Below are 56,592 nucleotides of genomic sequence, written 5' to 3' on the forward strand. Positions count from 1 at the left end.
CCACCGGCGTGTCATTCAAGCGGAACACCGCCACCGCCTGCGTTAATCTTCCGGCCTGATCCTCCAGCGAGGCCGCAGCCGAAGAGGCTTCTTCAACCAGCGAGGCGTTCTGCTGCGTCACGTTATCCATTTCGGTCACCGCCAGGCTAACCTGCTGAATGCCACGGCTCTGCTCATCCGAGGCGGCAGCAATTTCCGCCATGATGTCGGTAACGCGACGCACCGCTTCAACAATTTCACTCATGGTGTTACCGGCTTCACCGACCTGGCGCGAACCATTGGTAATTAATCCCACCGATTCCGCAATCAGCGTTTCAATCTCTTTGGCGGCCTGCGCACTGCGCTGGGCGAGGTTACGTACTTCGCTGGCAACCACCGCAAAACCGCGACCCTGTTCACCCGCACGCGCCGCTTCTACGGCGGCGTTGAGCGCCAGAATGTTGGTCTGAAACGCGATGCTGTTGATGACGTTGGTGATCTCCGCAATCTTCTTCGAACTGCCAGAGATATTGGTCATGGTCTGTACCACGCCGCTCACCAGGTCGCCGCCGCTGCGTGCTTTACCTGAGGCGTCTGCGGCCAGCTGGCTGGCATGATGGGCGTTCTCGGCATTCTGCTTCACCGTCGCGGTTAACTGCTCCATGCTGGCGGCAGTTTGCTCCAGTGCGGAGGCTTGTTCCTCAGTGCGCGAGGAGAGATCGGTGTTGCCGGCCGAGATCTCGCTAGAACCCTGGTAAATCGCCACCGCACCTTCACGCACCGTTCCCACGGTGCGCACCAGCGACGCCTGCATCAGCTGCAGGTTATGCAGTAAGCTGCCGATCTCGCTGCGACCGTAGGCCTGCTCCGGTGCCGTTAAGTCGCCTTGCGCGATGCGCTCAATACGATCAACTGATTGGCGCAGCGGTGTAATCACCACGCGACGCAGGAATACAAAGGTGAGCAGTACCAGCACCAGCGCCGCAGCAAAGGCAATCGCCATGGCGATAAAGCCGACGCGCGATTGATGGGCGGCTTCGGCGTTAATCGTTTCTGCGCGGTCGGTGCGGATCTTAATCGCTTTCAGCAACACCGCGTTGTAAGCATCATCCAGCTTGCGCGTCACATCCGTTTCCTGCGCCACGATGCCCTCGAAGCTGCCTTGTTTGGCCGATTCAATCATCGGCTTCAAGCCTTTATCGATATAAGCATTAAAGCTGGCCGTCAGCGGCTCATCGAGCGCAATGTCGGCCGGGGTTTTCGCCTTGCGATCCATATACAGCTTGAAGCCTTCACGCGCCTGCTTAATACGTGTCTCGGTGCGCGCTAAATCAGCACGATAGCCATCCATCTCGCCAATACGCGCGGCGGCGCCAGATTGCAGCACATTCAGACGCGCGGTGCGCAGATGGTTTGAGCTGTTAGAAATGCCCATACGAATTTGAATTTCTTCGGTGGCATCATTGAGTGAATTATTACTTTGAATCAAAAAGTAGCTGGCGAGTCCAATGCACAGGGCAAAAAGCAGCAGAATGCCACCAAAGATCATACTGAACAGAGGCATCAGGCGCAGGTTCTGCCAGATGCTGAGCTTATATTGCTCATCAATCGATGCTGTTTTCATATCCTTGCTCTCATGTAGGTAGGTGTTATGAGAGTAAGCATCGGCAGGTGAGGGGAAAGGATTAGGCAGGAAAGTGGGATCAAACCCGCAAAACGAAAAAAGGCCAATCCCGTGGATTGGCCCTTCACCCCTTCATACTTCAAGCTGCAGGCGCGTTGGCTGCAGGTGTACACCCAAGTCACTTATTTTAGTAAGCGCCGAGCGTTCACCTCATTGCTGCCTGTCTGTAGCTCAAATTATTCCGGTAAATTAACGTTGAGAAATTATCGCACGTTAACATAAATCCCTGAGGTGACATTATCAGTCAAACGTACCACATGATAAATTACCTGCTTATTATGGGTTTTAATTTTACGTTTAATATTACCTTTGTGTGACGAAACCGTTTTGGCTTTAATTTGCATCTGGTCTGAAATTTGAATGGTGTCATGACCTGACATCCACATTTTCAGCATATTCGATTCAGTCTGACTTAATGTCAGTGGATGCACGTCGAGCCCGGCAGAAATACGCGGCGAAGCGTTGAGTTTCTTTTGCAAGTAGGTTCCTAATAAGGAATCCAACGTCGAAGTTTTTATCGATTTTGATGTAATAATCAGGTTCTTACGAACGTAGAGGTATTCCTCAAAATGGATATTCGAGATCGCCATGAATATAAAGAATAAGGTATCTGGATGCTGCATAATAATGGCACGAATACGATCGCTAGAATCAGATTCGTGAATAAAGCACTCTTCGTTGATAAACACGACACCCGGCTTTATTTGCTCACATCTTTGTTGCAATTGTTCAATGTCAGACACAGGAGTAATATTTTTCTTTTTAACTCCTTTAGCTGCCATATAGTCAGACAATCCGAGGCGTGTGTAATTACATGAATCCATAATAATCGTTGGCATTATAGCGACCCTCACCAATTTGTTATCCGTTTAAATCAACGATGAATACGCGTTTGCGGTACGAGAGAAATTTCCAAAGACACTTTTTTATTCTGCTCAGCAGATTGGCGTTAGTTATCCATGCGCCATCATGACTCTTCCCTGAACCGTGCTGCGAAGTTATTTTTTATAGTACATCCACGTCACTCTGAACCCAGCCATAGTGGGAATGGCTGAGCATTTGCATTAAGTGTTTAATTCGCTCTGTTTGAGAGCCCTGTCACTATCGCGCAGATCACAGACAAATCTGATAGGACAAATCTTAAAAACATTTGTAATGCGAAAGTGTGACGCTTTAGCGAGCGTTGACAATGCCGGAAAAAAGGGATTTAGACAAGAAAAATCGCTGTGAATTTTTTTTTGTTTAAAAACAGCCCTTTGAGCATTTAATCAACCAATTCCTAAGGTTTAGCCCCTTAGGAATCGTCTGACTAAAATACGCGAAGCGCGGTTTAATAAGAATAATTTTCACCTAAAATGCGCACTTATCAGAATTTCCTCAGTTGATTTCTGAGAAATATGGTTCGAAAAATGCACTGACTGATTTTGATTGCTTAACTATTACTTAAGGACGCCTACAGAATAGTTAATCAACCAGCGCGGGAAAGTTCTGACATAAACTGGGCGAGTAAATCAAAGACTTCGCTGAACAGATGTTCACAGAAGGGAGCAAGCAGCGGCATCATCAACCCTACACTCAGGATGCCCACCGTTAAGGTAATCGGGAAGCCAACCGCGAAAATGGAGAGCTGTGGTGAAACACGGTTTAACAAACCTAGTGCCATGTTTAGCGTGAGGAGCAGAACTATTAAGGGCAGCGCTAACATCATGCCATTAAGGAAAATTAATCCGGCGGCTTTGACTAACGCCATAAAGGCGTTGGCGTTGAGAGGCTGATCGCTGATCGGCAAAGTATGAAAACTGTCCACCAACAACGAAATCAACCAAAGATGGCCATTGAAGGTCAGGAACAGCAGCATCGCCAGCATATCGAGAAAACGCGCCAGCACCGGCATGTTTAACCGGCTACCGGGATCAAAGAAGGTGGCGAACGACAAGCCCATCTGCAAACCAATCACTTCACCCGCCATCCGTACCGCGGCAAAGGCGAACTGCATCGTTAGGCCCAGGCTTACGCCAATCAGCAACTGCTGTAACAGTAACCAAAAGCCTGCAGGGGTAAATAGAGTGGCTTCAACCGGCGGCAGTAGCGGGATGATGATCCAGGTGGTCACTACCGCCAGACCAATTTTGACGCGCTTGGGAATCGATTTTTCACTTAGCACCGGCGCGCTGGCAAACAGCGCCAGCAAACGCACCATCGGCCAGAAAAATTGCGCGACCCAATGAATCAGCTGGCTGCTATCCAGGTTAATCATCAGCCAATGATGTAAGGCAGGTTGTTAAACAGGGTACGCATATAGTCCAGCATCAGATTCAGCATCCATGGACCGGCGATCACCGCGGTGGCCGCAACGGCCAGAATTTTCGGGATAAAGGAGAGCGTTTGTTCGTTGATCTGGGTTGCCGCTTGCAACACGCTAATGATCAAACCGCTAATTAACGCGACCAGCAACATCGGTGCCGCCATCAACAGGGCGACACGCATTGCTTCCTGGCCCATAACCATCACTGATTCAGGTGTCATGCTGCACTCCTAAGGAAAGAAAGGTGAGGGCGATTGCCACTCAAGAGTAGAAGCTTTGCGCCAGCGAACCCACCAGCAGCTGCCAGCCATCCACCAATACAAACAGCATCAGCTTGAACGGCAGCGAGATGGTCGCGGGCGGCACCATCATCATCCCCAGCGCCATTAACACGCTGGCGACCACCAGATCGATGATCAGGAAAGGGATGAACACGGTAAAACCAATCTGGAAGGCGGTTTTCAGTTCACTGGTGACATAAGCCGGCAGCAGAATGCGCATCGGCACCGCTTCCGGGCCTTCAATTGGCGCGGTGTTGGCGAGACGGGCAAACAGCGCCAGGTCGGCTTCACGCGTTTGACGCAGCATAAATTCGCGCAGCGGCTGCGCGCCTTTATCGATGGCGTCAGCCATGCTGATTTTGTCCTGGCTGAACGGTAAATAGGCGTCGGAATAGATCTTGTCGAAGGTCGGCGCCATGATAAAGAAGGTCAGAAACAGCGCCAGGCCTAGTAGCACCTGGTTCGGTGGCGCGGAAGGCGTGCCGAGGGCGTTACGCAGCAGACCAAACACAATAATGATGCGGGTGAAGCTGGTCATCATCAGCAACACCGCCGGTATAAAGGTCAGTGAAGTGATGAACACCAGCGTCTGTACCGGCAGCGACCAGCTCTGTCCGCCATTAGCCAGCGGTTGGCTGATTAAGCCCGGCAGCTGCGCATGGGCAACCGGTGCCAGCAATAAAAGCGGCAGAAGAGCGAGTAATCGACGCATCATTAGGGTTTTCCGGGACGTTTAACCAGGTTCTGGAACAGCTGACGAAAATCTTGTGGTGCTACGCTGTTACCGGTTTGTTCTTCCGGCGGCAGCGGTGGCAAAGAGTGCAGATGGGTGATTTGCTGCGCGGTGACGCCCAACACCAGGCGTGCATCGGCGGTATCCACAATCACCACGCGCTCACGCTGGCCAACCTGCACGGTGGCGCTGACTTTTAACGCCTGGCCAGTCACCGTTTTCGGCGCAAAACCCAGGCGTTTAGCCAGCCAGCCGCAGGCCAGAATCAGCAGAACAATCACCGCCAGCACGCTGCTGACTTGTCCAATCACCGAACCGGTGGAGACCACCGGCTGGCTGTGAACCGGCTGTTCGCTTTGCGTGTTCTTCAACATGCTTAACGGCTCAGACGACGCATACGTTCAGACGGGGTGATGATGTCAGTGATGCGCACGCCATATTTGTCGTTTACCACCACTACTTCACCCTGGGCGATCAGATAACCGTTGATCAGAATATCCAGCGGCTCACCGGCGAGGCCATCCAGCGCCACCACGGAACCCTGCGTCAGACGCAGCAGCTCTTTGATGGTCATCTTGGTGCGGCCCAGCTCCACGGTCAGTTTGACCGGGATGTCCATAATCAGATCGATATCCTGCAGCGAACCGCTGATGCCAGGATTCTCTAACGATTTGAACACATTCTCGGTCGGATCAGGCGCGCTGGTCGCGGTCTGTTCGTTCATAGCTGCAGCCCACAGATCGTCCGCGGAGATGTCGTCATCGGACGGTTTCTTGCTGTCACTCATCGGGCTGTTCCTCGTTCAGCGAATTCAAAATCGGGTTAATCAAATGTTCTACACGCAGGGCATACTGGCCATTAATGGTGCCGTATTGGCTGGTCAGTACCGGTACGCCATCAACGTGAGCAATGATGCGGTCCGGCTTCTCAATGGGCAGGACGTCACCAGGTTTCAGCTGCAAAATGCGTGACAGACGCAGCGATGTTTCAGCGAAGTGGGCAATCAGCTCCAGCTCCGAGTGCTGCACCTGTTTCACCAGATTGTCGCGCCAGTGGTTATCTTCCTGACGTGAGTTTTCCAGCGGTGGATTGACCAACAGCTCGCGCAGCGGCTCAATCATCGAAAACGGAATACAGATATTGAATTCACCCACCAGGTTACCAATTTCCACCTGGAACGGCGTGTTGACCACGATATCGTTCGGGGAAGTGGTGATGTTGGTGAACTTCACCTGCATCTCTGAACGCACATACTCCACGTCCAGCGGATAAATTGCCTTCCAGGCGTCGCTGTAGCCATCCAGCGCCAGCTTCAACATGCGGCGGATGACGCGCTGTTCGGTATGGGTAAATTCACGGCCTTCTACTTTGGTCGGAAAACGACCGTCGCCGCCAAACAGGTTATCGACAGCAATAAATACCAGGCTCGGTGAAAACACCACCAGTGCCGTACCGCGCAGCGGCTTCAGGTGGATCAGGTTCAGGTTGGTTGGCACCGGCAGGTTGCGGGCAAACTCGTGGTACGGCTGAATCTTGATCGCACCCACGCTGATATCTGGGCTACGGCGCAGCAGGTTAAACAGCGCCATACGGAATTGACGGGCAAAGCGCTCGTTGATGATCTCCAGCGCCTGCAGACGCTCACGTACCACGCGACGCTGGGTATTGGGATCATAGGGGCGGATATCGCCATCGGCCCCTTTGGAACTGTTCTCTACTTCCGCACTGTCACTGTCGCCATTAAGCAGCGCGTCAATCTCAGCCTGGGAGAGAATGCTATCGCCCATTAAATCACCTCAAAATGAAGGCGGTAAACAGCACGTCACTGACGGCCTGAGCCGGTTGACCTTTTACCAGCGGCGGCGCCAGCACCTGTTTGATCTGCTCAACCAGGGCCTGTTTGCCTTGCTCTGTTGCCAGTGCCGTCGCGTTTTGACGCGACAGCAGTAACAGCAGACGGCTGCGTACTTCCGGCAGGTAATCATTCAACCGACGACGGGTATCCTCATCGGGCAGACGCAGGGTGAACCCCACGTACAGCACGCGGTCAGGATCGTTGTCAGGATTGACCAGGTTTACTGTAAACGTATCCATTGCAAAAAATACTGGAGCAGCCGGTGGCTCGACTTTCGCCGCTTCCGGTTGGCTACCCTCGTGTTTATTCATCATTCGCCAGACTGCATAGCCTGCCACGCTGCAAGCGGCCAGCGTTACAATCAGTAACACCGGTAGTAGTAGTGAACGTTTGCGGCCTTTAGCTTTCGCGTTATCAGACATGTTTGCAGTTACTTCCTGTGAATTATGGGCAAGCCTCTCGGCTTACCTGGACAGATTATCCCGCGTCTTAAGTCAAACAATGGGAAGAAAAGACGCGGGTTTTACGCTTACCTTCAGCGTTTAGCGGCTGTCAGGCAAAGATATCGACAGCGCCGTTACCGGCCACGCGCGCTTGAAGGGCTGCCGGGACGGCAATAGGCGTTATCTCGTTGTCACTGTCCTGGGAGAGGGTAAAGCTGCCGTGCTGTCCGTCACGACGTCCTTCCTGTTGGCCCTGATAACTCTGGCCCTGTGCGAAGGCGTCGCTGCTGACGTTACTCTGTCCCAGGTTAATACCGCTCTCCGCCAGCGCTGTACGCAGTTGAGGGAGAGCCGCTTCCAGCGCGGCCCTCACTTGGCTGTGGCTGGAAACCATACTTAACTGTGCCTGATCCTTATCAAGGCTCAGGCTGATCTGAATCGCGCCCAGATCCTGCGGATGTAAGCGCAACTCGGCGTTCTGCTGCCCGTTGCGGCTAAACATCACAATCTGCTGACTCAGCGCTTGCTGCCACTCGTCGCTGCCGAGCTGCGCATTCAGCATCGGTGTCGACGGCGTGGTGCTGGTCGAGGCGGTGCTGGTCACCAGCGAACTGCTGCTGCTGAGCGGGGCGCTGGTCAACGGCGCAACCGGGTCATCACTGACCGGCGCGGCGCTGCGCTCTTCCGGCTTGCTCAACGCATTCAGCACCTGCTTAAAACTTTCATCCAGCGTCAAAGCGCCGTTATTGTTTGTCGATGTGCTGACGCTGCTGCTGGTTTGCGTGCTGGCAGCCGTTTGCGTTAAGCGCGTTCCTGCATCACTGGCTTGACTCTTTGCGCTATCCGGCTGCGTTGCTTCTTCTTTTATTGCACTTTCCAGCGAACTACTTAACAGTGCTGAATTAAGCGAAGCGCGCGTGTCGGTTTTGCCGGCACTAACGCTTTCTGTTACCGCCGTCTGACTGCTGCGGTTCTCAACCGCCACCGGCAACATGGCAAATAGCGCCTGCACATTCTGTAAGTCGCTGGCAGTTAACGAACTTGCCTCAGGCTTATCTTTATCATCGGCTGATTTCAGCGTGGCTTTAGTGTTTTCCGGCTGTAAAAGTGCGTTTAACGCATCCGGTTTCTCCAGCGCCTGCAATAACGCGCTTAACGAGGCTTTGCTGGCGTCTTTTTCATCAACTTCTGCTGGCAGATCAGTTGATTGCGTGTTAACAGCTTGTTGCTTCGCCAGCGTCAGCAAGCGGTTACCCAGTTCGGTAATAAAACCCTGCGGCAGCGTATCCGTGGCCGCCAGCAGATCTGATGAAACTGAAGTGTCAGCGTCTCCCAAACCCGAGGTTTGCGTAGCAACTGTTGGCAGCGTAATCATTCGCCTTTCCTCAATGCGGCCCGTTGGGCAAATTCATCCATCCGTTTCTGATCGAGACGGTTTTCTTGTCGTAATGCATTTTCTTCAGCGCGGGTAATCAGCGTTTGATAGGCATTGAGTCGCTTATGCTTTTCGCGCCAGTTGCTCAGCGCGGTATCGAGACGCTGATTCCACTGTGAAAGCTGCTGGCGATGCTGATCGATGGCTTTTTCCAGCGTCTGAATAAACTGGTGATAATTGGTCCAGCGGGTGCTGGCGATGCCGCCGGACATATCCTGATTGAGCTTGTTGCGATACTCATCCTGATAATCCAGCAGCATGCTGAGTTGTTCGTCGGCCTGCTGCACGCCGCGGCGCATATCACCGAGGTGAATCACCGCACTCTCCAGTTCTTGCTCCGCCATATCGCGCAGCTTATTGATCGCACTGGTGGTTTTCATGGCTCAACCTCGCTTAGCGCTAACCGAACATCGCCTGCAGATGCAAACAGGCATCGTCGTAGTCGCTGCGTTCGAAAATCCCCTGATGCAGGAAGGCTTCCATCTCTGGATAGAGCTTGATGGCTCGGTCCAGCATCGGATCGCTGCCTGCGGCATACGCCCCCACGCTCACCAGATCGCGGTTACGCTGGAAGCTGGAGAGCAACTGTTTGAACTGGCGCACGCGCGCATAGTGCGTCTCATCAATTAATGAGGTCATGGCGCGGCTGATCGAGGCTTCAATATCAATGGCCGGATAGTGACCGGCTTCCGCCAGGCGACGTGACAACACAATGTGGCCGTCGAGAATCGCACGCGCCGAGTCAGCAATCGGGTCCTGCTGATCGTCACCTTCGGTCAACACGGTATAAAACGCGGTGATGGATCCGCCGCCGTGGGTGCCGTTACCGGCACGTTCCACCAGCGCCGGCAGTTTGGCGAACACCGAAGGCGGATAGCCTTTGGTGGCCGGCGGCTCACCGATCGCCAGCGCGATTTCACGCTGCGCCATGGCGTAGCGGGTGAGGGAATCCATAATCAGCAGCACATGCTGACCGCGATCGCGGAAATCTTCGGCGATGCGCGTGGCATAGGCCGCACCCTGCATACGCAGCAACGGTGACACATCTGCGGGCGCGGCGATCACCACCGAACGCGCGCGACCTTCAGCGCCAAGGATGTTTTCAATGAACTCTTTGACTTCGCGACCACGTTCACCAATCAAACCGACCACGATGACATCGGCTTTGGTGTAGCGCGCCATCATCCCGAGCAGCACGCTTTTACCGACGCCAGAACCGGCGAACAGGCCCATACGCTGGCCGCGACCCACCGTCAACAGTGCGTTGATGGCGCGCACGCCGGTATCCAGCACATCTTCAATTGGCGTACGTTGTAGCGGGTTAAACGGGGCGGTGATCAGCGGGGCCCGATAGCCGGTTTCCGGCGATGGCAAGCCATCCAGCGGTTTGCCGCTACCATCGAGTACGCGACCGAGCAGCTCCGGGCCAAGCAGCATCTGTTTGCCGCTGTGGCCACTGTCGCCGCTGACGCGCGCATACACGCGGGCGCCGGGTAAGATGCCGTCCACTTCTTCCAGCGGCATCATTAACAGTTTCTGCCCATTGAAGCCGACCACTTCACTTTCAACTTCGGTAATCTTGCTGCCGTCGGTACGTTCAATAATGCAGGTGGCACCCAGCGGCAGCTGCAGGCCGGTGGCCTCCAGTACTAAACCGGTGGCGCGCGTCAGACGACCGTAGCGACGCACGGTTTGCACCTGTGAAATGCGGTCTTCGAAGGCGTCGAGCGCGCCAAGCCAGCGTGAAAGGCGCGAGGAAGTCATTACAGTGTCCCCGGAGCGGCAAGACGGCACAGCTCCTGCCAGCGTGTTGCCACGCTGGCGTCGAGATCGCCATCTTCGGCGCTGAGTTTACAGCCGCCCGGATGCAGGGTGCTGTCAGCCAGCAAGCGCCAGCCGTGCAGATCCAGCGTTGGACCAAGCGTCTGCTCAATGCGCTGCAAATCATCCGGATGCACGCGCAGCTGCGGTTTGCCGCTGAACATCGGCTCCTGCTGAATGAGCTGCTGAATCTGGCGCAGCAGGGCGCTGCCATCCACCTGCGTGGCCTGACCAATCACCGTGCGCGCGGCTTCCAGCGCCAGCTGCATCAGGCGCGAGGCAATCACGCTGTCCAGTGCTTCAAGCGTGTGATGGAACTCGGTTACCAGCTGCTGCATACGCGCTTGCAGCGGTGCCTGCTGCTGCTGCGCATCGGCTAAACCTTGCTGAAAACCGGCGTCATAGCCGTTCTGCTGCGCTTCGGCAAAACCCTTTTGATAGCCTTCGCTGTAGCCCTGCGTCTGCGCATCTTTGCGCATCTGCTGCTGCATGCGTTCCAGCTGTTGTTGCTGTTCAGCTTCGGCGCTCAGCTCAACCTCGCTCTCCGCTTCCTCTGGCTGCGGCTCCGGTTCAGTGCGAAATGCGCTGCCTAAATCATCAGGCTGCCAGCGCTGCCACGCGCGGGCGGAAAAGGCATCAGACATAGGTTTCCTCGCCACCACCAATCACCATCTCGCCGGATTCTGCTAAGCGACGCACCACCAGCAGGATGGCTTTCTGTTCGTTCTCCACCGCCGACATACGTACCGGGCCGCGGTTGGCCAGATCGTCGCGCAGGATATCGGCCGCACGGGCTGACATGTTCTTGAGGAACTTCTCGCGCAGCGGCTGCTCGGCACCTTTCAGGGCGACCAGCAACTGCTCGGATTCCACTTCCTGCAACAGACGCTGGATGCTGCGATCGTCCACTTCCACCAGGTTTTCGAACAGGAACATCTCGTCGATGATCTTCTGTGCCAGCTCGCCATCGAAGTCGCGTACCGCTTCGATAACCGCTTCTTCCTGCTGAGTTTTCATCAGGTTGATAATTTCTGCTGCGGTTCTCACGCCGCCCATCTTCGCGCGCTTGAGGTTGGTGCCGTCGAGCAGGCCGTTGAGCACTTCGGTCAGCTCCGCCAGCGCCGCCGGCTGGACACCACCGAAGGTGGCGATACGCAGCATCACATCGTGGCGCAGACGCTCGTCGAACAGCGCCAGAATATCCGCCGCCTGGCCACGTTTGAGGTGGACCAAAATGGTGGCGATAATCTGCGGATGCTCGTCGCGGATAAGATCCGCTGCCGCCTGCGGCTCCATGAAGTTGAGCGTTTCCATGCCGCTGGTGGTCTCGTTTTTCTCGAGAATATCTTCCAGCAGGCTTGAGGCGCGCTCTTCGCCCAGCGCTTTGATCAGCACCGAACGCAGGTATTCGTTGGAGTTGAGGCTCAGCGCCGCGAACTGTTCTGCATCAACTTCAAACTCACGCAGCACTTCCGTCAGCTGCTTGTGCGACACTTGACGCATTGCCGCCATCGCCGCACTCAGGTGCTGCACTTCACGCTGGTTGAGGTGTTTGAACACCTCCGCCGCGCGCTCTTCGCCGATGGTCATCATCAGAATGGCGCTTTTTTCTGTACCGGTCAGACTCATAGTTCTTTACTCATCCATTCGCGGATAACCAGCGCCACAACGCGCGGATCGTTTTCAGACATGTCGCGGATACGCTGGCTCATCACCTCGGCGCTCATGCGGTTAGTAGATTTACGCTCCTGATCCAACTCATCTTTGCTGAGCTGAACGTTAAAGGCTTCTTCCTCTTCCCTCGCCGCAGAGCGAGCTGCCAGCGCTTCAGCGGCCGCTTTCTCTTGCTCTTTCTTACGCATCAGCTGTGGACGTACCAGCTTGCGATAGAGGATGAAGCCGACCAGCGCCACCAGCAGCCAGCGACCGGCGGTCATCAGCTGATCGAAGAACGCTTGCTGCTGCCAGAATGGCAGGTCGCCACCGCTTGGCTCGGTCATGTTGAACTGCGAGTTCACCACGTTGACGCTGTCGCCACGCGTTTGCGAATAGCCCATCGCTTCGCGGGTTAAATCTTCAATCTGCTTGATCTGTTGTTCGTTCAGCGCCACCGCTTTGCCTTTACCGTCATCGCGATAGTTGACGACCACGGCAACGGAGAGACGCTGCACATCGCCCACGTTCAGCTTGGTATGACGAATGGTGCGATCCAGCTCGTAGTTAACGGTGTCGTTACGGGTGGAGCTGCTTGGGCCGCTACTTTGCGCCGTGCTAGTGGTAGTGGTGCCGTTGTTCTGCGCGTTGGCGTTTTGACCGTTGGCGTTCTGACCATTGGCAGTATTGTTCTGCGGATTGGTCACTGGCGCGGTGTTGGCTGGCGCTGGCTGATTCGACAGCGCGCCCGGCACGCCGCCTGGATACGGGCTGCCGTTCTGTTCGGAGTTGCTGGTCTGGCGTGAACGCACCGCGGAGTTGTTCGGATTGGCGTTCGGCTGATATTTCTCGTCGGTTTGCTCGCTGCGGTCAAAGTTGATCTGCGCTGTCACCTGCGCATGCACATTGCCCTGGCCAACAATCGGGTTAAGGATGGCTTCGATGCGCTGCTGGAAGCGCGCTTCCACTTCGGAGGCATATTTCAGCTGAGCATCATTCAGGTCGCGGCCTTCGCTATCCGAACGGGTCAGCAGACGGCCGGTCTGATCGACCACCGTAACGTTGCCCGGCGGTAAACCCGCCACGCTACTGGAAACCATATGCTGAATGGCCTGAATTTGGCCTTCATCTAATGCACGACCCGGCTGCAGATTCAGCGTCACCGAAGCGGAAGGGGACTTTTGCTCACGCACAAACAGCGTCGGTTTTGGCATTGCCAGATGCACGCGCACGCTCTTCACCGGTCCGAGCGTTTCAATGGTGCGCGACAGTTCGCCTTCCAGCGCACGCTGGTAGTTGATCTGCTCGCTAAACTGGCTGATACCGAACTTCTCTTTATCCATCAGCTCGAAGCCTACGTTGCCACCTTTCGGCAGACCTTGCTGGGCCAGACGCAGACGCAGTTCATGCACTTTATCGGCGGGCACCATCAGTGCGCCACCGTTGTCAGCAAACTGATAAGGGATGTTCATTTGCGTCAGCTGGGTGACGATCGCGCCGCCATCCTCATCGGAGAGGTTGTTATAAAGGACGCGATAGTCTGGCGCCTTTGCCCACAGCACCAACGCAAAAACCACTGCGATGACGGCAGCGGCGGCAATAATTAAGGGAATTCGCGGATTGGCGCGCAGGCGGGCGAGAAGGTCACTGAAGCCTTTCTTTGCTGTATCCTGTGTAGCGGCTGCACTCGCATTCATGACCGTTTCCTGCCTGACATAATTGACCGGGTGTGTGGTTGTGACAAAACTGACTCCCTGAATACGTCCAAAATGAAATTCCAAACTAATGCGGGCATTATTTGATGAATCGTGTCACTTCGATGGTTGGATAAGCCGGGTTTTTTGCGTTCATTTAGCGCCTTTGTCCTATTGACAGTGTGATAACTTTCTCATCGTGAAAATTTAATCCCTTCTTTAATGAGGAACAGACAATGTCAATTCAGGCCATTGATGGTGTGTTGCAGCAGCTGCAGATGACGTCTTTGCAGGCCAGCGGTAAGCAGGCTGAGTCAGGCAATCAGGTGGATTTCAGCGCCACGATGAAAGCAGCGCTGGATAAGATCAGCGAAAGCCAGACGTCCGCACGCACTCAGGCGCAGGATTTCGAGATGGGTAAACCGGGCATTCAGTTAAACGATGTGATGGTCGATCTGCAAAAGTCTTCTATCTCTATGCAGATGGGCGTGCAGGTGCGCAATAAGCTGGTGTCGGCTTATACCGATATTATGAGTATGCAGGTGTAGGTTCTCTGACGGATAAGTATTACTAAGTCGTGAATCAGAGCGCTTTGTTATGGGGCAGGGTTGGGCAGTCTCGTTACGTTTTGGCCCGGAATGCTCCTAAGCTATCAAGCAATTCTTTCCTTGAATGAGCGGCCAGCACCTAACATTTTGGGCACATAACAAAATTTGCGTTACATCAACTAAAGATACAATTACTAACAATAAATGACATTCCTGGTGCAAAACCAAGACAATTCTTATAACATAAGCCCATCTACTACAATGATGGATTATTACGGTGAAAATCAAAATTGCTGTTGTTGGAGCCTCTGTATTACTGACGGCTACCGTTGCTTTTGCTGGCATGGCATATAGTAACGACAAACCTGATTACGTTATCAAAGCTGAAAACTCGACCAATAACTTTTTAATGTACTCATACGGTCCGGGTAAATGCACGGCCTCGAAAGGTTCCGCGCATCAGTGGGAAATGGAGTGCTCTTATGATGGTGGCGAAGATTTAGTCAAATATTCAGTCCTGCCTTCCAACGAACAGCGCCATGGTAAAAGTGGTAAGTTCCGTCTGGTCGCGCAAAACCAATTAGCGGCTGAAAGTGCGACCAAAGGTTTAACGCGTTATCTCAATATCACTACCGATAAAATTTAGCCTTTAAGCAATAACATTAGGCTGAATCATCCTTTCGACATCAAGACGCTATTTATTAAGTCGCCAACTGGCGACTTTTTCCGTTTTTCCGAATTAAACGCGGAAATGGCGTCGCTAAAGCAGGGGATAATTGCATGTCGTTTCGGGTATAGTTCATCCGGGTGATTATGTTCGAAGCGAGTGGCAAGGTGACTGCCAGAATTAAGCCCAATTTCCGACCTTATGCGCTGCATTATTTCGAGAAGAGGATTCTCACGTGAAGAAAACCCTGCTGTTTTTGAGCGCTATCGTCCTGCTTGCAGGATGCGATAAGGATGCTGCGACGTTTTATCCGCAAATGAAAAACTACGCTTACCTCTATCAATTTGAAGCACTGCCTGGAAACGTCAAAAGCACCCATCAAACGCTGTTTACCGCAGATGGACAGCAAATCTTCGAGGTGAATGCCGATTTTGACCGCAACGGCTGCCTCACGCATGTGAAGTCTGTCGGTAAAGCGGGCGAAGTGATTGAAGTCTCGCGCGAGGGTGATGCATTAAAAGGCAGCGAAAACGGACAGGATGTGGTGGTGACGCTGGATAAAAACTGCGCCATGGTGAAGAAAGTCACGCCGACCATGACGGTAGATATTGCCTATAACAAGCAGGGTTTGGTTGAGCAGATTTCCTCTCCCGCCTCCGATGCAGCGTTTCACCTCGCGTATAACAGTGATGGCGAAATGGCGGTATTAAGTATTACTCAGGCCGGAACAGAAGTGTCGCGTGCTAGCGCGGTGCGCGCAGAAGATAAGCAAAAGATTTCGGATGTGGTCACCACGGTGAAGCGTAATGATCAAATCAAAACCGTGAGCAATGTCTGCAAATACAAAAACGCGGTGCCGTATTACTGCGACATTATTACCACCGATGCGGCAGGCAAGGTGATTGATAAGCAGTATGGCAAAATCGACGTTAGCTATTATTAATAAAAAACGCCGTTCTATGACGGCGTTTTTTAATTTCGGCTGATGCTATTTAATTTCCGGCCACGCTACGGATGGGAAGCCATTTAACAGCGGATGGGCAAACAGGAAACCCTGGAACTGGCTGATACCGGCAGCTTCCAGCCACATCCATTCTTCGGCTTGCTCCACACCTTCAGCAATAACCGCAATCTCCAGCGACGCACAGCACTTAACAATGGCGTGCATAATCGCCTGCTTCGGACCGCTTTTGTGAACATCGCGAATAATATCGCGATCGATTTTGATTTTGTCCGGCTGGAATTTAGATAACAGCGACAAACCGGCAAAACCGGCACCAAAATCGTCCAGCGCCAGACTGATACCGGCGGCTTTGAGCTTTCTCACTTCGGCGGCGAACTCATCGGAGCGCGAAATGATCTCATTTTCTGTCACCTCAACGATGATCTGCTGCGGCACCAGTCCACTGGCGGTGATCTCCTGCAGCAGGAAATCGACCGCATTCGGCACCGTCACCAGCGACATCGGCAGCAGATTGATCGACAAGCGATGCTCGCCAATCCCGAGTTTACTCGCCACGTTAAACGCCAGTTTTTTTGAGCGAATATCCGCGTGGTAAACCGCTTCGCCACCAAAAGCGGAGAAATACTCATCCGGTGAGCCGCCGGTGGGCGTGCGGATCAGTGCTTCAAACGAGGTGACGCGACGCGCGAAGGGATCGATGATCGGTTGAAAGGCAAAGCGGCAATCCTGCACGCTCTGATCAAGATCATCCAGCTCATTTAACCAGGCTTCATCGGGAATAAATTCCCAGGTATTGGCTGGCGGGATTTCAAAGTAGTTCTCTTTATCCCGTGCCACCACAAAGGTGCGTAAAAACTGCAGCGCACGATCTTTATAGGTGAGCTGGTAGCGAGAGGTGCCTTTATCCAGCACCGCTTGCAGCACGCTCTCTTTGTCGTGCTCACGCAGATCGAACAACTCCATGCCGACCTTGCCAAACCGGCGTTCTGGCGCGAAGTCATGCATCAGTTCCACCAGATTATGGTGGCGCGCATCCTGGCAAATACGCTGATAAATGCCCTGCACCGCATCGCGCGGCCCTTCCAGCAGCTGGAAAAAATGCAGGCCATCAAATAGTAAGATGCCAGTGACATCCGAGTTTTTGTTTTTGCTATTGGCTTTAGCAACCATATCTTCGAGCGTTTTAATCGGCACGTGGTCGTGCAGATGGCTGCGATAAAGAATTGTGGTAAGCATGGCGATTGTCCGACGAAATTATTATTTTGCGGCTACATTAACAGGCTTACCGCGGGGTCTGTCCATAGCTTCCCGCGCTTAGGCTAAACTTTTTTCAAAATAACAGCTTAAGCGAAGCGGCTAGCCGCTTCGATAACGTCGCAGCTCCATTAAAGTGCCGATAATTTGCAGGCCAGCGTCTGCCGAGTGTAGCTGCGGAAAATCATCGTTCAGCGGTCGTAAGACGAAATGTTGCCCAGCAGATTGCTGAGCTTGCTGACGATAAATGCGCACAAGCGCCACGCCATTTGCTAGCGCCAGCACCACATCGCCAGGCTGCGGCGGAACATTGGGATCAAAGATTAAGCTGTCCCCGGGGCGATAGTCGGGCTGCATCGATTGATCTTCCACCGTTATCGCTAAGGCGCCATCGCTGAGTGTGCTTTCACTGTAGAGAAAACGCGTGGCCTGTTGTTGCAGCAGTAAACGCTGTTCGCTCAACCACGCAGCCGCTTGCGTCAGACTGATCAATGGCACCGTCGCAACCGGTACCGCGCTTGGCGCTGCTGAAAATACCTCGCCATCACCATCAATAATCCATGCCGCAGTACATTGCAGCCACTGCGCCAGCCGCAGCAGATTTTCCCCACGCGGTACGGTTTCCTCTTTTTCCCATTGCGATACAGCCACATGCGAAACGCCGATGCTTTTAGCCAGCGCCTGCTGTGTTAACTGCAGTGCTTTACGTCGTGCCCGGATGCGTTCACCGGAAGATTCTTTTTTCATCATCTTGACATCTCCTGAAGGATTGACTTAAGTATACTTAAATTGATGAGATAAAGTAAACTTAAATTCAGGCGTTGACCGCGAAGCTGGCAAGGGTGGTCAGCGTGCTCTTGAGGCGCAACCCTTGCCAGGGGTGAGAGGTGAAGCATGGAAAGTAGTTTAGTCACCAGCGTAGGTGCGTTGCTTCTCGGCGGCGGCGCAGCAGCTGTGTTCTGGAAACCGTTAATGGCGGGGATTGCCGCTATCGTCACCAGCAATCGTGCCGGCGGGGAGATCATCACCAGCTACAAAGAACAGGTGATGCTGCTCAAAGAGGGTCATGCCTTGATGCGCCAGGAAAACGATGAGTTGCGCATCCGTCATGATAAAAACCTGCGGCGTATCTCTTCGCTGGAGACCGATCTGCGGCTGATTAAAAACGCGTTAAGCATTTTGCTGGCAACCACTGAAGCCGAGCACAGCGATAAGTTTCGCAGTCAGGTTAACCAACTGATTACCACTCTGGAGGAGAGTCGTGATGACGCAGATAAACAGTGAGTACGTAGTGAAAAACCATCGGCGCCAGCTGTTTTTCGGCGGCTTTCTACTGATGCTGTCGCTGATGTGCGTGGCGATGACGGTGCTGTTCCTGTTCGTCAGTAACAGCGCCAATCAGCGGGTTGAGGAGATCCGGCAACAGTACCGCACCATCTCCGAGCGGCGTGAAGCCCGCGTGGCGGAGTTGACCAGCCAGTTGGTGGCGCTGCAGAACACACTCGATGGCATAAACAAGCATCCGGCCAGCGCACCGGCTGAGAAAGTGAAACCGGCTGAAGGAGAGAAGTCGCCACCTCAACCCAAGCGTTAAGGAGGGGATCATGCGCATTACCACGTGGATTGCAGCCTGTGTTGCCCGACTGCGGTCTTTATTAAGTCAGAAGGAGAACGTTATGAGCGATCAAACTGTTATCGATCCAACCACCACCGCTGCGGTAAGCGCCAGCGCAGCCACTCCCCAGGCTTCCTCACCCGCGGAGGATTTTGCCAACGAAGTCGCTACGCCAGCAGCGCCAGCAGCTGCCGTCACCGCAGTTCCGGCGGCAGCGCCAGCAGCTTCCGTCACCGCAGTTCCGGCGGCAGCGCCTGCGGCAGCGCCTGCGGCTGACGTCTCAACCGAGGCTGCCCCCGCTGCTGCGCCTGAAGCTGTGGCGGTTGCGCCAACTGAAGCTGTACCGGAGGCGGTAACCGCTGCGCCAGCGGAAGAGCTGCCGCCCACGGCACCCGAGGTGGCGACTCCCGTTGCAGCCGCAGCGGCGCCGGCCACCGCAACGCAGGAGGCCAGTCATGCCAGCGAAGGATTCTCAGAAGGGGTGAAAGATTTTGCCCAGGCGTTCAAATTTGTCGAGCAGGGGGTGATCAAATTGGGGGATGCCGCCAAGGATGAGCTAATTGAACTGGCGAGGAAGTATCTGTAATGCAGGACGACGCGCCAAAGGGGACCGGGATGTCCCCTGTTAATTAACAGGTTTTAGACACTTCCGATTATTCCTAATGCGGCTTCGATATTTTGTACTACCTTTAATCATTCAAGCGTTATTTAAATCGTCTTATTAAGCGAAAAGGAAGATAGCATGAGTGATACAGAAACTGTAAAAACCAAAACTGACTACTTGCGTGATGTCACCTCCCAGCTTAAAGAGATGCGCCACTACGCGCAGACCAATACTGAGACGCTTTCTGCCCACTGGCTGGCGTTTGATGCGGGTGAGTACAAAGACCCGGAGTATGCGGGACGTTTTGACACCTTGCTCAACAAACAGGGCAAGCTGTTAGATGATATTGATGAGGCGATTCAGGACCTGGAAATCGCCATCAACCATGCCGAGCAGGAAAGCTAAGCTTGTCATGCACTGGTGGCCTAATCGGCCACCAGCCACATTTCCGCTTCATCGAACATCTCTTCAACAATCCGCGCAATCGTCGCTTTATCGTTCTTACTCATATCGGTATCAATCGCGTTCCGTTCCATTGGTTTGACGCGCACCTCAATATCGGGAAAGACGCGCTGTACACGCTTTTCCAACTCCTGCAAAATCATCTCGCGTGCGCGCGGTAATCCGGCCACATTGCGCTTATCGTAAATCAGTTCCACAAACATCAGGGCGTTCCATTCAGCGGATTGGGTGCGCCATGGTACTGTAAATAAAAACAGGGGTAAACATGCGCCAACTGGTTATCGATATCTTGCTGAAAATGGCAAAAATGGATGTGGAGGCAAAGGAGCTGGTGGCGCAGGTTGAGGCGCAGTCATTACTGATTGCGGCACTGCTGATTCAGGCTAAAGAGAACAACTCGCTGACCATTTCCGAAACGGTACAAGAGGCCATTGTGACGGCTTCGCGTGCATCGCAAGAGTTTCTACAATCGGATGTTGATCTGCTGCTCACACACGTTAATCGTCTGCTGGCGGTGGCAAGCTATATTGAAATTAAAGGTATAGAGCGGGAAGGGTAGAAAAATATTACCTCTGGAAGTGGAAATCCAGCAACACTTCCAGAGGCGGTGCAACAGCACCATTCGTTCAAGGACAATCTACGACTTACGTCGTGATGAGTAAGTTATACAAGTTAGAACGACTTGTACAACTTTTTCCTGATCATTTTGAGTGGTTGGAGCTGTATCCTTGATGCATATTCAACAGCTTGGGCGCTAAAGCTCGTTCTTGATGCAGAACTCTTCCCACGTCATGCCCAAAGCTTCGGCATGAGATTTCAGATATTTTTCAATGGCATCGGCGGCAACGGCTTTATCCGGCTCGGCCAACTGAATGGAAAACAGCATGCCATCCAGCTTCTTCTGACGCAGGAACGCGGCGTAAATGCGTTCAGCGTGCCACGCGCGTAATTGGGCCAGCGACAGGTTCGCCTGGCGCGCATCGCTCTCGGTGAATTCATCCAGTGCAGACTGAAAATCGGGATGGGCGGCGAAAAACATGGTGCGCGCCTGAGCGTAATACTCTTCTGGGGTTTTCATTCGGGGATTCCTGCGTATCAACTTGCGCGCTAGTGTAACGTGCGCAAGCTGCGTTGTCAGGATTACGCTTTCGGGTTCGATATCTATGGCGACCAGGTGCGCATAAATGCGCACCCTACAAACACCTTATGCGCTACCGATCAATGCAACTGCTGATAAATGCGCGTGACGTCCTGTTGATTCTTCGCCAGAGTTTCGTCCAGCGTCAGTTTGCCGCTCAGCATATCCGCCAGATTCTGCCCGACGGCATTACCCATCTGATCAAATCCTGGAATACTCACGTACTGCACGCCCTGATAGGGCACCGGATTAAGCGTTGGTTGCTCGACGGTGGCCGATTCAATCGCCGCACGCACCTGCGCCGCATACGGTGCCAGGCGCTGATAGCTTGGCTGCTGATAGGTAGAATTGCGGCTGCCCGGCGGCACCGCGCCCCAACCAACGGTATCCGCCACTTGCTGAATATACTGTTTTGACGTCGCCCAGCTGATAAAAGCGATGGCCGCATCGCGATTCGGCGTATGCGCGGGAACGGCCAGCGCCCACGACCACAGCCAGTTGGAACCGTTACGCGTGATGCCGCCCGGCGCAGGGGCAAATGCCAGCTTATCCGCCACCAATGAAATCTGCGGATTAACCAGCAGACCGGCTGCCACCGTACTGTCGATCCACATCGCGCACTTGCCCTGTGCTGTCAGACGTAAAATCTGGCCAAAGCTGTTGTTCACCGTATCTGGCGGCCCGTCCTGTTTCACCATCTGCAAGTAATCGCCGAGCGCCTCGCGCCACTCCGCAGAGTTGAGCGTAGGTTGCCAGTTCTCATCAAACCACTGCGCGCCATAGGCGTTGGCCATGGTGGTGAGGAGCGCAACGTTATCGCCCCAGCCAGGCTGACCGCGCAAGCACAGGCCGTAAATGCCTTGCTGCTTGTCAGTCAGCTTCGCGGCGAAGTTTTTGATGTCGGTCCAGTCGGGATTATCGGGCATGGTTAGGCCTTTTGCCGCAAACAGGTCTTTGCGGTAATAGGTCATGCTGCTTTCGCCGTAGAACGGCAGGGCATACAGGGTTTGCTGCCACGACAGCGCTTTGCGTACCGGAGCGATCAGGTCATCGCTGTCGTAATCCGCCGGCAGCGTATTCAGCGGTGCCAGCCAGCCTTTTTCGCCCCACAGCGGCGCTTCATAGGTGCCAACGGTAATCACGTCAAACTGCGGCTGGCCGCTGTTCATCGCCGACAGCACCGCCTGACGCAGCGCGCCATCATCCATCACGTGCCACTGCAGTTTGACGTCGGGATGTTGCTGTTCATAACGCGTAGAGAGCTGCTGCATGATGGTCATATCGCCGTTGGCGATGGTGGCGATGTTCAGCGTGGTTGCCGCCTGACTCAGCAGCGGCGTGGCCAGTAACATCGCGAGAAGTTTACGCATGATGTCGCTCCTTAGCGCTGTTGCAGGCGGAAGAAGGCCATCTTCTCCACCAGCAATCCAGCATGCTCACTGACGGTTTGGCTGGCGGCGCTGGCTTCCTGCACCAACGAGGCGTTCTGCTGCGTAGCGCCATCCATCTGGATCACCGCAGTATTGACCTGTTCAATGCCGCTGGATTGCTGACGGCTGGCCACGGCAATTTCGCCGACGATATCCACCACGCGCGCCACGCCGTGATTGATGTCATTCAACATGGCCCCGGAACGCTGCACCAGCGCGCTGCCAGCTTCCACCTTGCCGACGCTGGCATCAATCAACGCTTTAATCTCGTGCGCGGCACCGGCAGATCGCTGCGCCAGTTGACGTACTTCAGCGGCCACCACGGCAAAGCCACGGCCTTGCTCACCCGCACGCGCCGCTTCAACTGCCGCGTTTAGCGCCAGCAGGTTGGTCTGGAAGGCAATTTCATCGATCACCCGGTTGATATCGGCGATACGCTTGCTGGAGGATTCAATCTCCTCCATCGCGCTGACCGCATCACGCAGCACGCTGCTGCCGCGTTCGGCCTGATGACGCACATCGGTGGCCAGTTCGTTGGCCTGCGCGGCGTTATCGGCGTTATGTTTTACCGTGGCGGTCATCTGCTCCATGCTGGCGGCGGTTTGCTCCAGCGAACTGGCCTGCGAATGGGTACGCTCAGAGAGATCATCATTGCCGTCGGCCATCTGACGCGCGGCATCGCTGAGCGCGCTGGCGCTTTCGCCCACTTCGCGCACGATCTCAGCCAGACGCACGTCCATCCGCAGCAGCGATTGCATCAGTTCGCCCATCTCATCACGCGAAACGGTGCCGATATCATGATTCAGTTCACCGGCCGCAATCGACTCGGCGAGTTCGCGTGCCTGACCAATCGAGCGATTAATTGAGCGAATCAACAGCCAGCCGAACACCAGCGCCACGCTTAAGCCCACCAGCAGAATGACAATCAGGCTATTGCGCGCCAGCTGGTAATCGCTGTTGCTTTGCTGATAGGTGAGTTCTGCATGCTGGCGCATCAGCGCATCCAACTGGTCAATATCCTGCTGCAGCAGCTGACTGCCGCTGCGCAGGCGGGTTTCAATCACCACTAACGCCGCCGAAGGGTTGCCGCTTTTCAGCAGTTCGCCGGCCTCTTTCAACGCCGTTTGCCAGCCGTCGAGGTGGGTAATAAATTGCTGGCTCAGCGGCTTGGTTTGCGCATCAAACGACAGTTGCTGCCAGGTTTGACGATCTTTCGCAATCTGTTCGCCGTAGTGCGCAATGCGTGCCAGACGTTTCTCCACTTCGCTGCTGTCGGTCCAGTAGCGCAGGGCATCAAACAGGGTAGAGGATTGTTCCTGCACCATGCGGTACAGGCGGGAAGAGTATTGCAGCGGTAACAGCTCATTCTGGTAGGCATTTTGCGCCCGCTGGTCGGCGGCACGCAGTCCGATGATTCCCCAGATGGCGGCAACAATCAGTAAAATGCACAGCAGGCCGACAATCGATGTCAGGCGCGCGCGAAGGGTTAATCGCATAACGGTGTTCTCCGTAACGAAGATGAAGTGTGTAGTGGGTAATTATTATTTTGTGCAGATCCGTTAACTCCAGGATGAGTTATCGGCGCATTAATGAGCGGCTTGAGTTTTTTATGGCGTACACCGCGGGGAAAAACGCGCGGCATACCGTAGACACCTTGCGCAACTGACGGGAAAAATTATAACGTAGCCGCCATTGATGCGAGTGTAGGGAACGAGAATGAAAAAGTGGATGATACTGGCCGCGCTGGTGTTGAGTGGTTGTGCGCAGATCAGCAATTATGACCAGGCCGTGAAAACCCCGGCACCGCTGGAACTGCAGGGCAACTGGCAAACCGTTGGCCCGCAGAGCAAGTTGATCAGCAAGCAGGCGATGGGCAGCCTGATTATCAGTGCCGAAGGCGATACGCTGGATTGCCGCCAGTGGCAGCGCGTAATTGCTAAACCGGGCAAATTAACGCGCCTGGGCGATGATTGGGTCAACGTGACGCGTCAGGTGCGCGTGATGCCGCTGAAGCTGGAGAGCGGTGAGCTGCGTTACGACGGTTTACGCCTGCGTAAAGTGGATCGCCCAACCGTTGAGTGCCAGCAGGCGCTGGACGAAGTGGCGAAGCGCCCGAATGACGCGGTGATTCAGGATATTGAGCCGGCGATTATGCAGCCGGTTTCGGTGTCGTCTAAGCCGGCACAATAATCCTCAGGTCACCATAAATGGCGACCTGAAAATCGGAAAAAAGGGTGAGAAGATAACCTTCTCACCCTTTTTTCATGCAGTACATCGCAACCAATCAACCCTGCGGCAAATACACGCTGCCTTGCTTACCGTACGCGCTCATCACCGATTTCTGCATCGATGATTGTCCTACCAGCTGCGTCAGCTCATCCATACGCAGTTGCAGCAGACGCTTCACTTCGCTCTCATTATCGAGGATATGGCGTAACACCGGACGCAGCTGCTCTTGCAGCTGGCGCGACGGGGCGGCGGCTTCGGTTGTTTGCGCCAGTCTTTGCACCGCACTGACATAATCCACTTCCTTGGTAATCAAATCATCCCATTCGCCGTCTGCTGCCAAACGCAGCATTCCATGGCTGAGGTCGAGTAACTGTTGGTAAACGGTGATCAGTGGCGGTGCAATGTTCATTAAACGGCGTCCTGAAGGTGTTGAGGTTGTACGACTTCTTTCCAGGCATCAGCAATATTGCGCAGAAGACCTTCAACTTCTTCGAGGGCTTCGACATCATTACGCAGATTAGCCTGAACCAGACGGCGAACCATATAGGCGTAAAGGCCTAACAGGTTGTCGGTAAGGTCATCGCCTGCTTGCTCATCGAGGCCCTGTTTCAGTCCGCCTTCGATGATGTTAATGGCCTTGGAAATCGAGTTACCTTTTCCCTGGATATTGTTGTCCTGCATAAACAGGCGGGCGCGGACCAGTGCGCTGATCGCACCGTCAAACAGCAAGGTAATCAGCTGCTGTTGATTGGCGCTCATCACTGAGCTCTCCACCCCGATTTTTGCGTAGGCTTGGGTGCCGTTAGCGCTGTACATGATCATTCCTTATTAAGACGAGCTGCTTGAGCTTGAGCTGCTGGATGACTCGAACTGCTGCGTCAGGTAGCTGCTGGTCTGGTTTAACGAACTCATCAGCACATCAAGTTGCGTAAACTGAGCTTTATAACGTGCCACCATGTTGTCGATACGCGTACTCATGGTGTTGTACTGATCGGTCAGGTCGTTCAACGTTTTACTCACGCCATCCGTCGCGGCCTGCACGATACCGGTGCTGGACAGCCAACCGGTCAGATTGGTGGCGATAGTGGTGGTGATGCCGGTGGTTTTACCATCACCGACAATCATCTCTTTCACGCCATCTGCGTCGCTGCTCAGCGCAGTTTCCAGTTTGTCGGAATCCAGTTCCAAAGAACCGGTGGTTGGGTCGGTGGTGATACCGATCTGCGCCAGGGTTTTATAGGTGGAAGAACTCTGCGCATTGGTCAGCATGCTTTTCAGCTGGGTCTGAATAGTGCGCAGGGTGCTATCACCTAACAGCGCGCCGTTGCTGGTGTCTTGCGCGTCTGCGCCGACATCAACAGCAGTGTATTTAGTCAGGGAGCTGAACTGATCGAGCAGGGTGTTATAAGCATCGACCCACGTCTTAATCGCGCTTTCCGCTTTTGAGGTGTCTTTGGTGATGGTCAGCGTCTGATTGCCGCTGGTGGTGTCGTTAAGATTGAGAGTGATCCCTTCCAGTGCATCACTAATGGTGTTGCTGCTGTTTTCAATCTCGACATTATTTACCGTCAGCTTAGCGTTCTGCGCGGTCACGCTTTCGGTCATTGCATTGCTGCTGCCGGATGCGTCGTAGCCAACAATACCTTGCAGCGTGTCATCACCGGTTACGGTAATCTTGCTGACGGCATTATCGCTGCCGGTTTCGCTGGAAGTCAGCGATAAACGGTAGCTGCCATCGCCCACTTTAATGATAGTGGCGCTAACGCCGGCATCAGCACTATTGATCGCATCACGCATACCGGTCAGTGAGGTTTGGTCACTGGTCAGGGCGATGTCTTTGCTGGTGCCATCTTTCAGGGTAATCGACAAGGTACGGCTGCTGGCAGATGAGTCGCCTAGCGCCGTGGTGTTGCTGGTCTGCACCGCTGAAGTCAGGGTCTGCGCCTGCGCCAGCTGGGAAACGCTAATGGTGTATTTACCCGCGACCACAGAACCTGAGGTGGTGGCGCTAAACGCGCTAGAGCTGCTACTTGCTGAGGTTGCGCTGAACAGATCGGCACTGTTTAGCGCGGTGTTCGCGGTCTGGAAAGTAGAAAGCGAGCTTTTCAGCGTGGCGTACGCGCTCAGTTTGGCGGTATAGGCCGTCTGCTGATTAGAGATAGGCGTTAATGACGCTTTCTCAGCAGTGGTCAGGTTATCAAGGATGGTACTTAAATCGAGGCCAGAACCGATACCCAGCGTAGAGATACTTGCCATGTTGTTTCCTTTAAGTGGTCGACACGGAGTTTGAATACCCGGGTTATCGGCTTTGAATAGTCAAAGTTTAAAATTAATTCTCAATCGGTGATGAAGTGAATAGCGTATATAGAGAAGGGTATTTCTGGCGCTAGAAAAAATGATCAAATCTCTAAAGAAGTGAGCGGAGAGGGCGATAAAGATAAGCGTGACAGGTTGAAGGGAAAAATTTTCACCTGGTCCTAAAAAAAATCTAAAGGTTGTTTAAGGGCAGACGATAACAACATTGACGGCGCTGAAGCCGGCGGGTTGAAGCCCACACCTTAACCGAAAGACTTGATTAACAGGAAAATTATCATGGCCCAAGTCATTAATACCAACAGCCTCTCGCTGATCACTCAGAACAACATCAACAAGAACCAGTCTGCTCTGTCTACCTCTATCGAGCGTCTGTCTTCTGGTCTTCGTATTAACAGCGCTAAAGATGACGCAGCGGGCCAGGCCATTGCTAACCGCTTCACCTCTAACATCAACGGCCTGACTCAGGCAGCGCGTAACGCCAACGACGGTATCTCTGCTGCGCAGACGACTGAAGGCGCGCTGTCAGAAATCAACAACAACTTACAGCGTGTTCGTGAACTGACCGTACAAGCACAGAACGGCACCAACTCTGATTCTGACCTGTCTTCAATCCAGGACGAAATCAAATCACGTCTGGAAGAGATTGACCGCGTATCGGGCCAGACTCAGTTCAACGGTGTGAACGTGCTGGCAAAAGATGGCACTATGAAAATCCAGGTTGGTGCAAATGACGGTGAAACCATTTCAATTGACCTGCAAAAAATTGATTCATCAACTCTGGGTCTGAATGGTTTCGACGTGCGTAAAGCCGGTACTATCACCAGCGAAGCTGTAACTGCTGCCAGCACCACTACTTACGCTGACGGCGCTAACACGCTGGCATTGTCTACTACTGATACCACTAATACTTCAGACGGCACTACCGCTGCAACTACAACCTTCTCATTTGACAGTGCTACCAACTCTTATTATGCAACTGTTGCTGGCGGTACGGGTAACACCACTGCCGATGGCACCTACGCTGCAACTGTAGCTGCTGATGGTACTGTGACCATTGGCTCGTCAGCGACAGCACCGGGCACAGCAACGGCTGTAACTAAAAATCAGGTTGGTACTACTACCCCAGGCGCTGCGCTTGATACCACAACTGCTGCTGCTGCTCTGGCTGCCGCAGGCGTTACTGGAGCAACTTCTGCTAACGTTTCACTGGTGAAACTGACCTCTACCGATTCTTCAGGTAATGCGACCGATGCTGGCTACGCGCTGAAAACCGCTGATGGTTCCCTGTACGCGACTGACTATGATGGTACCAATGCGGCAAGCTTTACCGCCAAAACTACTACCTTTACCAATGCCAGCGGCGTAAGCACTACTGCTGCGAATAAACTGGGCGGTGTAGATGGTAAAACTGAACAAGTTACTGTAGGCACTGGCGCTGACGCGGAAACGTATTTAGCCTCCAGCCTAAACGGTGCAGACCTGTCAAGCGCAACCAATACCGTTAAACCTATTGCAGACAATGCTAACCCGTTGAAAGCGCTGGATGCGGCTATTGCTTCAGTTGACAAGTTCCGTTCAAGCCTGGGTGCGGTGCAGAACCGTCTGGACTCTGCTATCACCAACCTGAACAACACCACCACTAACCTGTCTGAAGCACAGTCTCGTATTCAGGATGCTGACTACGCCACTGAAGTTTCAAACATGTCTAAAGCACAGATCATCCAGCAGGCGGGTAACTCAGTGTTGGCTAAAGCTAACCAGGTTCCACAGCAGGTTCTGTCTCTGCTGCAGGGCTAATCGCTCTACGCTCCTTGCTTATCAAACCCCGCTTCGGCGGGGTTTTTTTATATCTGCATATTATGAGCATGCAGTTATACTCAGCATCCTCCCGCTTCACAGGACGTGTTTAATGCGTATTTTCCTCTTCGCTGTGCTGTTGTTATCCGGTTGTACCACCGCAAAACATCCACGCACTCATGTGGTCGTGCCGCCGCCGCCGGTGGTGACCGATCTCAACAGCTATATCGCCGGAATCAACTATGCCATCACGACGCAGTTATTTGATGTCGATACCTTTGCAGGCAAAACGTGTGATGTGCGACTTGATTTGGATGACAAAGGACAACTGACGGATATCCATGTATTAACCGGCGATCTCGGCTTATGTACTGCCGCTAAGGAGGCTGTCAAAAACGCCCAATTCCCTGAGCCACCGTCTCAGGAAATTCATCGGGTGATAACGCATCCGGTATTACATTTCGCGCCACAAAAGTGAAACGCACGGCCGGTACATCGTAGGGTCGCCATTCATGGCGACCGCAAGTCAGCACCATCTATAGCAGCGCAATCTTTTGCGCCATGCCCGCCATCTCCACCCAATCCGCTTGAAGCTTCCCCGGCTTATCGCTAAGGTAAGCGCGTTTTTTCGCCGCCAGGAAACCCCATGACCACCATTGCGCTCATCGACGATCACATGATTGTCCGTTCTGGTTTTGCCCAATTACTCGGGCTGGAACCGGATTTTCAGGTTGTTGCCGAATGCGGTTCCGGGCATGAGGCGCTCGCCAAACTACCGGGGCGCGGCGTGCAGGTGTGCATCTGCGATATCTCGATGCCGGATATTTCCGGGCTGGAGCTGTTAAGCCAGTTGCCGAAAGGTATGGCGACCATCATGCTGTCGGTGCACGACAGTCCGGCGCTGGTGGAGCAGGCGCTCAACGCCGGCGCGCGCGGTTTTCTTTCTAAACGTTGCAGCCCCGATGAATTGATCGCGGCGGTGCATACCGTGGCCAAAGGCGGCTGCTACCTAACGCCCGATATCGCCATCAAACTCGCCTCCGCACGGCAGGATCCGCTCACCAAACGCGAACGTCAGGTGGCGGAAAAACTGGCACAAGGCTTAGCGGTGAAAGAGATTGCTGCCGAACTCGGCCTGTCGCCGAAAACCGTACACGTCCATCGCGCCAATTTGCTGGAAAAGCTCAATGTCAGCAACGATGTTGAACTGGCGCGCCGCATGTTTGATGGCTGGTAATGCAGCCACTCTTTTCACGGCTGATTGCCGTCATCGCCAGTTTTTGTATCTTCTCCGCCGCGTGGTTTTGCCTGTGGAGCATCAGCCTGCATCTGGCGGATCGTCCTGAACTGGCGGTGTTGCTGTTTCCCTTTGGCCTGCGCCTTGGTTTGATGTTGCAGTGCCCACGCGCCTATTGGCCGGTGCTGCTCGGTGCCGAGTGGTTGATGCTGTATGGATTATCGCGCGAAGTGGCGCTGGCGCATCTGCCGCTGCTGATGCTCGGAAGCTTATTAACACTGCTGCCGGTGGCATTGATCTCCCGTTATCGTCATCAACGCGATTGGCACACTTTGCTGTGGCAGGGCGGAGCGATGGTGTGCGCGGCGCTACTGCAAGCCTTGCCGTGGATCTCACAGCCAGCAGCATTGAATGCGGTGCTGCTCACGCTGACCGGCGCGCTGACCGTGGCACCCACCTGCCTGGTGATCTGGCACTACCTCACCAGCACCCGCTGGCAGCCGCTTGGCCCTTCGCTGGTCGGACAGCCGGTTAACTGGCGCGTGCGCCATCTGTTTGGTTATGTGCTGCTGTTTATCGTCAGCCTATGGTTGCAGCTTGGATTGCCGGCAGAGCTGTCGCGCTTCACGCCATTTTGTCTGGCGTTGCCGATTATCGCGCTGGCGTGGCATTACGGCTGGCAGGGCGCGCTGATCGCCACCTTAATGAACGCCATCGCCCTGATCGCCAGCCAGACCTGGCACGATCACGCGGTCGATCTGCTGCTCTCCCTGCTGGCGCAAAGTCTTACCGGGCTGCTGCTGGGCGCGGGTATTCAGCGTTTACGTGAACTTAATCAGTCGCTGCAAACCGAGTTGCTGCGCAATCGCCGCTTGACGGAACGTTTGCTGGAGACTGAAGAGAGCGTTCGACGCGAAGTGGCGCGCGAACTGCACGATGATATCGGCCAAACCATCACCGCGATTCGCACCCAGGCCGGGATTATGCAGCGCATCAGCCCGGAAAGTGGCGTCAAGCAGAGTGGCATGTTGATTGAGCAGCTGTCGCTGGGTATTTACGACTCCGTGCGCCGTTTACTGGGGCGCTTGCGTCCGCGCCAGTTGGACGATCTCTCGCTGGAGCAGGCTATTCGCTCGCTGATGCGGGAAATGGAGCTGGAAGGGCATGGCATCATCAGTCATCTCGACTGGCAGATTGACGAAGCACGACTCAGTGAAGCGCAACGCGTCACGCTGTTTCGTGTCTGTCAGGAAGGACTCAATAACGTGGTGAAACACGCCAGCGCCCGCGCGGTGACGCTGCAAGGCACATTGCAGGACGAGCGGTTGCTGCTGGTCATTGAAGACGACGGCTGCGGCTTGCCGGCGGGTTCCCCGCAGCAAGGTTTTGGCCTTGCCGGCATGCGCGAGCGCGTGACGGCGCTAGGCGGCTCGCTGGGGATCACCTGCACCCACGGCACGCGCGTAAGCGTCACGTTACCGCTGCGCAAGGGATAACCCAAAGATGATGTTTAGATTTCTCAACGCGCCAGCCAGCGCGCAGCCGATCGAGGATAAGGCGACCATTGATGCGCGCTATCGCTACTGGCGGCGTCATATCATGATCACCATCTGGCTCGGCTATGCGCTGTTCTATTTCACCCGTAAAAGCTTCAACGCTGCCTCGCCGGAAATTCTGGCCGCAGGCGTGATGACGCGCACCGACATCGGCCTGCTGGCGACGCTGTTTTACATCACTTACGGCCTGTCGAAGTTTTTCTCGGGCATCGTCAGCGACCGCTCCAATGCGCGCTATTTCATGGGCATTGGGCTGATGGCGACGGGCGTGGTCAACATCCTGTTTGGCTTCTCCACTTCGCTGTGGGCGTTCGCGCTGCTATGGGTGCTGAATGCGTTTTTCCAGGGATGGGGATCGCCGGTGTGTGCACGTCTGCTGACCAGCTGGTTTTCTCGCACCGAACGCGGCGGCTGGTGGGCGTTGTGGAATACCGCACAAAACGTCGGCGGTGCGCTTATCCCGATGATCGTCGGTGGCGCCGCGCTGCACTATGGCTGGCGCGCCGGCATGATGATTGCCGGCGGACTGGCAATCGTCGCCGGCATTTTTCTCTGCTGGCGCCTGCGCGATCGCCCGCAAACCGTGGGTTTACCGCCGGTGGGTGACTGGCGCCACGATGCGCTGGAGATCGCCCAGCAGCAAGAGGGCGCGGGGCTGAGTCACAAAGAGATCCTCACTAAATATGTGCTGCTCAACCCTTACATCTGGCTGCTATCGCTATGTTACGTGCTGGTTTATGTGGTGCGTGCTGCCATCAATGACTGGGGCAATCTCTACATGTCCGAGACGCTGGGCGTGAATCTGGTGACGGCCAACTCGGCGGTCACCATGTTTGAACTCGGCGGCTTCGGCGGTGCGTTAGTGGCGGGATGGGGCTCGGATAAATTGTTCAACGGTAATCGCGGACCGATGAACCTGATCTTTGCCGCCGGTATTTTGCTGTCAGTGGGATCGCTGTGGCTAATGCCGTTTGCCAGCTACGTAATGCAGGCTGCGTGTTTCTTTACCATCGGCTTTTTTGTCTTCGGCCCCCAAATGTTGATCGGTATGGCGGCGGCGGAGTGTTCGCATAAAGATGCGGCGGGCGCGGCGACCGGATTTGTTGGCCTGTTTGCCTATCTGGGCGCGTCGCTCTCCGGCTGGCCGCTGGCGCGGGTGATCGATGTCTGGCACTGGAGCGGCTTTTTCGCGGTCATCGCCTGCGCGGCGGGCATTTCGGCTTTGCTGCTGCTGCCATTCCTGCATGCGCAAACGCCGCGCCAGCGCGAGGAAGTGTGATGCATCCCCGCTTTTTGCCTTTACCTCGCCAAAACTAAGAAATTTTCCCGGTTGCGCCGGGCAGTTGTCTCAGGCCGAAACCGCTGCTGATTTTTACAATGCCTGCCATCACGCAGGTCATTAATCAGGAGCACTCCATGCTGGCTTTCTTAAATCAGGTGCGCAAGCCGACCCTGAATCTGTCGCTCGAAGAGCGACGCAAGATGTGGTTCAAACCCTTTATGCAGTCCTATCTGGTGGTCTTTATCGGCTACCTGACCATGTATCTGATCCGCAAAAACTTCAACATTGCGCAGAACGACATGATCACCACCTACGGACTCAGCATGACGCAGCTGGGGATGATTGGGCTCGGCTTCTCCATCACCTACGGCGTCGGGAAAACTCTGGTTTCCTACTACGCCGATGGCAAAAATACCAAGCAGTTCCTGCCGTTTATGCTGATTCTCTCGGCAATCTGTATGCTGGGCTTCAGCGCCAGCATGGGCGCGGGTTCGGTGAGTCTGTTCCTGATGATCGCGTTTTATGCGCTGAGCGGCTTCTTCCAAAGTACCGGCGGCTCCTGTAGCTACTCCACCATCACCAAATGGACGCCGCGCCGCAAACGCGGCAGCTATCTGGGCATGTGGAATATTTCGCATAACCTCGGCGGCGCGGGTGCAGCCGGTGTGGCGCTGTTTGGTGCCAATTACCTGTTCGATGGGCATGTGGTCGGCATGTTTGTGTTTCCGTCACTGATCGCCCTGGTCGTCGGCTTTATCGGTCTGCGCTACGGCAGCGATTCACCTGAATCTTACGGTTTGGGCAAAGCCGAAGAGCTGTTTGGTGAAGAGATCAGCGAGGAGGACAAAGAAACTGAAGATCAGGCGATGACCAAGTGGCAGATCTTTGTCGAGTACGTGCTGAAAAACAAAGTGATTTGGCTGCTGTGTTTCGCCAACATCTTCCTGTATGTGGTGCGTATTGGTATCGATCAGTGGTCGACGGTATATGCCTATCAGGAGTTAAAACTGTCGAAAGAGGTGGCGATTCAGGGCTTCACGCTGTTTGAAGTTGGCGCGTTAGTCGGCACGCTGCTGTGGGGCTGGTTATCGGATCTGGCGAATGGTCGTCGTGCGCTGGTGGCATGTGTGGCGTTGGCGTTGATTATTGCCACGCTCGGTGTCTATCAACATGCCAGCAATCAATACGTTTATCTGGCCTCGCTGTTTGCATTGGGCTTCCTGGTGTTTGGTCCGCAACTGCTTATTGGTGTCGCTGCCGTCGGCTTTGTACCAAAAAAAGCCATTGGTGCCGCCGATGGTATTAAAGGCACCTTTGCTTACCTGATCGGTGACAGCTTCGCGAAGTTAGGCTTGGGGATGATCGCCGACGGCACGCCAATCTTTGGCTTAACCGGATGGGCCGGGACCTTTGCCGCGCTGGATGCGGCAGCGATCGGTTGTATCGCCCTGATGGCGCTGGTGGCAGTGTTTGAAGAGCGTAAGATTCGCCGTGAGAAGCGCCTGCAGCGGTTAAAAGCAGCGTAATGGTGCGCCCCGGTTTTCCGCCGGGGCTTTTTTGTCCGTTAATCCTGCTGACCTAAAGCAAATTGATGCGTGGGGCAAAGGACGATTTTAGCGCATACCCTACATCCTGAGAAAAGTAACCAACCTGTTACAGTCCGCCTGCCCATTGCCGATAACTCCCTTCAGAATCATTCCCATTTTTTGAACCACATTTTTCCGTTTCTGGGGTGTCTATGCGCTTCAATTATGACTTGTTACCGGGTGAGCTACTGACCTTCGAAGAGATTGCCCTGCGCTACACGCAGCAGCATCCTGACGAGAAAGAGCTTACCGCACGCGGGTTGCTGAGCCCGTCGACCAGCTTTCGCAATTTGGTGATCCGCGCGCTGTTCGCGCAGGAGGAGATCAACAGCCCGATTGAGGATCTGCTGTTTGTCTCGGACGATAACGAGCGCAAAAACTATCTGCGCCGCTTTGAACACTATTTGAAAAATCAGCAGGCGTTTCTCTATTTCCGTCGTGACGATGCGGCGCGCAAAGAAGGGCGCTGGAAAGTGGTGGGGGAAACCCAGGTGTTTGCCATGCTCGATCCCAATTCGGCGGAGGCGCAGAATCTGCTGAACAGTCGCGGCTACAAGCTGGTGCTGATGCGCCAAACCGAAGAGGAGGAGTATTGGCAGCTGTTTGATGCGCAGGCGCATCCCTGCTTCCCGCTGTCGCGCAAGATCCAATTCCTCGTGGTACTGAGCACGCCGCAATATAAAGTGCCGAGCGGCGTGATGCCCGGCACCGAAGTGGGGCGACGGGTGAAAGCCAAAGTGTTGCAGCGCACCAGCCAGGCGGAGTTCACCTCGGCGGTGAAAGCGCGCTATGGCGCCTGCATCATTACCGGTACGCAGCTAACCGAGCGGCACAGCTGGCCGTGGGTGGAAGCCTGTTACATCGACACGCAAGAGAATGAAGAGGGGTTTCTGGCCGATAACAGCGCCGATAACGGGTTGTTCCTGCGCAGCGATCTGCAGCGGCTGTTTATCAACAAAATGATAAGCATCAACGCCGAAACCGGTCAGGTGCTGTTTAATCCGGCGCTGGAAACTGAAGCGTTGATTACGCCTTTTTATCAGGCACTTGAGGGCAAAGTTTGCGCATTATGGGATGCGGTGCCGCCTGGCACGCGGGAGCGCCTGCGTAACTTGCGCTAGTCGCTGCGCGGACGGCGGTGCGATCCACCGCCATCCATAACAAATTTGAAATAACCTCGCTTTTGCCCGCCTATTCTGCCAATCAAAACCCCTACAGAATTGGATAATCATGCCGATAACTTTATTAACGCAGGGTAGTCAACGTGAACGATCTCTATACCGCCGATGGCGTGATGGATAAACATTCGCTCTGGCAGCGCTACGTTCCTCTGGTGCGGCATGAAGCGCTGCGCTTGCAGGTACGTTTGCCAGCCAGCGTTGAGCTTGACGATCTGCTGCAGGCCGGTGGCATTGGCTTATTAAATGCCGTGGAGCGCTACGATGCGCTGCAGGGCACCGCCTTTACCACCTACGCCGTGCAGCGAATCCGGGGCGCAATGCTGGATGAGCTGCGCAGTCGCGACTGGGCGCCACGCAGCGTGCGCAGAAATGCGCGCGAAGTCGCTGGGGCCATGCATCAGGTAGAACAAGCGTTGGGGCGCTCGGCTACTGAGCAGGAAGTGGCTGAGCGACTGAATGTTTCGCTGGAGGAGTATCGGCAGATTCTGCTCGATACCAACAACAGCCAACTCTTCTCTTACGACGAGTATCGGGAAGAACACGGCGACAGTGCGGAGCTGGTGACGGAGGGGCACGAGGAAGCCAACCCGCTTCATCAGTTATTGGAAGGAAACCTACGTGACCGCGTGATTGAAGCGATTGAGGCGTTGCCTGAACGTGAAAAACTCGTGCTCACACTGTACTACCAGGAAGAACTGAACCTGAAGGAGATTGGCGCGGTGCTGGAAGTGGGGGAATCCCGCGTCAGTCAACTGCACAGTCAGGCGATCAAACGCCTGCGTGCCCGATTATCGGGGGCGCGCTAACAGACTCAGTTCCTGGCGATCGAAAAAAACAATAAAACCGGGGACTCAGCAATGGGAGCCAAAGTTAAAGCCAGACCTTTAAGTCGCTATCTTAAAGACTATAAGCACAGCCAAAGCAATTGTTCACACTGTGGCAAAGTTTTAGATCGTATGGCGTTAGTCTTTCGCGGCCAGATCATCAATAAAGAGGCCATCGCACGCATGGACCAAATGATTGACGATCAGGTGTGGATGAAACTCCAGCCAGAATTGACCGCCTTGTGTCGTTTCTGCAGCGATATTTTTTGTAATACCCATCCGAATTACTTCGACATTATGGCGTTTAAGCAATACCTGTTTGAGCAGACCGAGATGAGCCACAGTACCATACGTGAGTATGTGGTGCGTTTGCGTCGGCTTGATGACATGCTGAAGGCGAAAAACTTCCCGGCAGATCGTTTGCGCGGAAACAGCTGGCATGAGTGTCTGGAGAACGATTTGCCCGATGCGGGTAACAATAACTACCGCATTGCACTGCGTAAATATGACCAGTTTTTAGGCTGGCAGCAGGGCTGAGGGTGATCCCACCCTTGTTGTTGTCGAGCATGACAGCAACAAGGGCAGCACACGTTGAATTCCGGGTGCGACTTTTCTCATCTTCTGCAACACTGTATGGATAACTGCACATTGCCCGAATGGAGGCTGCATTGTCCTTACATCTTCTGCACCAGTTCCCCCGTCTTGAATTACTCGGTGCACCCACGCCGCTTGAGCATTTGCCCCGGCTTTCTGATTATCTGGGTCGCGATATCTTTATTAAGCGCGATGACTTCACGCCGGTAGCGCTGGGCGGTAACAAGCTGCGTAAGCTCGAATTCCTGGCGGCCGATGCGCTGCGCGAAGGCGCGGATGTGCTGCTGACGGCGGGCGCCATCCAATCCAACCATGTGCGGCAAACCGCAGCGGTGGCGGCGCGTCTCGGCCTGAAGTGTGTGGCGCTGCTGGAAAACCCGATTGGCACCACCTCTGAAAACTACCTCAGCAACGGCAACCGCCTGCTGCTCGATCTGATGGACGTGGAAATCGTCATGGTTGATGCGTTGCACAATCCCACCGAACAACTGGCGGCTCAGGCCGAACAGCTCGAAGCGCAGGGATTCCGCCCTTACATTGTGCCGGTCGGCGGCTCTAATGCGCTGGGTGCGCTTGGCTACGTCGAGTGCGCGCAGGAGATCGCCCATCAGAGCGAAGGCGTAGTAGATTTCGCCGCGGTGGTGGTGGCGTCCGGCAGCGCGGGCACGCACGCTGGCCTGGCGATTGGTCTGGAGCAGCTGCTGCCGGAAACCGAGCTGGTGGGCGTTACCGTTTCACGTAAAGTCGCCGCGCAGCTGCCGGTGGTTGAGCGCATCCGCAGCGCGCTGGCTGAACAGCTGGAAGTGCAGGCTAAAGCGGCGATTACCTTGTGGGATGACTACTTCGCGCCGCGCTATGGCGAGCCTAACGATGAAGGGATGGCGGCGGTGAAGCTGCTGGCGCGCCTGGAGGGCATCATGCTCGATCCGGTGTACACCGGCAAAGCGATGGCGGGATTAATTGATGGTATTGCGCAAAACCGCTTCCGTCGCGAAGGGCCGCTGCTGTTTGTGCATACCGGCGGATCGCCTGCGTTATTTGCTTATCACCCTTCGGTCTGAGAAAGATTTTAAAAACGGTTTATAATCCGGCGGTTATTAACAAACGGTCGCCATGAATGGCAATATCACAGCATCCTCGTATCGTAGCGGCGCAATTTATTGCGCGATAAATCGCGCCGCTACGGAATGTGCGGTGATTGAATCATGGTAGTCGTAAGGCGCGCATCTATGCGCAGCAAAAATAAGCACACAACACATCACAATAAATGGGGTAAACATGACTTTCTCTCCGATTCGTCGCCAGATGGTGATGGGAATGATGGCGGTCGCGCTGGTCGCGGGCGTCAACGTGAAATCTTTCGCCGCAGACGATCTGCTGGCGCAGGTAAAGAGCAAAGGTGAGCTGCGCGTCGGGCTGGAAGGCACCTATCCGCCGTTCAGCTTCCAGGATGAAAAAGGCCAGTTGACCGGCTTTGAAGTTGAGTTCGCACAGGAGCTGGCAAAGCACCTCGGCGTGAAAGCCGATCTGCGTCCGACCAAATGGGACGGCATGCTGGCGTCGCTGGACTCTAAGCGTATCGATGTGGTGATCAATCAGGTGACCATCTCCGCTGAACGTCAGAAGAAGTATGACTTCTCCACGCCGTACACCATTTCTGGCGTGCAGGCGCTGACGCTGAAGCAAAACGCGGCGGGCATCACCAAGCCGGAGGATTTGTCAGGCAAGAAAGTCGGCGTCGGCCTCGGTTCCAACTACGAGCAGTGGCTGCGTGACAACGTTAAAGGCGTGGATATCCGCACCTATGATGACGACCCAACCAAATATCAGGATCTGCGTTCTAAACGTATTGATGCCATTCTGGTGGATCGCTTAGCGGCGCTGGATCTGGTGAAGAAAACCGGCGATACCATGGCGGTAGCGGGCCCGGCATTCTCCCGTCTGGAATCCGGCGTGGCGCTGCGTAAAGGCAACGACACCTTGCTGAAAGCCATCGACGCGGCCATCGCCGATATGCAGAAAGATGGCTCCCTGAGCAAACTGTCTGAAAAATGGTTCGGCGCGGACGTCACTAAATAATGCAGGAAAGCTTACAACTGGTGCTGGATTCAGCACCATTTCTACTCAAAGGCGCGCTGTTCACGCTGCAGCTGAGTATCGGCGGTATGTTCTTCGGCCTGATACTCGGCTTCGTGCTGGCGCTGATGCGCCTGTCGCACTTCTGGCCGATCAACTGGCTGGCGCGTATCTACGTGTCGATATTTCGCGGTACGCCGCTGATCGCCCAGCTGTTTATGATCTATTACGGTCTGCCGCAGTTTGGCATTGAGCTGGATCCGATTCCGTCGGCGATGATTGGCCTGTCGCTGAATACCGCCGCCTATGCCTCTGAATCACTGCGTGGCGCGATTGCCGCCATTGAGCGTGGACAGTGGGAAGCCGCTGCCAGCATCGGCATGACGCCGTGGCAAACGCTGCGTCGCGTGATCCTGCCACAGGCCGCGCGCACCGCGCTGCCGCCGCTGGGCAACAGCTTTATCAGCCTGGTGAAAGATACCTCGCTGGCCGCCACCATTCAGGTGCCGGAGCTGTTCCGTCAGGCGCAGTTAATCACCTCACGTACGCTGGAAGTGTTCACCATGTATCTGGCGGCATCGCTGATCTACTGGGTGATGGCGACCGTGCTGTCGGCATTGCAAAACCGGCTTGAAGCGCATGTGAATCGTCAGGATCAGGAGGGCAAATGAGTGCAATTGAAGTCCGTCAGCTGGTGAAACAGTTTAACGGCCAGACAGTGCTGCACGGCATCGACCTCGACGTGGCACCTGGCGAAGTGGTGGCGATTATTGGGCCGAGCGGTTCCGGTAAAACCACGCTGCTGCGCAGTATCAATCTGCTGGAAGTGCCGGAAAGTGGGCACATCAAAGTGGGCGATATCGCTATCGATGCGGCGCTCGGCCTCAATAAGCAGAAGCAGCTGGTGCGTCAGCTGCGTCAGCAGGTGGGATTTGTCTTCCAGAACTTCAATCTGTTCCCGCACCGTTCGGTACTGGAGAACATTATTGAAGGGCCGGTGATCGTCAAGGGCGAGCCGAAGGCGGAAGCCATCGCACGTGCGCGCAGTTTGCTGGAAAAGGTCGGTTTGCACGGCAAGGAGCAGAGTTTCCCGCGTCGTCTCTCCGGCGGACAGCAGCAGCGCGTAGCGATTGCGCGCGCGCTGGCGATGCGTCCCGAGGTGATCCTGTTCGATGAACCGACCTCGGCGCTCGATCCTGAGCTGGTGGGCGAAGTGCTCAACACCATCCGCGCGCTGGCGCAGGAGAAACGCACCATGGTGATCGTTACCCATGAGATGAGCTTTGCGCGCGACGTCGCCGATCGCGCCATCTTTATGGATCAGGGTCGCATTGTGGAGCAGGGCGCGGCGCAGGCGCTGTTCAGCAATCCGCAGCAGGCCCGTACCCGGCAATTTCTCGACAAGTTTCTTAACCAATAATCGTAAGCGTCGTCAGAAAATGGCGACGCTTGTCTTAATTTTCCGCACGTTGCTCCTCTAAGTATCTTCTGAAAGTATTTTTACCCCATTGCGATAACTATATGTATTTAATGGAAACATTAATCTTAAAAAACCTAAGGCAATAGGCCAGGTCTTTTTTAAGAGAGTCCCGATTGAGACATCTTTGTAAATATAAATAATTCTTTACAAATTCATGGCGCAATTAGGACATCGCAATGACAACTGCCAGGAAAGAGGTCCTCTGGATCAATACCCTCAAAGGGGGCTGTATATTGATGGTGGTATTACATCACTCCATCATCACCACCTTCGCTCCTTCGCTGCATCATCTCACCGCCGGTCTGCTGCCTGCGCACTGGTGGGTGGCTTTTAATACCTACCTGTCGCCGCTGCGTATGCCAGCGTTCTTCTTTGTTTCGGGCTTGCTGGCGGCGAGCTCGATCACCAAAAAAAGCTGGAAAGAGGTGTTCACCAAGAAGTTCAGCAACATCGTTTATCTCTACCTGCTGTGGGGCGTGATTCAGTGGCTGAGTATTCATTACATCTCCACGCATTTGGGGGAGAGGCTTTCCAGCACTAAAAACGCCGCCTATGCCGACACGCCATTTGAGTTCATTAAGCTGCTGATGACCTCAATGACCAGCCTGTGGTACCTCTACGCGCTGGCCGGTTTCTTCCTATTCACCAAGCTGTTTCACCGCCAGAAGCTGGCGCTGCTGGCGTTAGGCGTGGTCGCTACCTACGCCGCGCAGTTCAGCCTGATTCCCGGCTGGGGACCTGCCAGCGTGGCGCAGAACTACCTCTACTTCCTGATTGGCGTGTTCTTTAGTCAGGCATTGATTGAGATTAGCGAACTGAAGCGTCAGCACTGGCTGCTGCTCGGCGCGATTGCGCTGATCGGTATCCTGCACCACGTCGGCGGTATCTATAAAAATCCGTTCTACAGCTTGCTGACCATCGTGTTTGGTATTGTGGTGTGCCGCTTCCTCAATGAGCGCTTCAATATGGCGTGGCTGAACTGGATTGGACGTAACACGCTGCAAATCTACGTGCTGCATCGCATCTTTATTGAATTACTGGGGCTGAGTGCGATTGCGCTGGCGCTGCATTACGGCTGGTTTGGCAATGCCGCCTTTAGCTGGGCTTGGGCACTGCTGATGCCGATTACCGGCGTCGCGCTCTGTACCAGCATCTCACTGCTGGTGTGGACGCTGCTCAACCGTGGGCCGGGCCGCATGCTGTTCCTCTATCCGCGCCTGCTGCGCAAATCTACACTGGAAACGAAAAGCGCACCGCTACAATAATAAACCTGCCGGGCCAGTTCGCTGGCCCTAATAGCGTTGGTAGCAGGTCGCCATGAATGGCGATCCTACAACATAAGATATGTTTAATGCGCACCCTCTACCACAACGCTATTATTTCCGCTTATCCATTTGCCACATTAAATAATTATCCCTCCGCAATTTGAATATATATTGGCATACGAATGGGTGGATTGTTCTTAATTTGCCAGAGTGATGCCATTCACATTAATTTTAGTTAAAAACCTTTTAGTGACTCTAATTAAGGCAAATTTCCTTAGCCTGCTCATGATTCTATTTTTGTCTGGATCTGTAAAGTATTGTTATATCAGGACCACAAAAAAACATTTAGGACTTTCGCTACATCATGCCTTCGCCCGCTGTTTAATAATCGTTGAATAACCATACCCGTCATATTTCGGGTTGCAGCTGCGTTAGCTGCGTGTGTTCACCTCAGTCACTTACTTCAGTAAGCTCCTGAGGATTCACCCACTTGCCGCCTTCCTGCAAACCGAATTATTTAGGGTAACAAAGGCACCATCGCTTATTTCCTTATCCTTCTCCTTTAAGACCTACACAGCAACAGCAGCGGAGTCATCATATGAATAACGCCAGAAAAGAAGATATTGCATGGATAAATACTCTAAAAGGAGCGTGCATATTACTGGTGGTGTTGTATCACACCGTCTTACCGGGATTTGAAGGGACGGTAAAATTATTGACGGCTGGGTGGATCCCGGCAGAAATATGGGTGCAGTTTAATACGGTTTTATCGCCGCTACGTATGCCGGCATTTTTCTTTGTTTCCGGCTTACTCGCCACCAACGGAATTTTGCATCGTCCGTGGAAACAGGTATTTACCAGCCGTATTACCAATCTGTTTTATCTCTACATTCTGTGGGGCTTTATTCAGTGGTGGTCGATTGTCGGCATCTCTACGGAGATCACCGGACAGCGTATCTCGCAGAACCTGAATGCGGCGTACGCCGGTTCGCTGCTGGAGTTTCTTAAGCTCACGTTCCTCGCCATGAGCACCTCGTGGTATCTCTACGGTTTAGCGCTCTATTTCCTGTGCGCGAAAATCTTCAAACAGCAGAAGGTGGCCTTGCTGGTCGTCGCGATTGCGCTCAACTATCTGGCGGTAGAGAAGATTATCCCGTTCTGGGGACCACAAAGCGTGGCGCAGTATTTTCTGTACTTCCTGCTGGGCGCTTTCTGGAGCCCAATGATGTTGCGCCTGAGCGAATGGCGTCGCGAAAACATTGTGCCGTGGGCCATATTGGCGGCGCTCTCCGGTTTGCACGTTATCTTTGGCCTGGATAAGAGTCTGTTCCTGTGCATTCTCGCCGTGCTGGGCAGCGTAGCCGCGTGTCGCTGGCTGAACGCGCATTTCAAGATGAGTTACTTAAATTGGGTAGGGCGCAACACGCTGCAAATCTACGTGATTCATCGCATCTTCATTGAGTTCTTTGGCATGTCAGCGATTCTGTTTGCGCAGCGTCATCACCTGTTTGAGCAGGCGTGGTTCTCGATTCTGTGGGCATGTTTCTATCCGCTGGCAATCGTCGGGATTTGCTCGCTGTGTTCGGTCGCGGTATGGCAGGTTACTAATCGTGGATTGGGTCAGTCGCTGTTTGTGTTCCCAACGCTGATTGGCTTGAAGCGGAAGAAGTCTGTGGCTTAGAAATTCGCGCGATGAATCGCGCCGCTACAAAATCGTGCACATACTGTAGCGGCGCAATTTATTGAGCTATCAACCGATGGTCATCAAACTCGCATTACCGCCCGCTGCGGCGGTATTGACGCTCAGCGAACGCTCAATCAACAAACGCTCCAGCAGCAGATTGGTTTCACCGCGTGCGAAGCCCTGCACCGAGACAATCGCGCCATCGCGTGCCGCCACCTGCTCGCACAGGCTGCGCAGTTGGTCGGCATCACCGTGATAAATTACCGCATCAAACTCGGCCGCCAGCGCATCCTTCACCAGCTTGACGTGCGCCTGCACCTCCGCCGGTAACGACTGGCGCAGCGCACGATGCAGTTCATCATCCTGCCATAGCGCCTGGCTGCCGACGCTGGTCACCGCCGCCAGCTGGATCAGCGCATCTTCTTCATTATCTGCCATGCACAGCACATGTTCGCGTGGCAGCAGGGTGAAGGTGTTGCGTTCACCGGTTGGACCCGGCAGCAGACGCACGGTGCCGGCCTGCGCCAGCTCGTCGTAACGCTGGCACAGCGCCAGCAGTTCAGGTTTATCTTTTGCCCACTGCTGCAGCGCCTGATGCGCGCGCATCAGTTCCGCACGCACCGAGCTGTCGACCGGACGCTCAGCATCCTGGCGATCAAAGGTGATGCGCAGCGCACCGTCTGGACGATTGGCCAACAGGCGATAGAGATAGAGCGGACCACCGGCTTTCGGCCCGGTACCGGACAAGCCTTCGCCGCCGAACGGCTGCACGCCGACCACCGCGCCGACCATATTACGGTTGACGTAGAGGTTGCCGACTTTGGCGTTCGCTGTCACCTGCGCGATGGTTTCATCAATGCGCGTATGTACGCCGAGCGTCAGGCCGTAACCCGAGGCATTAATCTGCTCAACCAGCTGCGGCAGCGTGCTGCGCGAGAAACGCACCACGTGCAGCACCGGGCCAAACACCTCTTTATCCAGATCGCTCACCTTATCCAGCTCAATCAAGGTTGGCTTGATAAAGGTGCCGCTGTTCCACTCTTTGCTATCCTGTGGATTCTCCTGCGCTGCCTGGTAGACGTTGAAACCTTTATTACGCAGCGCCTGAATGTGACGTTCTATATTGGCTTTCGCTTCGGCATCAATCACCGGACCAATGTCGGTCGACAGACGTTCCGGGTTACCCATGCGGCACTCGGCCATCGCGCCACGCAGCATTTTCAGCGTGTGGTCAGCCACATCATCCTGCACGCAAAGCAGACGCAGCGCCGAGCAGCGTTGACCGGCGCTATCAAACGCCGAGGCAACGATATCCACCACCACCTGTTCGGTCAGCGCCGACGAATCGACGATCATCGCGTTCATGCCGCCGGTTTCGGCGATCAGCGGCGTTGGGCGACCCTGCGGATCCAGACGACCGGCCAGATTGCGTTGCAGCAGCGTGGCGACGGCGGTTGAGCCGGTAAACATCACGCCACGCACGCGCTCGTCGCCGGTCAGTTGTGCTCCGACGGTTTCGCCCTGGCCCGGCAGCAGTTGCAGCACACCCGCTGGCACGCCAGCATCCAGCATAATTTGTACCGCCTGCGCGGCAATTAACGGCGTCTGCTCAGCCGGTTTCGCCAGCACGCTGTTACCGGCCGCCAGCGCGGCAGCAATTTGTCCGGTGAAAATCGCCAGCGGGAAGTTCCACGGGCTGATGCACACCACCGGGCCGAGCGGACGATGGGTTTCATTATCGAAATCATCGCGCACCATGCCGGCGTAGTAGTAGAGGAAATCGACCGCTTCACGCACTTCGGCAATGGCGTTGTTGTAGGTTTTACCGGCTTCACGCACCAGCAATCCAATCAGCTGCTGCATCTGGCCTTCCATCGCTTCGGCAGCACGCTCGAGAATGGCGGCGCGCTCCTGCGGTGGCGTGGCGAACCAGATTGGACCGGCGTTCACTGCCGCATCCAGCGCGTCTGACACTTCGGCTTCGCTCGCATCACGCACGCTGCCCACCACATCCGCCGGCGCGGCAGGATTGAGTACCGGGCGGCTCACGCCTGCACCTAATTCACCTTCGACCAGCGGCTGCGCGATCCACGGCTGGCTGGCGCTGTTGAGGAGCGCGCTAGACAGCGATGCCAGGCGATGTTCGTTGGCCAGATCGAGACCGGCAGAGTTGGCACGCTTCGCGCCATACAGGTCGCGCGGCAGCGGAATTTTCGGATGCGGTAAACCGATAGCGCCCTCTGCAGCGCCCATCTTCTCCACGGCGGCAACCGGATCGGCCACCAGCTCATCCAGCGGCAAGGTGTTATCGGCGATGCGGTTAACGAATGAGGTGTTGGCACCGTTCTCCAGCAGACGACGCACCAGATAGGCCAGTAGCGTTTCGTGGGTGCCGACCGGTGCGTAGATACGGCACGGACGATTAAGTTTGCCGTCAGCGACTTTGCCCACCACCTGCTCATACAGTGGTTCACCCATGCCGTGCAGGCACTGGAATTCATACTGGCCGGGATAATAGTTGTTACCCGCCAGCTGATAAATTGCCGCCAGCGTATGCGCGTTGTGGGTGGCGAACTGCGGGTAGATCAGGTTTGGCACCGCCAGCAGTTTGCGTGCACAGGCCAGATAGGAGATATCGGTGTAAACCTTGCGCGTATAGACCGGATAACCTTCCAGGCCGTCGATCTGCGCGCGTTTGATTTCGCTATCCCAATAGGCGCCTTTTACCAGACGGATCATCAGGCGGCGGCGGCTGCGTTGGGCCAGGTCGATCAGCGAATCAATCACAAACGGGCAGCGCTTCTGATAGGCCTGAATCACAAAGCCAATGCCGTTCCAGCCTTCCAGTTCCGGCTCGAAGCACAGCTTCTCCAGCAGATCGAGCGACAGCTCCAGACGATCCGCCTCTTCGGCATCGATGTTGATACCGATGTCATAGGAGCGCGCCAGCAAGGTTAACGATTTGAGGATCGGATAGAGCTCGTCCATCACGCGCTCATACTGCGCGCGGCTGTAGCGCGGATGCAGTGCCGACAGCTTAATCGAGATGCCCGGACCTTCATAAATGCCGCGCCCGTTGGAGGCTTTGCCGATGGCGTGAATCGCCTGCTGATACGACACCAGATAGGCTTTGGCATCGCTGGCGGTCAGCGCCGCTTCACCCAGCATGTCGTAGGAGTAGCGGAAACCTTTCTCCTCCAGCTTGCGCGCATTGGCCAGCGCTTCAGCGATGGTTTCGCCGGTGACAAACTGCTCGCCCATCAGGCGCATCGCCATATCCACGCCTTTGCGGATCAGCGGCTCGCCGCTCTTGCCGATAATGCGGTTAAGCGAGCGCGACAGATTGGCTTCGTTATGGGTGGACACCAGACGACCGGTAAACAGCAGGCCCCAGGTTGCCGCGTTGACAAACATCGACGGGCTGCGACCGAGGTGCGACTGCCAGTTACCGTTGCTGATTTTGTCGCGGATCAGCGCATCGCGCGTTGGCTTATCCGGGATGCGCAGCAGGGCTTCCGCCAGGCACATCAGCGCCACGCCTTCCTGTGACGAGAGCGAGAACTCCTGCAGCAGGCTTTGCACCATGCCTGCGCGGCCGGTTGCACCTTTCTGATGCCGCAGCTTATCGGCAAGGCTATAAGCCAGCTGATGGGTTTTCTCCGCCAGCGGGGCAGGGAGACGCGCCTGTTCCAGCAGCATCGGCACCGCATCCGTTTCCGGACGACGCCATGCGGCGGTGATCGCCGAGCGGCTCACCGACTGCGGTAAAATGTGTTCGGCGAAGTCGAGGAAAGGCTGCAGCGCCTCTTCTGGCACGCCTTCATCACCGGCGGCATCGATCAGCAGTTGCGGAATTTCTGGCACGGATTCACCGGCTTCCAGCTGCTCCAGATAGTTAAAAATCGCCTGCTTGATCAACCAGTGTGATGTGCGGTCAAGCTTCTGTGCTGCCAGTTTAATGCGGTCGCGGGTGGCCTCATCCAGCTTCACCCCCATGGTCGTACTTGCCATGATGTCCTCGTCCTCGAAATAGTGGTTCAATGCTTGCGTGGCAGCAATATCACCCATGTTGCAACTTTGTGCAACCGTGTTAAATGTGACCCAGGCTGCACGTTTTAAACCGCTCCATCTGTTAACACGATAAAAGCGGCATGGAACTTGCTGCAAGAAGCTCGCCAATGTTGCAACCGGCGTCTACAAGACGGCTCTTGATTACATAAAAGTGCAACTCAAACTGTGAGCAAGTGCAACCTATCAGCACGCGATACGCGAAGTGAGGTGAAACCGGTGTGACAGCTGTGTTAAATGCATTGTGCGCGCCGCACCTTTGCGGCAGGATACCGCGCCTTAAGGGAAATCGCTTTCTCTGGATGCGGTTCAACCTTGTCGCTACCCCGTTCCGGTGGCGCAGGTTTTAAAAGATTTCTCTTGATGGATTAAATAATAAGTGGAGAGACTGATGAGTGTAAGCACACCGATGTTGGTGACTTTTGTAGTGTATATCCTTGGGATGGTGTTAATAGGATTCATTGCCTATCGTGCGACCAAGAGTTTTGACGACTACATTCTTGGCGGCCGCAGTTTAGGCAGCGTGGTCACCGCGCTCTCTGCCGGTGCGTCTGATATGAGTGGATGGTTATTGATGGGCCTGCCGGGCGCCATCTTCCTTTCTGGTATTTCTGAAAGCTGGATCGCCATCGGCCTGATTATTGGTGCATGGCTGAACTGGCGCATCGTTGCTGGCCGTCTGCGCGTGCAGACCGAACATCACGATAACGCGTTAACCCTGCCTGATTTCTTCTCCAGCCGCTTCGAAGATAAAAGCAAGCTGCTGCGTGTGATCTCGGCGGTGGTGATTCTGATCTTCTTCACTATCTATTGTGCTTCTGGCGTAGTGGCTGGTGCGCGTCTGTTTGAAAGCACCTTCGGTATGGATTATCAGACCGCGCTGTGGGTGGGTGCTGCAGCCACCATTCTGTATACGCTGGTGGGCGGTTTCCTCGCGGTGAGCTGGACCGATACCGTGCAGGCGAGCCTGATGATCTTCGCGCTGATTTTGACGCCGGTGATGGTGATTATCGCGGTAGGGGGATTGGACCATTCACTGGCAGTGATCGAAGCCAAAAGCCTCGAAAATCTCGACATGCTGAAAGGCTTGAACTTTGTTGCGGTGATATCGCTGCTCGGTTGGGGCCTGGGCTACTTTGGCCAGCCGCATATTCTGGCGCGCTTTATGGCGGCGGATTCACACCATACCATTCGTAACGCACGCCGTATCAGCATGACCTGGATGATCCTGTGCCTCGGCGGTGCGGTGGCGGTCGGTTTCTTTGGTATCGCTTACTTCCAGAACCATCCCGACCAGGCGGCGGGCGTGAGCCAGAACGGCGAACGTGTGTTTATCGAACTGGCGCGTATCCTGTTCAACCCGTGGATTGCCGGTATTCTGCTGTCGGCGATTCTGGCGGCGGTAATGTCGACCCTGAGCTGCCAGCTGCTGGTGTGTTCCAGCGCGTTAACGGAAGATTTGTATAAAGGCTTCCTGCGTAAAAATGCCAGCCAGAAAGAGCTGGTGTGGATTGGGCGCTTGATGGTGCTGGTGATTGCGTTGATCGCTATCGCACTGGCGGCGAATCCGGAAAACCGCGTACTCGGCCTGGTAAGCTATGCCTGGGCGGGCTTTGGTGCGGCCTTTGGTCCGGTGGTGCTGTTCGGCGTGTGCTGGAAGCGTATGACGCGCAACGGTGCGCTGGCCGGCATGGTGATTGGTGCGCTGACCGTACTGCTGTGGAAAGATTATGGCTACGCGGAGCTGTACGAAATCATTCCAGGCTTTGCCTTCGCCAGTATCGCCATCGTGGTATTCAGCCTGCTGGGTCGTGGTCCCTCTGAAGCCGCGCAGCAACGCTTTGCCGCCGCAGAAGCGCAGTATCAAAGCAAATAATTTGTAGGGTCGCCATTCATGGCGACCAGGTGCGCATAAATGCGCACCCTACGAATTCAGCATCGTTTCGTTGTAGGGTCGCCATTCATGGCGACCAGCCCAAATATTCCCCCTCTGCAAACCGCAAAAGCAAAATTAATTTCACGCAGTGACTTGTATTTCTCCCTTCGATAATGATAATCGATATCGTTCGCACTTTACGTTTTTTTACCTAAGTTTTACCCTTCTTAAAATTCAAGAGGTTGGTGATGTTCGTTCCGTTTCTCATCATGCTGCGCGAAGGTCTGGAAGCAGCGCTCATCGTCAGCCTGATTGCCAGCTATCTTAAACGCACCCAGCGCACCCAATGGTTCCCGGCGATGTGGGCGGGGGTATTTATTGCCGCCGCGCTATGCCTGGCACTCGGCATCTTCATTAATGAAACCACTGGCGAGTTCCCACAGAAACAGCAGGAGCTGTTTGAAGGCATTGTTGCCGTGGTTGCTGTGGTGATCCTTACGTCGATGGTGTTCTGGATGCGCAAAGTCTCGCGCAATATCAAAGCCACGCTGGAAAAATCGGTGGATACCGCGCTGCAGAAGCGGGGCGGCAGCGGCTTTCCGCTGGTGCTGATGGTCTTTCTGGCGGTGGCGCGTGAAGGGCTGGAGTCGGTGTTTTTCCTGCTCGCCGCCTTTACGCAAGACGTCGGCTATGCGCCGCCGATGGGCGCGGTACTCGGTCTGGCAACCGCCGTGGTGCTGGGCATGCTGCTTTACTATGGCGGCATTCGCCTCAATCTGGCGCATTTCTTCCGCTGGACCAGCCTGTTCATTCTGTTTGTTGCCGCAGGACTTGCCGCCGGCGCTATCCGCGCTTTCCACGAAGCCGGTTTATGGAATCATTTCCAGGACGTGGCGTTTGATCTCAGCAACACGCTCTCAACCCATTCGGTATTCGGCACGCTGCTGGAGGGTATTTTGGGTTATCAGGAGACGCCAAGCGTGAGCGAAGTGGCGGTGTGGCTGATCTACCTGATTCCGGCACTGCTGCTGTTTTTCTTCCCGGCGCGTCCTTCGGTCAACGCGGCACGCACCACACGCTGAATTCAATCAGGCGCGATGGCGCGCCTGTTCTTCCATGTAACAGGGATATCACTATGACGATTCGCTTCCGCCGCAAGGCGCTGTTGGTTGCTATGCTGGCGCTTTCCGGTGCCGCTGCTGCTGCCGTCCCGCAAGTCACGGTAACGGTGACCGACCAGCAATGTGAGCCGATGTCGCTCAATGTGCAGGCCGGTAAAACCCAGTTCATCATCAAAAATAACAGCCAGAAAGCGCTGGAGTGGGAGATTCTGAAAGGGGTGATGGTGGTGGAAGAGCGTGAAAACATCGCGCCAGGCTTCAGCCAGAAACTCACCGCGAATCTGGAAGCGGGGGAATATGACATGACCTGCGGCCTGCTCAGCAACCCGAAAGGAAAGTTGGTGGTCAGCGGTGACGCGAAGAAAGCGGCGACCGGTAAACCGGACGTGCTGGAGCTGGTTGGCCCCATCGCTGACTACAAAGTCTATGTGATGAATGAAGTGAAAGCGTTGGTAACCGGCACTAAAGCGTTTACCGATGCGGTGAAAGCCGGCGACATCGAGAAAGCGAAAGCGCTGTTCGCGCCAACGCGCGTGCATTACGAGCGTATCGAGCCGATTGCCGAACTGTTCTCCGACCTGGATGGCAGTATCGATGCGCGTGAAGATGACTTCGAGAAGAAAAACGAAGATCCGAAATTCACCGGCTTCCATCGCCTGGAGAAAATCCTCTTCGCCGATAACACCACCAAAGGTGCCGAAGCGTTTGCCACTCAGCTGAACCAGGACGTGCTGGATCTGCAAACCCGCATCAGCCAGCTGGCGTTCCCGCCAGCGAAAGTGGTCGGCGGCGCGGCAGGTCTTATTGAAGAAGTGGCTTCCAGCAAGATTTCTGGCGAAGAAGATCGTTACAGCCGCACCGATCTGTCTGACTTCCAGGCCAATATCGATGGCGCGCAGAAAATTGTCGATTTGCTGCGTCCGCTGCTGCAGAAAAACAACCCGCAGCTGCTGGCGAAAGTGGATGCCAACTTTAAGAAAGTGGACGGCATTCTCAGCAAATATCGCACCAAAGACGGCTTCGAGTCGTACGAAAAACTGACCACCGCTGACCGTAACGCGCTGAAAGGCCCGATTACCACGCTGGCGGAAGATCTCTCCCTGCTGCGTGGAACCTTAGGTCTCGACTGATCATGAGTAATAAAAATGACGCGGCGCAGCCGTCGCGTCGTCGCTTATTGCAGGGATTAGGCATGCTGGGCGGTGCGGCCGCCCTCAGCGGCGGCTGTCCGTTCCATAGCGCAGCCGCCGACAGCTTCTCTCCCGGCACGGTTACGCCTAACTCGCGTCAGCAGGCACAACCCTTTTACGGTGCGCATCAGGCCGGCATTATCACGCCGCAGCAGGCGTCAATGATGCTGGTGGCGTTTGATGTTTTGGCGAGTGATAAGGCCGACCTTGAGCGGCTGTTTCGCTTACTCACCGAGCGCTTCGCCTTCCTGACCCAAGGCGGACCCGCGCCCGCTGTGACCAATCCGCAACTGCCGCCCATGGATTCGGGCATTCTCGGGGCCGATATCGCGCCGGACAATCTCACCATGACCTTGTCGGTTGGCGCGTCGCTGTTTGACGAGCGCTTCGACTTGAGCAGGCAAAAACCGGCCCAGCTGCAGACCATGACGCGTTTCCCCAATGATTCGCTGGATGCAGAACAGTGCCACGGCGACCTGTTATTGCAGATCTGCGCCAACACGCAGGATACGGTGATCCATGCGCTGCGTGACATCATCAAGCACACACCTGATTTGCTGGCGGTACGCTGGCGGCGCGACGGTTTTATTGCCGACCATGCCGCACGCAGCAACGGCAAGGAGACGCCGATCAATCTGCTGGGATTCAAAGACGGCACCGCTAATCCCGACACCCATAATCCGGCGTTGATGAACCAGCTGTTGTGGGTCACCGACGAGCAGCAGGAGCCGGCATGGACGCGCGGCGGCAGTTATCAGGCGGTGCGCATCATCCGTTTCCACGTCGAGATGTGGGATCGCACGCCGCTTGGCGAGCAGCAAACCATTTTTGGCCGCGAGAAGTTATCCGGTGCACCGCTCGGCATGAAAAACGAGCATGACGTACCGGATTACAGTAAAGATCCCGATGGTGATTTGATTGCGCTGGATGCGCATATTCGTCTCGCCAACCCGCGTACGCCACAAACCGACAGCAGTTTGATGCTGCGGCGCGGTTACAGCTATTCCAGCGGCATTACCGGTTCGGGTCAGTTGGATATGGGTTTATTGTTTGTGTGTTATCAGCACGACTTAGCCAAAGGCTTTATTACCGTACAGCAACGTTTAAATGGCGAAGCGCTGGAAGAGTATATACGCCCGATTGGCGGCGGTTACTTTTTCGCCTTACCTGGCGTCGTGGATGAAAAACATTATCTCGGACAACCTTTATTGCAAGACTGATTAATAAATGCACAACGCCTGCATGCCAGATTGCGCCGCAGGCTTTTTTGTTACGCATTCCTTAAACTTTCCCCTGGTTGTAGCCGCTTCCGAATGTTCCTAAAAAGGATGGTTTATCTCCAATAAACCATCCTTTTGATAATTATGATAAATTTAATTTAAGTTAAACGCGCTCAGGCTTCGCTTATCATTTTTTCTTTGCGGGGAAGTAAAATTACTGTTGCAAACCACCGCAAATATGATGCACTTTATTCATAAGCGTTGTCAGTTGTGTGGCTAAGCCACTGGAGTTCGCGCATGATTCGTTCCTCGCTGGGACAGTTAAATAGTTTCAACACACGCAGTACACTGCGGGGGATTTCTTCCCTCAAAAGCAACCTCTCTTCATTTAAAACTTCGTTCTCGTTCAATCTCAGTTTCTTTACCGGTGCGCGCCTGCGTTTCGGCGCTGATGCACACCATTCTCAATGGCTCGAAAACGGCTTACAAGGAAGCCAGATAAACCTCTAAAGCGTTCAAGTCATCGCCGCGGGTGATCCGCCGCGATAAATGAAACCAACTGTAAGGTGCCACTATGGGAAGACAGAAAGCAGTGATCAAAGCACGTCGTGAAGCCAGACGCGTTATTCGTAGCGACTCTCGCAGTCACCGTCAGCGTGAAGAAGAATCGGTCACTTCGCTGGTGCAGATGGGTGGGTTGGATTCGATTGGTATGGCACGTGATGCACGTGACCGCGGGCCGATTGAAGCCAGAAATGAAGCTCAGGCACACTATCTCCATGCCATAGAATCGAAACAGCTTATTTTCGCTACCGGTGAAGCCGGCTGCGGAAAAACCTGGATTAGCGCAGCCAAAGCGGCTGAGGCCCTGATCAATAAGGACATCGAAAGGATTATTGTGACGCGCCCGGTTCTGCAGGCGGATGAAGATCTCGGTTTCCTTCCCGGAGACATTTCCGAGAAATTCGCGCCTTATTTCCGACCGGTATATGACGTTCTGGTTAAACGTCTCGGCGCTTCCTTTATGCAATACTGCCTGCGGCCCGAAATTGCCAAGGTAGAGATCGCGCCCTTCGCATACATGCGCGGACGTACCTTTGAAAATTCGGTGGTGATCCTTGATGAGGCACAAAACGTCACCGCCGCACAGATGAAGATGTTCCTGACGCGCCTGGGTGAAAACGTGACGGTTATCGTCAACGGTGATATCACCCAGTGCGACCTGCCGTCCCATGCTAAATCGGGTCTTGCCGATGCGTTAGCGCGCTTCGAAGAAGATGAGATGATTGGCGTGGTGCGTTTCGGCAAAGAGGATTGCGTCCGTTCAGCGCTGTGTCAACGCACGCTGCACGCTTACAGTTAACCGTTTGATTGAGAATGTAGCTAAGCAAAACCCGGCGCAAGCCGGGTTTTTTTTATCGCTAAAAGCGAGTTTGATCATTATTAGTCATTTATTCTCAAAAACAGCTTTTACTAAATAAAGCCAAAGCATTCTGGCAATTATAAATTCATTTTTTATTTATTAGCCACTGCGCATTGCTATCAATAATTCAGCTGGGTTGTGATATTCCACTCTAAAAGAGTAAAGGTATTTACAAACAGTGTTTCTTGATGATTTTGGTGAGTTTGATATTTTTTTCTGTTGATGGTTCTCTTTTTATTCAAATAAAAAACAACAACCAAGACCGATCTTGTACCACTCCAAGACCCATCCGCTATACCTTAATTCAAGGGAAGTGGCCACCCACCTGCAGTAGCGATGCATCGAATTAAATTAACTCAACGACGCTTTTCTATTCAGGAATAGTTAATATGAAAAATCCATTTATTTTATCTGCGGTAATCGCAGTCTCATCGCTAACAACCTTTGCTCACGCTAGCGATGGTACGATAAATGTGACGGGAACGATTTCAGATACAACCTGTACCATCAATGCCGGTAGCGTATCCATCGACGTCGATTTCGGCACCATTTCTTCAAGAGCTTTTACCGGTCCGGGTTCTACCGCCGGTATTGAACCTATTAAAATTGATTTTGATTCTTGCCCTGCATCCATTAACAGCGCCGCCGTTAGCTTTGATGGCACCAGCGATGCGGTTAACAGTAATTTATTTGCGCTAACCTCCACAGCTCCAGCGACCGGTGTCGCGGTCGGTCTGTATGAAGCTGATGGTGCAACTGAGATTCCTTATGGCTCAACGTCAAAATCAGTTCCTCTGACGACAACCGGCGGCACATTAAGTTATTTCGCCAAATATGTGCAAACTACCACGCCAATAGCGGCAGGTAGCGCTGACACTGTGATTAACTTTACCGTTAAATATTAATCGCTTTATTGAGATGCAGGATGCTTATTACGCATCCTGCACAGGCGACATATCGGGTAAGCAGGATATAACCTATGTTAGTAAAAACTTTCCGCTATGCAGTGGGCGTACTGTTATTGATTAGCGGCATCGCCCACGCTGGCGTTTCGCTTGGCGGCACGCGTGTGGTTTACGAGGCAGCAAAAAGCGAGAGCAATATCTCTGTTAAGAACTCAGAGAAAAAAAGTTTTCTGATTCAATCGTGGGTTGAAACAGAGGATCATATTAAGACCAATGCATTTATTGTCACACCGCCGCTTTTTCGCTTAAACGGTGAACAGGAAAATGTGTTGCGTATCATTAAATCTAATGTGCCACTTCCACAAGATAAAGAGTCACTTTTTTGGTTGAACGTTAAAGCGATCCCTGCATCAAATAAAAATAGCCAGAATGAAGTGTTAATTGCGGTCAAAACGCAAATAAAGTTATTTTACCGACCAGTGGCATTAACAGGCGCTGCCGCTGATGCTTATAAATCGCTGAAAATAACACGCACAGGCAATCAACTTATTGTAGAAAATCCAACTGGCTACTTTGTCTCTTTTTATAGCTTGAGTGTTGGCGCGAACAACATAAAAGATCCGGGCTACATCGCACCGAAAAGTAAAAAGAACTATGTCATTCCTGCAGGTGCAGCGGGGAAAGTGAGTTGGAAGGCGATTGGCGACTACGGAAATATCACGGCTGAAGCCACATCAAAATAATGATGTGCCATGAGCGTTGACACGACTGCAGCGACCCGTGGTGGGTATTAAGTGGAGATAATAATATGCGAGTGTTATATGTTTCGAAAACAGTAACATTACAGCTTATTTTTTTGCTAGCACTCAGCTCAGATATCTATGCAGAAGAGTATTTTAACCCTGCAGCACTGGAACTGAGCGATGCTGAGCGAGAGTCCGTAAATCTGGATCTTCTGTCAAAAAATGATACGCAATTGCCCGGTCGTTACCGTGTCGGTGTCAATGTTAATGAGAAGTTTATTGCAGCGCAGGACATTAACTTTGTTTTGCTTGGCCATCAATTGCACCCAGAGTTAACGGTGAGTGACTTACAGCGATACGGTGTGAAAATTGAT

The 56,592-nt window shown here is 54.3% G+C and carries 58 protein-coding genes (2 of these 58 running past the window's edge); 33 read left to right on the forward strand and 25 right to left on the reverse strand.

Going from position 1 to position 56,592, the window contains the following annotated elements:
* The 15 genes from WFL93_RS18500 to fliF form a co-directional block, all read right to left on the reverse strand.
* Positions 1-1,603 carry the 5' portion of a methyl-accepting chemotaxis protein gene (locus WFL93_RS18500; protein ID WP_007891463.1) on the reverse strand. Its footprint begins 101 nt before the window's first position, so the window shows 1,603 of its 1,704 coding nt (coding positions 1-1,603); it begins with the start codon at positions 1,601-1,603; the stop codon falls past the left edge of the window.
* A gap of 263 nt (positions 1,604-1,866) precedes the next feature.
* Positions 1,867-2,502 carry a transcriptional regulator RcsA gene (rcsA, locus tag WFL93_RS18505; protein ID WP_007891461.1) on the reverse strand — a complete coding sequence of 212 codons (636 nt, stop codon included), beginning with the start codon at positions 2,500-2,502 and terminating at the stop codon, positions 1,867-1,869.
* A 629-nt stretch (positions 2,503-3,131) separates the two neighbouring features.
* Complete coding sequence (gene fliR, locus WFL93_RS18510; RefSeq protein ID WP_007891459.1) at positions 3,132-3,920, reverse strand: flagellar biosynthetic protein FliR; 789 nt, start codon at positions 3,918-3,920, stop codon at positions 3,132-3,134.
* Positions 3,920-4,189 (reverse strand): flagellar biosynthesis protein FliQ, encoded by a 270-nt coding sequence (fliQ, locus tag WFL93_RS18515; RefSeq protein WP_007891455.1) that lies wholly within the window; start codon positions 4,187-4,189, stop codon positions 3,920-3,922. The genes fliR and fliQ overlap by 1 nt, the downstream gene beginning before the upstream one ends.
* 40 nt (positions 4,190-4,229) lie before the next feature.
* Complete coding sequence (gene fliP, locus WFL93_RS18520) at positions 4,230-4,961, reverse strand: flagellar type III secretion system pore protein FliP (RefSeq protein WP_036621820.1); 732 nt, start codon at positions 4,959-4,961, stop codon at positions 4,230-4,232.
* Between the two features lie 2 nt (positions 4,962-4,963).
* Positions 4,964-5,356 carry a flagellar biosynthetic protein FliO gene (gene fliO, locus WFL93_RS18525; protein ID WP_049852561.1) on the reverse strand — a complete coding sequence of 131 codons (393 nt, stop codon included), beginning with the start codon at positions 5,354-5,356 and terminating at the stop codon, positions 4,964-4,966.
* A gap of 2 nt (positions 5,357-5,358) precedes the next feature.
* A complete protein-coding gene (gene fliN / locus WFL93_RS18530; protein ID WP_007891449.1) occupies positions 5,359-5,769 on the reverse strand; it encodes a flagellar motor switch protein FliN in 411 nt (136 codons plus the stop codon).
* Positions 5,762-6,769 (reverse strand): flagellar motor switch protein FliM, encoded by a 1,008-nt coding sequence (gene fliM, locus WFL93_RS18535; RefSeq protein WP_007891447.1) that lies wholly within the window; start codon positions 6,767-6,769, stop codon positions 5,762-5,764. Before fliM ends, fliN begins: the two co-directional genes overlap by 8 nt.
* Before the next feature lie 4 nt (positions 6,770-6,773).
* Positions 6,774-7,259: a flagellar basal body-associated protein FliL gene (gene fliL, locus WFL93_RS18540; protein ID WP_007891445.1), complete on the reverse strand. Its 486-nt coding sequence runs from the start codon at positions 7,257-7,259 to the stop codon at positions 6,774-6,776.
* Positions 7,260-7,389: 130 nt separating this feature from the next.
* On the reverse strand, positions 7,390-8,655 hold the full coding sequence (locus tag WFL93_RS18545; protein ID WP_336778750.1) for a flagellar hook-length control protein FliK: 1,266 nt from the start codon (positions 8,653-8,655) through the stop codon (positions 7,390-7,392).
* Positions 8,652-9,095, reverse strand: a complete 444-nt coding sequence (gene fliJ, locus WFL93_RS18550) for a flagellar export protein FliJ (RefSeq protein WP_007891443.1) — start codon at positions 9,093-9,095, stop codon at positions 8,652-8,654. Before fliJ ends, WFL93_RS18545 begins: the two co-directional genes overlap by 4 nt.
* Positions 9,096-9,114: 19 nt before the next feature.
* Positions 9,115-10,479: a flagellar protein export ATPase FliI gene (gene fliI / locus WFL93_RS18555; protein WP_007891442.1), complete on the reverse strand. Its 1,365-nt coding sequence runs from the start codon at positions 10,477-10,479 to the stop codon at positions 9,115-9,117.
* On the reverse strand, positions 10,479-11,180 hold the full coding sequence (gene fliH, locus WFL93_RS18560; RefSeq protein ID WP_007891441.1) for a flagellar assembly protein FliH: 702 nt from the start codon (positions 11,178-11,180) through the stop codon (positions 10,479-10,481). The genes fliI and fliH overlap by 1 nt, the downstream gene beginning before the upstream one ends.
* Complete coding sequence (fliG, locus tag WFL93_RS18565; protein WP_049852563.1) at positions 11,173-12,165, reverse strand: flagellar motor switch protein FliG; 993 nt, start codon at positions 12,163-12,165, stop codon at positions 11,173-11,175. The genes fliH and fliG overlap by 8 nt, the downstream gene beginning before the upstream one ends.
* Positions 12,162-13,886 carry a flagellar basal-body MS-ring/collar protein FliF gene (fliF, locus tag WFL93_RS18570; protein WP_336778751.1) on the reverse strand — a complete coding sequence of 575 codons (1,725 nt, stop codon included), beginning with the start codon at positions 13,884-13,886 and terminating at the stop codon, positions 12,162-12,164. The genes fliG and fliF overlap by 4 nt, the downstream gene beginning before the upstream one ends.
* 233 nt (positions 13,887-14,119) lie before the next feature.
* On the opposite strand from fliF, the gene fliE reads away from it, so the two are divergent.
* The 3 genes from fliE to WFL93_RS18585 all read left to right on the forward strand — a co-directional run bounded on the left by fliE (position 14,120) and on the right by WFL93_RS18585 (position 16,041).
* Positions 14,120-14,431 (forward strand): flagellar hook-basal body complex protein FliE, encoded by a 312-nt coding sequence (gene fliE / locus WFL93_RS18575; protein ID WP_007891438.1) that lies wholly within the window; start codon positions 14,120-14,122, stop codon positions 14,429-14,431.
* Positions 14,432-14,708: 277 nt separating this feature from the next.
* Positions 14,709-15,077: a hypothetical protein gene (locus WFL93_RS18580; protein WP_336778752.1), complete on the forward strand. Its 369-nt coding sequence runs from the start codon at positions 14,709-14,711 to the stop codon at positions 15,075-15,077.
* Between the two features lie 256 nt (positions 15,078-15,333).
* Positions 15,334-16,041, forward strand: coding sequence for a YnfC family lipoprotein (locus tag WFL93_RS18585; RefSeq protein WP_336778753.1), 708 nt, complete (start codon positions 15,334-15,336; stop codon positions 16,039-16,041).
* Positions 16,042-16,086: 45 nt separating this feature from the next.
* Here the strand turns inward: WFL93_RS18585 and WFL93_RS18590 are convergent, their stop codons facing one another.
* Entirely contained in the window at positions 16,087-17,298 is a 1,212-nt protein-coding gene (locus WFL93_RS18590) for a diguanylate phosphodiesterase (RefSeq protein WP_336778754.1), read from the reverse strand.
* A gap of 120 nt (positions 17,299-17,418) precedes the next feature.
* Positions 17,419-18,066, reverse strand: a complete 648-nt coding sequence (locus WFL93_RS18595) for a S24 family peptidase (protein WP_336778755.1) — start codon at positions 18,064-18,066, stop codon at positions 17,419-17,421.
* A gap of 144 nt (positions 18,067-18,210) precedes the next feature.
* On the opposite strand from WFL93_RS18595, the gene WFL93_RS18600 reads away from it, so the two are divergent.
* The 4 genes from WFL93_RS18600 to WFL93_RS18615 all read left to right on the forward strand — a co-directional run bounded on the left by WFL93_RS18600 (position 18,211) and on the right by WFL93_RS18615 (position 19,940).
* Positions 18,211-18,600, forward strand: a complete 390-nt coding sequence (locus WFL93_RS18600) for a hypothetical protein (RefSeq protein ID WP_007891426.1) — start codon at positions 18,211-18,213, stop codon at positions 18,598-18,600.
* On the forward strand, positions 18,581-18,910 hold the full coding sequence (locus WFL93_RS18605) for a hypothetical protein (RefSeq protein WP_049852568.1): 330 nt from the start codon (positions 18,581-18,583) through the stop codon (positions 18,908-18,910). The genes WFL93_RS18600 and WFL93_RS18605 overlap by 20 nt, the downstream gene beginning before the upstream one ends.
* 82 nt (positions 18,911-18,992) lie before the next feature.
* The gene (locus WFL93_RS18610; protein ID WP_336778756.1) at positions 18,993-19,517 is read left to right on the forward strand and encodes a hypothetical protein; all 525 of its coding nucleotides are present in this window, start codon (positions 18,993-18,995) and stop codon (positions 19,515-19,517) included.
* Positions 19,518-19,673: 156 nt separating this feature from the next.
* Positions 19,674-19,940 carry a hypothetical protein gene (locus WFL93_RS18615; protein WP_007891410.1) on the forward strand — a complete coding sequence of 89 codons (267 nt, stop codon included), beginning with the start codon at positions 19,674-19,676 and terminating at the stop codon, positions 19,938-19,940.
* A gap of 20 nt (positions 19,941-19,960) precedes the next feature.
* On the opposite strand, the gene WFL93_RS18620 is transcribed toward WFL93_RS18615, so the two are convergent.
* Positions 19,961-20,200, reverse strand: a complete 240-nt coding sequence (locus WFL93_RS18620) for a DinI-like family protein (RefSeq protein WP_336778757.1) — start codon at positions 20,198-20,200, stop codon at positions 19,961-19,963.
* Between the two features lie 62 nt (positions 20,201-20,262).
* Here WFL93_RS18620 and iraP point away from each other — a divergent pair, with 62 nt between their 5' ends.
* Positions 20,263-20,556 carry an anti-adapter protein IraP gene (gene iraP, locus WFL93_RS18625; RefSeq protein WP_007891406.1) on the forward strand — a complete coding sequence of 98 codons (294 nt, stop codon included), beginning with the start codon at positions 20,263-20,265 and terminating at the stop codon, positions 20,554-20,556.
* Between the two features lie 195 nt (positions 20,557-20,751).
* Here iraP and WFL93_RS18630 read toward each other — a convergent pair whose 3' ends face one another.
* From WFL93_RS18630 to WFL93_RS18640, 3 genes are all read right to left on the reverse strand, one after another.
* Positions 20,752-21,075 (reverse strand): DUF6388 family protein, encoded by a 324-nt coding sequence (locus WFL93_RS18630; RefSeq protein ID WP_007891405.1) that lies wholly within the window; start codon positions 21,073-21,075, stop codon positions 20,752-20,754.
* A gap of 140 nt (positions 21,076-21,215) precedes the next feature.
* Positions 21,216-22,505 carry an ABC transporter substrate-binding protein gene (locus WFL93_RS18635; RefSeq protein ID WP_049852570.1) on the reverse strand — a complete coding sequence of 430 codons (1,290 nt, stop codon included), beginning with the start codon at positions 22,503-22,505 and terminating at the stop codon, positions 21,216-21,218.
* An 11-nt stretch (positions 22,506-22,516) separates the two neighbouring features.
* A complete protein-coding gene (locus WFL93_RS18640; protein WP_336778758.1) occupies positions 22,517-24,061 on the reverse strand; it encodes a methyl-accepting chemotaxis protein in 1,545 nt (514 codons plus the stop codon).
* Positions 24,062-24,281: 220 nt separating this feature from the next.
* Between WFL93_RS18640 and yedD the strand changes: the two genes are divergently transcribed.
* Positions 24,282-24,755: a lipoprotein YedD gene (gene yedD / locus WFL93_RS18645; protein ID WP_336778759.1), complete on the forward strand. Its 474-nt coding sequence runs from the start codon at positions 24,282-24,284 to the stop codon at positions 24,753-24,755.
* A 94-nt stretch (positions 24,756-24,849) separates the two neighbouring features.
* On the opposite strand, the gene fliT is transcribed toward yedD, so the two are convergent.
* The 3 genes from fliT to fliD are packed head-to-tail and all read right to left on the reverse strand — an operon-like array spanning position 24,850 to position 27,050.
* Positions 24,850-25,203: a flagella biosynthesis regulatory protein FliT gene (gene fliT / locus WFL93_RS18650; protein ID WP_049852573.1), complete on the reverse strand. Its 354-nt coding sequence runs from the start codon at positions 25,201-25,203 to the stop codon at positions 24,850-24,852.
* Positions 25,203-25,610, reverse strand: a complete 408-nt coding sequence (gene fliS / locus WFL93_RS18655; RefSeq protein WP_049852574.1) for a flagellar export chaperone FliS — start codon at positions 25,608-25,610, stop codon at positions 25,203-25,205. Before fliS ends, fliT begins: the two co-directional genes overlap by 1 nt.
* 12 nt (positions 25,611-25,622) lie before the next feature.
* Entirely contained in the window at positions 25,623-27,050 is a 1,428-nt protein-coding gene (gene fliD / locus WFL93_RS18660) for a flagellar filament capping protein FliD (RefSeq protein WP_336778760.1), read from the reverse strand.
* A 336-nt stretch (positions 27,051-27,386) separates the two neighbouring features.
* On the opposite strand from fliD, the gene WFL93_RS18665 reads away from it, so the two are divergent.
* From WFL93_RS18665 to WFL93_RS18735, 15 genes are all read left to right on the forward strand, one after another.
* Positions 27,387-28,907 carry a FliC/FljB family flagellin gene (locus WFL93_RS18665; protein WP_336778761.1) on the forward strand — a complete coding sequence of 507 codons (1,521 nt, stop codon included), beginning with the start codon at positions 27,387-27,389 and terminating at the stop codon, positions 28,905-28,907.
* Between the two features lie 112 nt (positions 28,908-29,019).
* Positions 29,020-29,385 (forward strand): cell envelope integrity TolA C-terminal domain-containing protein, encoded by a 366-nt coding sequence (locus tag WFL93_RS18670; RefSeq protein ID WP_336778762.1) that lies wholly within the window; start codon positions 29,020-29,022, stop codon positions 29,383-29,385.
* Between the two features lie 168 nt (positions 29,386-29,553).
* Positions 29,554-30,144 (forward strand): transcriptional regulator UhpA, encoded by a 591-nt coding sequence (gene uhpA, locus WFL93_RS18675; RefSeq protein ID WP_336778763.1) that lies wholly within the window; start codon positions 29,554-29,556, stop codon positions 30,142-30,144.
* Positions 30,144-31,640, forward strand: coding sequence for a signal transduction histidine-protein kinase/phosphatase UhpB (gene uhpB, locus WFL93_RS18680; RefSeq protein ID WP_336778764.1), 1,497 nt, complete (start codon positions 30,144-30,146; stop codon positions 31,638-31,640). The genes uhpA and uhpB overlap by 1 nt, the downstream gene beginning before the upstream one ends.
* 10 nt (positions 31,641-31,650) lie before the next feature.
* Positions 31,651-32,979, forward strand: coding sequence for an MFS transporter (locus WFL93_RS18685; protein WP_336778784.1), 1,329 nt, complete (start codon positions 31,651-31,653; stop codon positions 32,977-32,979).
* A gap of 137 nt (positions 32,980-33,116) precedes the next feature.
* Complete coding sequence (uhpT, locus tag WFL93_RS18690; RefSeq protein ID WP_049852580.1) at positions 33,117-34,508, forward strand: hexose-6-phosphate:phosphate antiporter; 1,392 nt, start codon at positions 33,117-33,119, stop codon at positions 34,506-34,508.
* Between the two features lie 212 nt (positions 34,509-34,720).
* The gene (locus WFL93_RS18695) at positions 34,721-35,689 is read left to right on the forward strand and encodes an HNH endonuclease signature motif containing protein (RefSeq protein ID WP_336778765.1); all 969 of its coding nucleotides are present in this window, start codon (positions 34,721-34,723) and stop codon (positions 35,687-35,689) included.
* 143 nt (positions 35,690-35,832) lie between these two features.
* A complete protein-coding gene (locus WFL93_RS18700) occupies positions 35,833-36,555 on the forward strand; it encodes an RNA polymerase sigma factor FliA (protein ID WP_007891379.1) in 723 nt (240 codons plus the stop codon).
* 51 nt (positions 36,556-36,606) lie between these two features.
* The gene (gene fliZ / locus WFL93_RS18705) at positions 36,607-37,110 is read left to right on the forward strand and encodes a flagella biosynthesis regulatory protein FliZ (RefSeq protein ID WP_007891377.1); all 504 of its coding nucleotides are present in this window, start codon (positions 36,607-36,609) and stop codon (positions 37,108-37,110) included.
* A gap of 131 nt (positions 37,111-37,241) precedes the next feature.
* Positions 37,242-38,228, forward strand: a complete 987-nt coding sequence (locus WFL93_RS18710) for a D-cysteine desulfhydrase (protein WP_336778766.1) — start codon at positions 37,242-37,244, stop codon at positions 38,226-38,228.
* 217 nt (positions 38,229-38,445) lie between these two features.
* A complete protein-coding gene (tcyJ, locus tag WFL93_RS18715; protein WP_036621803.1) occupies positions 38,446-39,246 on the forward strand; it encodes a cystine ABC transporter substrate-binding protein in 801 nt (266 codons plus the stop codon).
* Positions 39,246-39,914: a cystine ABC transporter permease gene (tcyL, locus tag WFL93_RS18720; RefSeq protein WP_007891363.1), complete on the forward strand. Its 669-nt coding sequence runs from the start codon at positions 39,246-39,248 to the stop codon at positions 39,912-39,914. The genes tcyJ and tcyL overlap by 1 nt, the downstream gene beginning before the upstream one ends.
* Entirely contained in the window at positions 39,911-40,663 is a 753-nt protein-coding gene (gene tcyN / locus WFL93_RS18725) for an L-cystine ABC transporter ATP-binding protein TcyN (protein WP_336778767.1), read from the forward strand. Before tcyL ends, tcyN begins: the two co-directional genes overlap by 4 nt.
* A 236-nt stretch (positions 40,664-40,899) precedes the next feature.
* A complete protein-coding gene (locus tag WFL93_RS18730; RefSeq protein WP_007891357.1) occupies positions 40,900-41,988 on the forward strand; it encodes an acyltransferase family protein in 1,089 nt (362 codons plus the stop codon).
* A 598-nt stretch (positions 41,989-42,586) separates the two neighbouring features.
* Complete coding sequence (locus tag WFL93_RS18735) at positions 42,587-43,669, forward strand: acyltransferase family protein (RefSeq protein ID WP_007891934.1); 1,083 nt, start codon at positions 42,587-42,589, stop codon at positions 43,667-43,669.
* Positions 43,670-43,738: 69 nt separating this feature from the next.
* On the opposite strand, the gene putA is transcribed toward WFL93_RS18735, so the two are convergent.
* Complete coding sequence (gene putA, locus WFL93_RS18740) at positions 43,739-47,683, reverse strand: trifunctional transcriptional regulator/proline dehydrogenase/L-glutamate gamma-semialdehyde dehydrogenase (protein ID WP_336778768.1); 3,945 nt, start codon at positions 47,681-47,683, stop codon at positions 43,739-43,741.
* A 448-nt stretch (positions 47,684-48,131) separates the two neighbouring features.
* On the opposite strand from putA, the gene putP reads away from it, so the two are divergent.
* From putP to WFL93_RS18785, 9 genes are all read left to right on the forward strand, one after another.
* A complete protein-coding gene (gene putP, locus WFL93_RS18745; protein WP_007893718.1) occupies positions 48,132-49,616 on the forward strand; it encodes a sodium/proline symporter PutP in 1,485 nt (494 codons plus the stop codon).
* Between the two features lie 248 nt (positions 49,617-49,864).
* A complete protein-coding gene (efeU, locus tag WFL93_RS18750; RefSeq protein WP_336778769.1) occupies positions 49,865-50,698 on the forward strand; it encodes an iron uptake transporter permease EfeU in 834 nt (277 codons plus the stop codon).
* Positions 50,699-50,751: 53 nt separating this feature from the next.
* Positions 50,752-51,867, forward strand: coding sequence for an iron uptake system protein EfeO (gene efeO, locus WFL93_RS18755; protein ID WP_336778770.1), 1,116 nt, complete (start codon positions 50,752-50,754; stop codon positions 51,865-51,867).
* Positions 51,868-51,869: 2 nt separating this feature from the next.
* On the forward strand, positions 51,870-53,147 hold the full coding sequence (efeB, locus tag WFL93_RS18760; protein WP_336778771.1) for an iron uptake transporter deferrochelatase/peroxidase subunit: 1,278 nt from the start codon (positions 51,870-51,872) through the stop codon (positions 53,145-53,147).
* A gap of 297 nt (positions 53,148-53,444) precedes the next feature.
* Complete coding sequence (locus WFL93_RS18765) at positions 53,445-53,657, forward strand: hypothetical protein (RefSeq protein ID WP_336778772.1); 213 nt, start codon at positions 53,445-53,447, stop codon at positions 53,655-53,657.
* A 64-nt stretch (positions 53,658-53,721) separates the two neighbouring features.
* The gene (gene phoH / locus WFL93_RS18770; protein WP_336778773.1) at positions 53,722-54,510 is read left to right on the forward strand and encodes a phosphate starvation-inducible protein PhoH; all 789 of its coding nucleotides are present in this window, start codon (positions 53,722-53,724) and stop codon (positions 54,508-54,510) included.
* A 449-nt stretch (positions 54,511-54,959) separates the two neighbouring features.
* Entirely contained in the window at positions 54,960-55,475 is a 516-nt protein-coding gene (locus WFL93_RS18775) for a fimbrial protein (RefSeq protein ID WP_336778774.1), read from the forward strand.
* 74 nt (positions 55,476-55,549) lie between these two features.
* Positions 55,550-56,218: a fimbrial biogenesis chaperone gene (locus tag WFL93_RS18780; protein ID WP_336778775.1), complete on the forward strand. Its 669-nt coding sequence runs from the start codon at positions 55,550-55,552 to the stop codon at positions 56,216-56,218.
* Positions 56,219-56,283: 65 nt separating this feature from the next.
* Positions 56,284-56,592, forward strand: the beginning of a protein-coding gene (locus tag WFL93_RS18785) for a fimbria/pilus outer membrane usher protein (protein ID WP_336778776.1). 2,193 nt of this gene lie beyond the right edge of the window; 309 of the gene's 2,502 nt are visible here — the first part of the coding sequence; it begins with the start codon at positions 56,284-56,286; its stop codon lies beyond the right edge, outside the window.

Origin of the sequence: Pantoea sp. USHLN256, from assembly GCF_037149875.1 — a bacterium.
Lineage (GTDB): Bacteria > Pseudomonadota > Gammaproteobacteria > Enterobacterales > Enterobacteriaceae > Pantoea > Pantoea nemavictus.

What these genes read in the sequence shown, in the direction of transcription:
- rcsA (WP_007891461.1), bottom strand. Translation starts at nt 2,502, where the DNA reads ATGCCAACGATTATTATGGATTCATGTAATTACACACGCCTCGGATTG.
- fliR (WP_007891459.1), bottom strand. Translation starts at nt 3,920, where the DNA reads ATGATTAACCTGGATAGCAGCCAGCTGATTCATTGGGTCGCGCAATTT.
- fliQ (WP_007891455.1), bottom strand. Translation starts at nt 4,189, where the DNA reads ATGACACCTGAATCAGTGATGGTTATGGGCCAGGAAGCAATGCGTGTC.
- fliP (WP_036621820.1), bottom strand. Translation starts at nt 4,961, where the DNA reads ATGCGTCGATTACTCGCTCTTCTGCCGCTTTTATTGCTGGCACCGGTT.
- fliO (WP_049852561.1), bottom strand. Translation starts at nt 5,356, where the DNA reads ATGTTGAAGAACACGCAAAGCGAACAGCCGGTTCACAGCCAGCCGGTG.
- fliN (WP_007891449.1), bottom strand. Translation starts at nt 5,769, where the DNA reads ATGAGTGACAGCAAGAAACCGTCCGATGACGACATCTCCGCGGACGAT.
- fliM (WP_007891447.1), bottom strand. Translation starts at nt 6,769, where the DNA reads ATGGGCGATAGCATTCTCTCCCAGGCTGAGATTGACGCGCTGCTTAAT.
- fliL (WP_007891445.1), bottom strand. Translation starts at nt 7,259, where the DNA reads ATGTCTGATAACGCGAAAGCTAAAGGCCGCAAACGTTCACTACTACTA.
- WFL93_RS18545 (WP_336778750.1), bottom strand. Translation starts at nt 8,655, where the DNA reads ATGATTACGCTGCCAACAGTTGCTACGCAAACCTCGGGTTTGGGAGAC.
- fliJ (WP_007891443.1), bottom strand. Translation starts at nt 9,095, where the DNA reads ATGAAAACCACCAGTGCGATCAATAAGCTGCGCGATATGGCGGAGCAA.
- fliI (WP_007891442.1), bottom strand. Translation starts at nt 10,479, where the DNA reads ATGACTTCCTCGCGCCTTTCACGCTGGCTTGGCGCGCTCGACGCCTTC.
- fliH (WP_007891441.1), bottom strand. Translation starts at nt 11,180, where the DNA reads ATGTCTGATGCCTTTTCCGCCCGCGCGTGGCAGCGCTGGCAGCCTGAT.
- fliG (WP_049852563.1), bottom strand. Translation starts at nt 12,165, where the DNA reads ATGAGTCTGACCGGTACAGAAAAAAGCGCCATTCTGATGATGACCATC.
- fliF (WP_336778751.1), bottom strand. Translation starts at nt 13,886, where the DNA reads ATGAATGCGAGTGCAGCCGCTACACAGGATACAGCAAAGAAAGGCTTC.
- fliE (WP_007891438.1), top strand. Translation starts at nt 14,120, where the DNA reads ATGTCAATTCAGGCCATTGATGGTGTGTTGCAGCAGCTGCAGATGACG.
- WFL93_RS18590 (WP_336778754.1), bottom strand. Translation starts at nt 17,298, where the DNA reads ATGCTTACCACAATTCTTTATCGCAGCCATCTGCACGACCACGTGCCG.
- WFL93_RS18595 (WP_336778755.1), bottom strand. Translation starts at nt 18,066, where the DNA reads ATGATGAAAAAAGAATCTTCCGGTGAACGCATCCGGGCACGACGTAAA.
- WFL93_RS18600 (WP_007891426.1), top strand. Translation starts at nt 18,211, where the DNA reads ATGGAAAGTAGTTTAGTCACCAGCGTAGGTGCGTTGCTTCTCGGCGGC.
- WFL93_RS18605 (WP_049852568.1), top strand. Translation starts at nt 18,581, where the DNA reads ATGACGCAGATAAACAGTGAGTACGTAGTGAAAAACCATCGGCGCCAG.
- WFL93_RS18610 (WP_336778756.1), top strand. Translation starts at nt 18,993, where the DNA reads ATGAGCGATCAAACTGTTATCGATCCAACCACCACCGCTGCGGTAAGC.
- WFL93_RS18615 (WP_007891410.1), top strand. Translation starts at nt 19,674, where the DNA reads ATGAGTGATACAGAAACTGTAAAAACCAAAACTGACTACTTGCGTGAT.
- WFL93_RS18620 (WP_336778757.1), bottom strand. Translation starts at nt 20,200, where the DNA reads ATGTTTGTGGAACTGATTTACGATAAGCGCAATGTGGCCGGATTACCG.
- iraP (WP_007891406.1), top strand. Translation starts at nt 20,263, where the DNA reads ATGCGCCAACTGGTTATCGATATCTTGCTGAAAATGGCAAAAATGGAT.
- WFL93_RS18630 (WP_007891405.1), bottom strand. Translation starts at nt 21,075, where the DNA reads ATGAAAACCCCAGAAGAGTATTACGCTCAGGCGCGCACCATGTTTTTC.
- WFL93_RS18635 (WP_049852570.1), bottom strand. Translation starts at nt 22,505, where the DNA reads ATGCGTAAACTTCTCGCGATGTTACTGGCCACGCCGCTGCTGAGTCAG.
- WFL93_RS18640 (WP_336778758.1), bottom strand. Translation starts at nt 24,061, where the DNA reads ATGCGATTAACCCTTCGCGCGCGCCTGACATCGATTGTCGGCCTGCTG.
- yedD (WP_336778759.1), top strand. Translation starts at nt 24,282, where the DNA reads ATGAAAAAGTGGATGATACTGGCCGCGCTGGTGTTGAGTGGTTGTGCG.
- fliT (WP_049852573.1), bottom strand. Translation starts at nt 25,203, where the DNA reads ATGAACATTGCACCGCCACTGATCACCGTTTACCAACAGTTACTCGAC.
- fliS (WP_049852574.1), bottom strand. Translation starts at nt 25,610, where the DNA reads ATGTACAGCGCTAACGGCACCCAAGCCTACGCAAAAATCGGGGTGGAG.
- fliD (WP_336778760.1), bottom strand. Translation starts at nt 27,050, where the DNA reads ATGGCAAGTATCTCTACGCTGGGTATCGGTTCTGGCCTCGATTTAAGT.
- WFL93_RS18665 (WP_336778761.1), top strand. Translation starts at nt 27,387, where the DNA reads ATGGCCCAAGTCATTAATACCAACAGCCTCTCGCTGATCACTCAGAAC.
- WFL93_RS18670 (WP_336778762.1), top strand. Translation starts at nt 29,020, where the DNA reads ATGCGTATTTTCCTCTTCGCTGTGCTGTTGTTATCCGGTTGTACCACC.
- uhpA (WP_336778763.1), top strand. Translation starts at nt 29,554, where the DNA reads ATGACCACCATTGCGCTCATCGACGATCACATGATTGTCCGTTCTGGT.
- uhpB (WP_336778764.1), top strand. Translation starts at nt 30,144, where the DNA reads ATGCAGCCACTCTTTTCACGGCTGATTGCCGTCATCGCCAGTTTTTGT.
- WFL93_RS18685 (WP_336778784.1), top strand. Translation starts at nt 31,651, where the DNA reads ATGTTTAGATTTCTCAACGCGCCAGCCAGCGCGCAGCCGATCGAGGAT.
- uhpT (WP_049852580.1), top strand. Translation starts at nt 33,117, where the DNA reads ATGCTGGCTTTCTTAAATCAGGTGCGCAAGCCGACCCTGAATCTGTCG.
- WFL93_RS18695 (WP_336778765.1), top strand. Translation starts at nt 34,721, where the DNA reads ATGCGCTTCAATTATGACTTGTTACCGGGTGAGCTACTGACCTTCGAA.
- fliZ (WP_007891377.1), top strand. Translation starts at nt 36,607, where the DNA reads ATGGGAGCCAAAGTTAAAGCCAGACCTTTAAGTCGCTATCTTAAAGAC.
- tcyJ (WP_036621803.1), top strand. Translation starts at nt 38,446, where the DNA reads ATGACTTTCTCTCCGATTCGTCGCCAGATGGTGATGGGAATGATGGCG.
- tcyL (WP_007891363.1), top strand. Translation starts at nt 39,246, where the DNA reads ATGCAGGAAAGCTTACAACTGGTGCTGGATTCAGCACCATTTCTACTC.
- tcyN (WP_336778767.1), top strand. Translation starts at nt 39,911, where the DNA reads ATGAGTGCAATTGAAGTCCGTCAGCTGGTGAAACAGTTTAACGGCCAG.
- WFL93_RS18730 (WP_007891357.1), top strand. Translation starts at nt 40,900, where the DNA reads ATGACAACTGCCAGGAAAGAGGTCCTCTGGATCAATACCCTCAAAGGG.
- WFL93_RS18735 (WP_007891934.1), top strand. Translation starts at nt 42,587, where the DNA reads ATGAATAACGCCAGAAAAGAAGATATTGCATGGATAAATACTCTAAAA.
- putA (WP_336778768.1), bottom strand. Translation starts at nt 47,683, where the DNA reads ATGGCAAGTACGACCATGGGGGTGAAGCTGGATGAGGCCACCCGCGAC.
- putP (WP_007893718.1), top strand. Translation starts at nt 48,132, where the DNA reads ATGAGTGTAAGCACACCGATGTTGGTGACTTTTGTAGTGTATATCCTT.
- efeU (WP_336778769.1), top strand. Translation starts at nt 49,865, where the DNA reads ATGTTCGTTCCGTTTCTCATCATGCTGCGCGAAGGTCTGGAAGCAGCG.
- efeO (WP_336778770.1), top strand. Translation starts at nt 50,752, where the DNA reads ATGACGATTCGCTTCCGCCGCAAGGCGCTGTTGGTTGCTATGCTGGCG.
- efeB (WP_336778771.1), top strand. Translation starts at nt 51,870, where the DNA reads ATGAGTAATAAAAATGACGCGGCGCAGCCGTCGCGTCGTCGCTTATTG.
- WFL93_RS18765 (WP_336778772.1), top strand. Translation starts at nt 53,445, where the DNA reads ATGATTCGTTCCTCGCTGGGACAGTTAAATAGTTTCAACACACGCAGT.
- phoH (WP_336778773.1), top strand. Translation starts at nt 53,722, where the DNA reads ATGGGAAGACAGAAAGCAGTGATCAAAGCACGTCGTGAAGCCAGACGC.
- WFL93_RS18775 (WP_336778774.1), top strand. Translation starts at nt 54,960, where the DNA reads ATGAAAAATCCATTTATTTTATCTGCGGTAATCGCAGTCTCATCGCTA.
- WFL93_RS18780 (WP_336778775.1), top strand. Translation starts at nt 55,550, where the DNA reads ATGTTAGTAAAAACTTTCCGCTATGCAGTGGGCGTACTGTTATTGATT.